This is a genomic window from Cucumibacter marinus DSM 18995 (assembly GCF_000429865.1).
GTDB lineage: Bacteria > Pseudomonadota > Alphaproteobacteria > Rhizobiales > Devosiaceae > Cucumibacter > Cucumibacter marinus.
Genome location: NZ_AUCR01000011.1, coordinates 113050 through 168309 on the forward strand (window position 1 = coordinate 113050; position 55260 = coordinate 168309).

57 protein-coding genes and 1 tRNA gene (2 of these 58 cut by a window edge) are annotated in these 55260 nt (G+C 64.1%); 35 read left to right on the forward strand and 23 right to left on the reverse strand.

The genetic code is table 11. From position 1 onward, the window contains the following. From G489_RS21775 to G489_RS21785, 5 genes are all read left to right on the forward strand, one after another. Positions 1-1334: the 3' portion of a PAS domain S-box protein gene (locus tag G489_RS21775; RefSeq protein WP_081691474.1), read on the forward strand. It extends 1219 nt beyond the left edge of the window; the window shows 1334 of its 2553 coding nt (coding positions 1220-2553); the start codon falls outside the window, past its left edge; it ends in the stop codon at positions 1332-1334. Positions 1335-1345: 11 nt separating this feature from the next. Continuing rightward, positions 1346-1804, forward strand: a complete 459-nt coding sequence (locus G489_RS0108715; RefSeq protein ID WP_029041227.1) for a response regulator — start codon at positions 1346-1348, stop codon at positions 1802-1804. A 3-nt stretch (positions 1805-1807) separates the two neighbouring features. Beyond that, the gene (locus G489_RS0108720) at positions 1808-2254 is read left to right on the forward strand and encodes a response regulator (RefSeq protein ID WP_029041228.1); all 447 of its coding nucleotides are present in this window, start codon (positions 1808-1810) and stop codon (positions 2252-2254) included. A gap of 138 nt (positions 2255-2392) precedes the next feature. Beyond that, complete coding sequence (locus tag G489_RS21780; protein ID WP_162142416.1) at positions 2393-3946, forward strand: sensor histidine kinase; 1554 nt, start codon at positions 2393-2395, stop codon at positions 3944-3946. Positions 3947-4023: 77 nt separating this feature from the next. Next, positions 4024-4563, forward strand: a complete 540-nt coding sequence (locus G489_RS21785; RefSeq protein WP_051332450.1) for a hypothetical protein — start codon at positions 4024-4026, stop codon at positions 4561-4563. A 14-nt stretch (positions 4564-4577) separates the two neighbouring features. Here G489_RS21785 and G489_RS0108735 read toward each other — a convergent pair whose 3' ends face one another. From G489_RS0108735 to hemC, 7 genes are all read right to left on the reverse strand, one after another. Beyond that, positions 4578-6248, reverse strand: a complete 1671-nt coding sequence (locus tag G489_RS0108735) for a formate--tetrahydrofolate ligase (RefSeq protein ID WP_029041230.1) — start codon at positions 6246-6248, stop codon at positions 4578-4580. A gap of 166 nt (positions 6249-6414) precedes the next feature. After that, complete coding sequence (locus G489_RS22240; protein WP_081691476.1) at positions 6415-7197, reverse strand: hypothetical protein; 783 nt, start codon at positions 7195-7197, stop codon at positions 6415-6417. Between the two features lie 74 nt (positions 7198-7271). Continuing rightward, a tRNA-Thr gene (locus tag G489_RS0108745) sits at positions 7272-7347 on the reverse strand. Positions 7348-7403: 56 nt separating this feature from the next. After that, positions 7404-8867, reverse strand: a complete 1464-nt coding sequence (locus tag G489_RS19740; RefSeq protein WP_051332451.1) for a heme biosynthesis protein HemY — start codon at positions 8865-8867, stop codon at positions 7404-7406. Between the two features lie 102 nt (positions 8868-8969). Continuing rightward, the gene (locus tag G489_RS0108755) at positions 8970-11303 is read right to left on the reverse strand and encodes a hypothetical protein (RefSeq protein ID WP_029041232.1); all 2334 of its coding nucleotides are present in this window, start codon (positions 11301-11303) and stop codon (positions 8970-8972) included. A 93-nt stretch (positions 11304-11396) separates the two neighbouring features. Beyond that, positions 11397-12119: a uroporphyrinogen-III synthase gene (locus tag G489_RS19750; RefSeq protein WP_051332452.1), complete on the reverse strand. Its 723-nt coding sequence runs from the start codon at positions 12117-12119 to the stop codon at positions 11397-11399. 3 nt (positions 12120-12122) lie between these two features. Next, positions 12123-13076, reverse strand: a complete 954-nt coding sequence (gene hemC, locus G489_RS0108765; RefSeq protein WP_029041233.1) for a hydroxymethylbilane synthase — start codon at positions 13074-13076, stop codon at positions 12123-12125. A 60-nt stretch (positions 13077-13136) separates the two neighbouring features. Here hemC and tsaD point away from each other — a divergent pair, with 60 nt between their 5' ends. The 4 genes from tsaD (at position 13137) to G489_RS0108785 (ending at position 16201) form a co-directional block, all read left to right on the forward strand. Further along, positions 13137-14240: a tRNA (adenosine(37)-N6)-threonylcarbamoyltransferase complex transferase subunit TsaD gene (gene tsaD, locus G489_RS0108770; protein WP_051332453.1), complete on the forward strand. Its 1104-nt coding sequence runs from the start codon at positions 13137-13139 to the stop codon at positions 14238-14240. Next, positions 14237-15241, forward strand: coding sequence for an NAD(P)H-dependent glycerol-3-phosphate dehydrogenase (locus G489_RS0108775; RefSeq protein WP_029041235.1), 1005 nt, complete (start codon positions 14237-14239; stop codon positions 15239-15241). The genes tsaD and G489_RS0108775 overlap by 4 nt, the downstream gene beginning before the upstream one ends. 38 nt (positions 15242-15279) lie before the next feature. Further along, on the forward strand, positions 15280-15696 hold the full coding sequence (locus G489_RS0108780) for an EVE domain-containing protein (RefSeq protein ID WP_029041236.1): 417 nt from the start codon (positions 15280-15282) through the stop codon (positions 15694-15696). 70 nt (positions 15697-15766) lie between these two features. Next, entirely contained in the window at positions 15767-16201 is a 435-nt protein-coding gene (locus G489_RS0108785) for a DUF1761 domain-containing protein (protein WP_029041237.1), read from the forward strand. 140 nt (positions 16202-16341) lie between these two features. Here the strand turns inward: G489_RS0108785 and G489_RS0108790 are convergent, their stop codons facing one another. After that, entirely contained in the window at positions 16342-16575 is a 234-nt protein-coding gene (locus G489_RS0108790) for a DUF1674 domain-containing protein (RefSeq protein WP_029041238.1), read from the reverse strand. Positions 16576-16840: 265 nt separating this feature from the next. Here G489_RS0108790 and htpX point away from each other — a divergent pair, with 265 nt between their 5' ends. From htpX to purH, 4 genes are all read left to right on the forward strand, one after another. Next, positions 16841-17842 (forward strand): zinc metalloprotease HtpX, encoded by a 1002-nt coding sequence (gene htpX / locus G489_RS19755; protein ID WP_051332454.1) that lies wholly within the window; start codon positions 16841-16843, stop codon positions 17840-17842. Between the two features lie 140 nt (positions 17843-17982). Continuing rightward, positions 17983-19326: an RsmB/NOP family class I SAM-dependent RNA methyltransferase gene (locus G489_RS0108800; protein ID WP_051332455.1), complete on the forward strand. Its 1344-nt coding sequence runs from the start codon at positions 17983-17985 to the stop codon at positions 19324-19326. Between the two features lie 92 nt (positions 19327-19418). Continuing rightward, positions 19419-21068 (forward strand): heparinase II/III family protein, encoded by a 1650-nt coding sequence (locus G489_RS21790; RefSeq protein ID WP_029041240.1) that lies wholly within the window; start codon positions 19419-19421, stop codon positions 21066-21068. A gap of 115 nt (positions 21069-21183) precedes the next feature. After that, entirely contained in the window at positions 21184-22776 is a 1593-nt protein-coding gene (gene purH / locus G489_RS0108810) for a bifunctional phosphoribosylaminoimidazolecarboxamide formyltransferase/IMP cyclohydrolase (RefSeq protein WP_029041241.1), read from the forward strand. Between the two features lie 152 nt (positions 22777-22928). On the opposite strand, the gene G489_RS0108815 is transcribed toward purH, so the two are convergent. After that, a complete protein-coding gene (locus G489_RS0108815) occupies positions 22929-24296 on the reverse strand; it encodes an MFS transporter (protein ID WP_029041242.1) in 1368 nt (455 codons plus the stop codon). Between the two features lie 26 nt (positions 24297-24322). Beyond that, positions 24323-29095: an NAD-glutamate dehydrogenase gene (locus tag G489_RS19770; RefSeq protein WP_035872089.1), complete on the reverse strand. Its 4773-nt coding sequence runs from the start codon at positions 29093-29095 to the stop codon at positions 24323-24325. 200 nt (positions 29096-29295) lie between these two features. On the opposite strand from G489_RS19770, the gene G489_RS19775 reads away from it, so the two are divergent. The 3 genes from G489_RS19775 to G489_RS0108835 all read left to right on the forward strand — a co-directional run bounded on the left by G489_RS19775 (position 29296) and on the right by G489_RS0108835 (position 32088). Next, positions 29296-29886 carry a GNAT family N-acetyltransferase gene (locus G489_RS19775; protein ID WP_051332457.1) on the forward strand — a complete coding sequence of 197 codons (591 nt, stop codon included), beginning with the start codon at positions 29296-29298 and terminating at the stop codon, positions 29884-29886. Between the two features lie 115 nt (positions 29887-30001). Continuing rightward, positions 30002-31414 (forward strand): 3-isopropylmalate dehydratase large subunit, encoded by a 1413-nt coding sequence (gene leuC / locus G489_RS0108830; RefSeq protein WP_029041243.1) that lies wholly within the window; start codon positions 30002-30004, stop codon positions 31412-31414. A gap of 224 nt (positions 31415-31638) precedes the next feature. Next, on the forward strand, positions 31639-32088 hold the full coding sequence (locus G489_RS0108835) for a metallopeptidase family protein (RefSeq protein WP_029041244.1): 450 nt from the start codon (positions 31639-31641) through the stop codon (positions 32086-32088). 818 nt (positions 32089-32906) lie between these two features. Here G489_RS0108835 and G489_RS0108840 read toward each other — a convergent pair. The 4 genes from G489_RS0108840 to G489_RS0108855 all read right to left on the reverse strand — a co-directional run bounded on the left by G489_RS0108840 (position 32907) and on the right by G489_RS0108855 (position 34778). Further along, positions 32907-33359, reverse strand: a complete 453-nt coding sequence (locus G489_RS0108840) for a DUF6644 family protein (RefSeq protein ID WP_029041245.1) — start codon at positions 33357-33359, stop codon at positions 32907-32909. 35 nt (positions 33360-33394) lie between these two features. Beyond that, positions 33395-33814 (reverse strand): DUF6152 family protein, encoded by a 420-nt coding sequence (locus G489_RS0108845; protein ID WP_051332458.1) that lies wholly within the window; start codon positions 33812-33814, stop codon positions 33395-33397. 86 nt (positions 33815-33900) lie between these two features. After that, on the reverse strand, positions 33901-34524 hold the full coding sequence (locus G489_RS0108850) for a hypothetical protein (RefSeq protein WP_029041247.1): 624 nt from the start codon (positions 34522-34524) through the stop codon (positions 33901-33903). After that, complete coding sequence (locus G489_RS0108855) at positions 34521-34778, reverse strand: zinc ribbon domain-containing protein (protein ID WP_029041248.1); 258 nt, start codon at positions 34776-34778, stop codon at positions 34521-34523. The genes G489_RS0108850 and G489_RS0108855 overlap by 4 nt, the downstream gene beginning before the upstream one ends. Positions 34779-34875: 97 nt before the next feature. Here G489_RS0108855 and G489_RS19780 point away from each other — a divergent pair, with 97 nt between their 5' ends. From G489_RS19780 to G489_RS0108870, 3 genes are all read left to right on the forward strand, one after another. Beyond that, entirely contained in the window at positions 34876-35232 is a 357-nt protein-coding gene (locus G489_RS19780) for a MerR family transcriptional regulator (protein WP_035872095.1), read from the forward strand. 74 nt (positions 35233-35306) lie between these two features. Continuing rightward, the gene (locus tag G489_RS21795) at positions 35307-35915 is read left to right on the forward strand and encodes a DUF4893 domain-containing protein (protein ID WP_051332459.1); all 609 of its coding nucleotides are present in this window, start codon (positions 35307-35309) and stop codon (positions 35913-35915) included. A gap of 128 nt (positions 35916-36043) precedes the next feature. Then, complete coding sequence (locus G489_RS0108870; RefSeq protein WP_029041249.1) at positions 36044-36865, forward strand: isocitrate lyase/PEP mutase family protein; 822 nt, start codon at positions 36044-36046, stop codon at positions 36863-36865. An 18-nt stretch (positions 36866-36883) separates the two neighbouring features. Here G489_RS0108870 and G489_RS19790 read toward each other — a convergent pair whose 3' ends face one another. From G489_RS19790 to deoD, 3 genes are all read right to left on the reverse strand, one after another. After that, entirely contained in the window at positions 36884-37675 is a 792-nt protein-coding gene (locus tag G489_RS19790; RefSeq protein ID WP_051332460.1) for a COG3904 family protein, read from the reverse strand. A 4-nt stretch (positions 37676-37679) separates the two neighbouring features. Beyond that, positions 37680-39089 (reverse strand): hypothetical protein, encoded by a 1410-nt coding sequence (locus tag G489_RS0108880; RefSeq protein ID WP_029041250.1) that lies wholly within the window; start codon positions 39087-39089, stop codon positions 37680-37682. A 91-nt stretch (positions 39090-39180) separates the two neighbouring features. After that, complete coding sequence (deoD, locus tag G489_RS0108885) at positions 39181-39891, reverse strand: purine-nucleoside phosphorylase (protein ID WP_029041251.1); 711 nt, start codon at positions 39889-39891, stop codon at positions 39181-39183. A 220-nt stretch (positions 39892-40111) separates the two neighbouring features. Between deoD and leuD the strand changes: the two genes are divergently transcribed. From leuD to G489_RS0108910, 5 genes are all read left to right on the forward strand, one after another. Beyond that, positions 40112-40717, forward strand: a complete 606-nt coding sequence (gene leuD / locus G489_RS0108890; RefSeq protein ID WP_029041252.1) for a 3-isopropylmalate dehydratase small subunit — start codon at positions 40112-40114, stop codon at positions 40715-40717. A gap of 34 nt (positions 40718-40751) precedes the next feature. Next, positions 40752-41153: a RidA family protein gene (locus G489_RS0108895; RefSeq protein ID WP_029041253.1), complete on the forward strand. Its 402-nt coding sequence runs from the start codon at positions 40752-40754 to the stop codon at positions 41151-41153. Then, on the forward strand, positions 41150-41569 hold the full coding sequence (locus G489_RS0108900; protein ID WP_029041254.1) for a GNAT family N-acetyltransferase: 420 nt from the start codon (positions 41150-41152) through the stop codon (positions 41567-41569). The genes G489_RS0108895 and G489_RS0108900 overlap by 4 nt, the downstream gene beginning before the upstream one ends. A gap of 33 nt (positions 41570-41602) precedes the next feature. Then, on the forward strand, positions 41603-42700 hold the full coding sequence (gene leuB, locus G489_RS0108905) for a 3-isopropylmalate dehydrogenase (protein WP_029041255.1): 1098 nt from the start codon (positions 41603-41605) through the stop codon (positions 42698-42700). A gap of 150 nt (positions 42701-42850) precedes the next feature. After that, positions 42851-43417: a fasciclin domain-containing protein gene (locus G489_RS0108910; protein WP_029041256.1), complete on the forward strand. Its 567-nt coding sequence runs from the start codon at positions 42851-42853 to the stop codon at positions 43415-43417. 101 nt (positions 43418-43518) lie between these two features. On the opposite strand, the gene G489_RS0108915 is transcribed toward G489_RS0108910, so the two are convergent. Further along, positions 43519-44196, reverse strand: a complete 678-nt coding sequence (locus G489_RS0108915) for a hypothetical protein (RefSeq protein ID WP_029041257.1) — start codon at positions 44194-44196, stop codon at positions 43519-43521. A 181-nt stretch (positions 44197-44377) separates the two neighbouring features. Beyond that, the gene (locus tag G489_RS0108920; RefSeq protein ID WP_051332461.1) at positions 44378-45094 is read right to left on the reverse strand and encodes a hypothetical protein; all 717 of its coding nucleotides are present in this window, start codon (positions 45092-45094) and stop codon (positions 44378-44380) included. A gap of 97 nt (positions 45095-45191) precedes the next feature. On the opposite strand from G489_RS0108920, the gene G489_RS0108925 reads away from it, so the two are divergent. The 5 genes from G489_RS0108925 (at position 45192) to G489_RS0108945 (ending at position 48098) form a co-directional block, all read left to right on the forward strand. After that, positions 45192-45797, forward strand: a complete 606-nt coding sequence (locus G489_RS0108925; RefSeq protein ID WP_029041259.1) for a MarR family winged helix-turn-helix transcriptional regulator — start codon at positions 45192-45194, stop codon at positions 45795-45797. Between the two features lie 75 nt (positions 45798-45872). Beyond that, positions 45873-46028 (forward strand): hypothetical protein, encoded by a 156-nt coding sequence (locus tag G489_RS22405; protein WP_155889347.1) that lies wholly within the window; start codon positions 45873-45875, stop codon positions 46026-46028. A 100-nt stretch (positions 46029-46128) separates the two neighbouring features. Then, positions 46129-47166 carry an aspartate-semialdehyde dehydrogenase gene (locus G489_RS0108935; protein ID WP_029041260.1) on the forward strand — a complete coding sequence of 346 codons (1038 nt, stop codon included), beginning with the start codon at positions 46129-46131 and terminating at the stop codon, positions 47164-47166. 2 nt (positions 47167-47168) lie between these two features. Beyond that, positions 47169-47465, forward strand: coding sequence for a YciI family protein (locus tag G489_RS19795; protein WP_051332462.1), 297 nt, complete (start codon positions 47169-47171; stop codon positions 47463-47465). Positions 47466-47555: 90 nt separating this feature from the next. Then, a complete protein-coding gene (locus tag G489_RS0108945) occupies positions 47556-48098 on the forward strand; it encodes a GNAT family N-acetyltransferase (RefSeq protein WP_029041261.1) in 543 nt (180 codons plus the stop codon). A gap of 782 nt (positions 48099-48880) precedes the next feature. On the opposite strand, the gene G489_RS0108950 is transcribed toward G489_RS0108945, so the two are convergent. The 3 genes from G489_RS0108950 to G489_RS22560 all read right to left on the reverse strand — a co-directional run bounded on the left by G489_RS0108950 (position 48881) and on the right by G489_RS22560 (position 50662). Beyond that, the gene (locus G489_RS0108950; protein WP_029041262.1) at positions 48881-49516 is read right to left on the reverse strand and encodes a CDGSH iron-sulfur domain-containing protein; all 636 of its coding nucleotides are present in this window, start codon (positions 49514-49516) and stop codon (positions 48881-48883) included. Positions 49517-49594: 78 nt separating this feature from the next. Further along, complete coding sequence (locus G489_RS0108955; protein WP_029041263.1) at positions 49595-50242, reverse strand: carbonic anhydrase; 648 nt, start codon at positions 50240-50242, stop codon at positions 49595-49597. A gap of 135 nt (positions 50243-50377) precedes the next feature. After that, the gene (locus G489_RS22560; RefSeq protein WP_051332463.1) at positions 50378-50662 is read right to left on the reverse strand and encodes an EF-hand domain-containing protein; all 285 of its coding nucleotides are present in this window, start codon (positions 50660-50662) and stop codon (positions 50378-50380) included. A gap of 237 nt (positions 50663-50899) precedes the next feature. Here G489_RS22560 and G489_RS0108970 point away from each other — a divergent pair, with 237 nt between their 5' ends. Then, a complete protein-coding gene (locus G489_RS0108970) occupies positions 50900-51109 on the forward strand; it encodes a DUF1737 domain-containing protein (protein WP_029041264.1) in 210 nt (69 codons plus the stop codon). 14 nt (positions 51110-51123) lie between these two features. Here G489_RS0108970 and G489_RS0108975 read toward each other — a convergent pair whose 3' ends face one another. Then, complete coding sequence (locus G489_RS0108975) at positions 51124-51378, reverse strand: YdeI/OmpD-associated family protein (protein ID WP_029041265.1); 255 nt, start codon at positions 51376-51378, stop codon at positions 51124-51126. Positions 51379-51483: 105 nt separating this feature from the next. Between G489_RS0108975 and G489_RS0108985 the strand changes: the two genes are divergently transcribed. From G489_RS0108985 to G489_RS0109005, 5 genes are all read left to right on the forward strand, one after another. Continuing rightward, positions 51484-52116, forward strand: coding sequence for a LysE family translocator (locus tag G489_RS0108985; protein WP_029041266.1), 633 nt, complete (start codon positions 51484-51486; stop codon positions 52114-52116). Positions 52117-52451: 335 nt separating this feature from the next. Beyond that, complete coding sequence (sdhC, locus tag G489_RS0108990; protein ID WP_029041267.1) at positions 52452-52820, forward strand: succinate dehydrogenase, cytochrome b556 subunit; 369 nt, start codon at positions 52452-52454, stop codon at positions 52818-52820. 13 nt (positions 52821-52833) lie between these two features. After that, entirely contained in the window at positions 52834-53214 is a 381-nt protein-coding gene (gene sdhD / locus G489_RS0108995) for a succinate dehydrogenase, hydrophobic membrane anchor protein (protein ID WP_029041268.1), read from the forward strand. 3 nt (positions 53215-53217) lie between these two features. Continuing rightward, on the forward strand, positions 53218-55023 hold the full coding sequence (gene sdhA, locus G489_RS0109000) for a succinate dehydrogenase flavoprotein subunit (protein ID WP_029041269.1): 1806 nt from the start codon (positions 53218-53220) through the stop codon (positions 55021-55023). A gap of 47 nt (positions 55024-55070) precedes the next feature. Beyond that, a protein-coding gene (locus tag G489_RS0109005) for a hypothetical protein (RefSeq protein WP_029041270.1) crosses the window boundary here: on the forward strand, positions 55071-55260 show its 5' portion. The gene runs 128 nt beyond the window's last position; 190 of the gene's 318 nt are visible here — the first part of the coding sequence; it begins with the start codon at positions 55071-55073; the stop codon falls past the right edge of the window.

Below are 55260 nucleotides of genomic sequence, written 5' to 3' on the forward strand. Positions count from 1 at the left end.
CCGCGCTGTTCGGCTATGACCGCGAGGAGGCAATCGGGCAATCCGGTGACATGCTCGTGCCCGAAGGGCAGCACGAAGAAAGACGCGGCCTGATCGCCAAGGCGCTGGCCGGGGGGCGGCCAGGCGTTGTCGAAACCGAAAGGCTGACGCGGGACGGGCGCGTGCTCACGGTTTCGCTCAGCATCTCACCGCTGATCGATCCGGCGGGGCAGGTGTTCGGCGTTGCCTCGCTCAAGCGCGATATCACCGAGACCAAACAGGCAGAAGAACGGTTCCGCAAGGTGTTCGATGCCTGCCCGACCGGGCTGATCATTGTGGGGGAAGATGGCCGGGTCATTCTGGCCAATGACGAGGCGACGCGCCAGTTCGGCATGACTGCGGAGGCCTTCAAGACAAGGACGGTGGACACGCTATTGCCCCACAACATCGCCGAGCGCCATGCGGATCTGCGGGCCCAGTATATGGCCGATCCCAGCCAACGCATGATGGGGATCGGGCGCGATTTGCAGGCCCGGCGCGAAGACGGTTCGCTGTTTCCGGTGGAAGTGGGGCTGACCCCGATGCGGCTGGCGGGTGAACCGGCAGTACTGGCGGCAGTGGTCGACATCACCCAGCGCCGCGAGGCGGAGAACGAGATTACCCAATACACTAGGGAGCTCGAGCGCTCGAATGCGGACCTTGAACAATTCGCCTATGTCGCATCGCACGATCTGCAGGAGCCATTGCGCATGGTGTCGAGTTTTTGCGCGCTGCTGGATGAACGCTATGCGGACAAGCTCGACGATGACGGGCGCGAATTCATCGGCTTCGCTGTCGATGGGGCACGGCGGATGCAGGGGCTGATCGGGGATCTGCTGACCTATTCACGGATTTCGGGCGCTGCGGCGAAGCACGAAATCGTCGACATGAATGTTGTGGCCCATCGCGCCCTCGATGCGCTGGGGAGCGCGGTGGCGGAATCCGGCGCCAAAGTGCAGATCGGCGAGTTGCCGGCCGCCCGGGGTGAATCCTCGCAGCTGACCCAGGTTTTCCAGAACCTTTTGAGCAATGCGATCAAGTTCCGGGGCGAGGAAACCCCGGCGGTTTCGATCGAGGGCCGGCGGGTCGGCGGCATGGTGCGGTACACCGTTTCCGACAATGGCATCGGCATCGAACCGCACCATCACAAGCGGGTTTTCGGCATTTTCCAGCGGCTGCATCCGGCCCATGCCTATGAGGGCACGGGCATCGGGCTCGCCCTGTGCCAGAAGATCGTGCAAAGGCTCGGGGGGGAAATCGGAATCGAATCCGAAACTGGTCAAGGCACGACGGTTTGGTTTACGCTCCGGACTTGAAGGAAGGTGATATGATTCCCCGCTCATCGAACCGTTCCCTCGACATTTTGCTGGTGGAAGACAGTCCGGGTGATGTGCGTCTGACGCGCGAAGCCCTGTCCTCGACCCGCGTCGAGAATACGTTGCATGCCGTTGGCGACGGCGAGGCCGCCATTGCGTTTTTGCGCCAGGAGGCCGGCTATGGCGAGGCGCCGCGACCCGATCTCATCCTGCTCGATCTCAACCTGCCACGCAAAAGCGGGCACGAGGTGCTCTCCGAGATCAAGGCCGAGGACGCTCTCAAATCGATACCGGTCATCATCCTGACGACGTCGGACCAGCAGGGCGATATCGACAAGTCCTATGCCAATCACGCCAATTCCTACATCACCAAGCCCATGGATATGGGCTCGTTCCGCGAAGTGGTGTCCCGAATCGACGAGTTCTGGTTCGAGACCGGACGCCTGCCGACCAAAAGGACGGATTCCTGAACGATGGCGGTGAATGTCCTGCTGATCGAGGACAATCCGGGCGATGTGCGCCTGCTCGAGGCCATGCTCGAATCCCGGCCCGGGGGCTATGTGCTGACCAGCGTGCCGCGCATGCAGGACGCCTCCGAGATGATCGAGAAGATCCAGTTCGATGTGGTCCTGCTCGATCTCGGTCTGCCCGATTCCTACGGCGTCGAGACAGTCGATACCGCACGGCAGAAACTGGTGGGCTCGAATGTGCCGATCATCGTCATCACCGGCGCAATGGATGAGCGGCGCGGGCTCGAGGTGCTGCGGCACGGGGCCCAGGACTTTCTGATCAAGAACGATCTCAAGCCTGAACCGCTGATCCGCGCGATCGACCTGGTGGTCCGGAGGCGCGAGGAGACCGATGCCGATCCGGCGAACCGGATCCGCATGCCGCATCGCGGCTCGAGTGGTCAGGACTGAGCCCCCGGGGAGCCCGGATTTCCGGTTTTTATCCGGATTCAACTCAGGCGAGCGCTTTGCTAAGCTCTGATTCGCGCTGCGACTTGCATGCTGCAGACGTCGGAGCCGCGCCGGTTCGATTGCCGGGCGAGGCAGCCAATGACGGTAAAACAGGGCCAGACGACCGGATTGCCGGAGGGTAACGCGCCGCAAAACGCGATGCGCGTTACAGTTGCGTTTGTCGGGGCCGACCGGCGGATGACGGCCGCGCGACCCTATCTCGATATGCTTGATCGGTCGCCCCGGATCGAACGCACCGGCGCTGTCAGCCGGCATGCGGAGGCCTCGGTTGTTGTCGTTTGGCTGCGGGCCGGACAGAGCATCGAGCAGGCCCGGACGCTTGCGAACGAACGTGTATCGCCTGAACGCTATTTCATCGCCCTGGCCGAAGGGCCGATCAGCGCGCAGGCCGGGGATGCGCTGCGCGAGGCCGGCTTTGCGAGCGTGGTCGCGGCTGATGAGCTTTCACCCGTCGCGCTGCGTGAAGTGGTGCTGGCGCGGGCCGACATGCTGGTCCGTACCGGGGCGCTCGAGACCGAGATGGCCGGCCTTCGCGCGGCGCATAGCCGGCTCGAACGGCTGATTTCAGATACAGCCGATGCCATTGTCGTCATCGACGATGAAGCGCGGATCCGCTTCGTCAATCCGGCGGCGGAAACACTGCTGGGCGAAGATCTGGTGGTGCTGGCCGGCCAGCAATTCTCCCTGCCGGCGGGTGATGGCGGCCTGCTGGAAATGGAAATCGGGTCCGGCGACGCCTCGGGCAAGCGCACCATCGAGTGCCGGGTTTGCGAAACCCGCTGGGAGGGCGAGCCGGGACGGGTGATCACCCTGCGCGATGTCACGCGGCGCAAGCGCCAGGAACGCGAATTGCTGATCGCCAAGCAGACAGCGGAACAATCCAACGCGCTCAAGACCCAGTTTCTGGCCAATATGAGCCATGAGTTGCGGACGCCGCTCAATTCTATCATCGGGTTTTCGGACCTGATGCTGGCCGAGGCTTTCGGCCCCATCCGCCCGGCGCGCTATCATACCTATCTCTCCGACATCCAGAGCGGCGGCAAACGATTGTTGTCGCTGATCAATGACCTGCTCGACCTCTCCAAGGCGGAAAGCGGGGTGCTGGATGTGCGCGAGGACCGGTTCGATCTCGGCGAGACCGCGCAGCGGGCGGTGTCGCTGATGACGCCTGAAGCGGTGGCGCACGAAGTGCAGCTGGTAGCGGTGATCGAAGGCGAGGCGCCCCAGATTCGGGCCGACCGGGGCAAGATCGAACAGATCATGCTCAATCTGATTTCCAACGCGATAAAGTTCACCAATCCGCATGGCGAGGTGATCGTCAAGGTGGATTGCCGGCGGGACGGCGCGCCGCGTTTCGCGGTGATCGATACCGGCATCGGCATGCAGCCGCATGAGATCCCGCGGGCCTTCGCCGCTTTCGTGCAGGTCGAGAATGCGATGACCCGCGAGACGGCAGTGGGCTCCGGGCTCGGGCTGGCGCTATGCAAGCGGTTCGCCGAGTTGCATGAGGGCATGATCAAGCTGTCGAGCCAACCGGGAGAAGGGACAAGAGCCGTCGTCACATTGCCCGTCAGCCGGCGGATCGAGAGCGGTGAGACCCGGTCCCGGCGCAGCGCATCCGGAGGCGGCTGACAGGCCAAATCGGATTTCCGCCCGGCACGGCGAGTGCTATAGGGTGCCCACCGCTTGGTTTTGGGGGCAGGGACATCATGACAAAGGGACGCTGGGGCTTTCTGGTCCTTTTCGCGGTGGCGATGGGGGTCTATGCGACCATGCTGATCTGGTCGCTGCCACATCTCACCGCGCTTGCCGGCGGGCTGACGCCTTTCGATCTCCGGCTTGGCGGCTATGACGCCGAAACCGCCCGCGCCCTGTTGGCCGGGTTGGGTGAAGAGGGCCGGGATTTCTATCTCAATGTCCAGCACCGGCTCGATTTCGCTTATCCGCCGCTCATCGCAGCGGTGCTCTATTTCGCCATAGCGGCATTGCTGCCCCGCCGCTGGGGATTCTGGCGCTATATCGTGGCGTTGGTCGCGGTGCCCGTTTTTGCCTTCGACGCGCTCGAAAATGCCGCCGTCGCCGACATGCTGGCCGCTGGCCCGGACGGGGTGTCCGACGCCATGATCGCAAGCGCCAGCGGCTGGACCTTCGCCAAGGCGTCCTGGTCGAGTGCGGTGATGACGCTCGTGCTGATCCTTCTGGTCTGGCGCGGCATTGCCTGGTTCATGGGCCGTCGCCGCGCCGCCTGATCGATCGCCCGGTCCTAGAACAGGCCCTGGATCTGCCCTTCGCCATCGAGCCGGATGCCTTCGGCGGCCGGTGTGCGCGGCAGGCCGGGCATGGTCATGATGTCACCGGCGATAGCGACCACGAAGCCGGCGCCCGCCGATAGCCGCACCTCGCGGATATTGACCACGTGACCTTCGGGCGCGCCGCGCAGGCTCGGATCGGTCGAGAAGGAATACTGGGTCTTGGCCATGCAGACCGGCAGGCTGCCGAACCCTTCGTCCTCCCAGGCCTTGAGCTGATTGCGCACCTTGGCATCGGCGGTCACTTCCGAGGCGCGGTAAATCTCCCCGGCAATGGTCTCGATCTTCTTGAACAGCGGCAGCGCATCGTCATAGAGCGGGGCAAAACGACTCTCCTGCTCGGTGAGCGCGACCACCTTCCGGGCCAGTTCGGCGCAGCCCGGGCCGCCCTGCGCCCAGTGGTCCGCCTCAACCATTTCGACGCCGGTCGGGGCCAGCGCGTCGCGGATCGCGGCGATCTCTTCTGCCGTGTCGGCGGTGAACTTGTTGACCGCGACAATGGCCGGCACACCATACTTGCCGATATTTTCGACATGGCGCAGCAGATTGGCCGCGCCACGCTTCACCGCATCCGCGTCGGGCTCGCCCAGTGCATCCTTGGCCTTGCCGCCATGCATCTTGAGCGCGCGCACCGTGGCGACGATCACGACGGCATTGGGGTTCAGCCCGGCCTTGCGGCATTTTATGTCGAAGAATTTCTCGGCGCCGAGATCAGCGCCAAATCCGGCTTCGGTCACCACATAGTCGGCCAGCTTGAGCGCGGTGCGGGTGGCCGACACCGAATTGCAGCCATGGGCAATATTGGCGAAGGGCCCGCCATGGATGAAGGCAGGGTTGTTTTCGAGCGTCTGCACCAGATTGGGGCGCAACGCATCCTTCAACAACACCGCCATGGCGTCGTGGGCCTTGAGCTGGCTGGCGCGCACCGGGGTGCGGTCCCGGGTATAGCCGATAATGATCTCGCCGATGCGGCGGGTGAGATCGTCCAGCCCTTCGGCGAGGCAGAAGATGGCCATGATCTCGGAGGCAACCGTGATGTCGAACCCGTCCTCGCGCGGGAAGCCATTGGTCACCCCGCCCAGCGAATTGGTGATCTGTCTGAGCGCGCGGTCGTTCATGTCCATCACGCGCCGCCATGTGACGCGGCGGCTGTCGATGCCCAGCGCATTGCCCCAATAGATGTGATTGTCGATCATCGCCGACAGGAGATTGTGCGCCACCCCGATGGCGTGAAAATCGCCGGTGAAATGGAGGTTGATGTCCTCCATGGGCACGACCTGGGCATAGCCGCCGCCCGCCGCGCCGCCCTTCATGCCGAAACAGGGGCCAAGCGAGGGTTCGCGGATACAGATCGCGGCGCGCTTGCCGATGTGGTTGAGCCCGTCGCCGAGCCCGACCGTGGTCGTCGTCTTGCCTTCACCCGCCGGTGTCGGCGAGATGGCGGTGACCAGGATCAGCTTGCCTTCGGGGCGTTCCGCCAGTCCCTCGATGGCCGAAGTGTCGATCTTGGCCTTGTGCGGGCCATAGTGCAGCAGCGCCTCGGCCGGTATGTCGAGCTTTGCCCCAATCTCCGCGATCGGGCGCATTTCGGCCCGGCGCGCAATGTCGATATCGGTATCCGCCATTTCATTCTCCCTGTTGGAGGGGAGTGAAACGATTTTTTGTCGATCTGTAAAGATCAGGAAGCGATTTGCGCGAAATGCGTATCGTTTCCCCCTCAGGCGGAAATGCCTCTCATCGGGTAGAATGATATTGCGCGGGTTGTGCGGGGCAGGGGGCAGGGCAGGACGCTCAGGCGCCGATCTCGATATGGATGTGATCGTCGTGCCGGGCGGCGCGGCAACCCTGAAAGCGGATGAGGGGTGAGCTGACCTCAAGCCGACGCGCGAGGTGGGGCTCGATAAACAGCTTCTTCAAGCCATAGGCGGGGCCTTCTGCCACCAGCCACTCAATTGCAGCGCGGTTGCGGCCCAGCTCAAGCGACAGGCCACGGGTCTGAATCGGCCATTCCCATTGTGGGGGCAGTCTCATACCTGGCCAGGGAGCGCTCCCGCCACAAGCATCCTGTTCGCTACCGCGTGGCGCCGCATAGGCGCCATAGCCGAGAGATGAACGCGTCCGGCCCGGTTGATAGGCGCCACTTCCGTTCTCGTAGAAAAGGGCAAGATCGAGCTTGTGTCCGTCTTTGTGGGAAAGATGCGGGAACATGGGAAAGCCGTCGAGAAAGGGGAATCCCGCATCCAGGGTCATGGTTTGAGTGCCGGGAAACCGATTGTCGAGATGCCGGGAAAGACCGGTGGCAAGGCGGCTGAGTTCCGGATGCACATAGTGCCGGTTGAGGATGCAATAGATCGGTGACTGGCTTACAAGGGGTGATTCGGGTTGAACCATGCAGGGCAGCGGTACACGCCCGGTCAGAGGCGCCAATTGCGCTGCACCGAACCAGAGTGCCGAATAGCAAACGAGAAATACGGCGATGCCGAGCGTTGCGCGGTACCAAGCTGATTGCGCTTTGCGGCCCGCCCACAAGGCGGGCAAGAGCGCCAGCCCACCGATCTGGGTGGCGATGGTCAAAAGGCCGAACAGCAGGAGAAACAGGATGCGGGAGAGGATCGGGCGTCTCCCATGCTGAGCTTTGACGGGAAATCTGGTGCCGCATGCCGGACTCGAACCAGCGACCCCCTCATTACGAATGAGATGCTCTACCAACTGAGCTAATGCGGCACTCTAGGGCCGGGCGGTGTGCCGCCCGGTGCGTCGGTATCGATCTACGCGAGCTTTCAGCCGCGATCAACCGCTTTTGCGTCCTTGCCGGTTTGCGCAGCCGCGTCCACCGGCTTGTCTGTGCCCTCGACCGTCGTTGCAGGGGCGGCCCCGTCGGCTGTGTTGGCGGGCGGCAGCGACGGGGTGGCCGCCGGGTGCGGTGCCGCGCCGGGGGTGCCGTTGTGGTTGCGTCCGGCAAGGGCGGCGACCGGCACTTTCCAGGCGAAGGCGTCGAGCCTGCCGGTGATCGGGGAGGTCGGCTCCCACTCGTCCGAGGTGATGCCGTCGGCGGTCCAGACCGGATCGCGCGGGGCCTTCACCGCGCGGCTCAGCCAGGCGCGGGCCTTGCCCTGATCGCCGGTTTCCCCTTCCTCGATCTCGGCCATCAGCAGACATAGCCGCTGGGTGGGTTCGGTCTCGATGAAGCCGGTCAGCGCCTTGCGGGCCTCGGCCCATTCATGAGCGTCGATGGCGCCGCGGGCATAGGCTGCAGCGGCCTCGGGCCCGGCAGCGGGATCCTCGATCAGCGAGCGGGTGCGCTTGAAACGTTCAACCGCGGAGGCGCCGGGCTGGGCGTGGGCGAAAAGCTCGGCGATTTGCGGGTGGGCGGTATCGCGCCAGACCCGGCGGAGAAGGCCGGCGGCCTTCCGGGTCTCACCCTGGTTGACATAAAGCCGGGCCGCGATCAGCGCGGCGGGCACAAAGTCGGGCTCGAGCTTGAGCGCGGCGCGGGCGTTTTCCATGGCCGAGGCAGTGTCGGTGTCTTCCGCATCGCGGGCGATGGCTGTCATCAAGACGGCCTGCCGGCGGCGGGATGCGCTGCGTTCCTCGCGATTGGGGGTGGGGCGGCCACGCTCCATTTCAAGCGCCTCGCTCCAGTTCCCGGCCTTGGTGAGTTGCGCAAATACCGCGTCCGAGGCCCAGCCGAGGCCGGGATCGATGGCGACGGCTTTTTTGGCGAAGACCAGGGCTGCCTTTTCCCGCCCCTGCAGCCGGGCCTGTTCGTGAAGCCCGGACAGAGCTGCAACGGCGGTGGCGGGATTGTCGATCAGGTCGCGATAGCGCTCGCGGGCTTCGGAGAGCGCGCCCATCTCGACCAGCGCCCGCGCCTCGAGCAATTCGGCGCCGGGCACGTCGTCGAGCCTTGAGCGGGCATCGCGGGCCAGCGCCCGGGCGCGGGCCGGATCGCCGGCATGAAAGGCGATGATGGCGTCGGAGAGCGCCTCGAGCCCCTTGCGGTTGCGCTGGCGCTGGGCCGCGCGCGAGAACAACGCCGGAATGCCGAATATGCGGCGGATCACGGCCCAGATCAGGATCGAGGCGATGATCGTCAGCGCCAGCAGGAACAGCACAAGCCCGAGCCCCGGCCGCATGCGATAGCCGAAGGCGGAGATGTCCACCGTGCCGGGCAGGGTGATGAGCCAGGTCGCGGCCAGCGCGACCACAAGCGAGATGACAATGGCCCAAAGAAGGCGAATCACGTGGTCTGATCCTTTGCGTCTGGCGTCATGATGCTCATGGCGCTCCTTGTGCTCTTGCTGTGTTCTTCACCGGCTTCCGGGCCAGTGGCTGCGCGGGCCGGCTCAGCGGCCCTGGCTGTCCGATGTCGCGCGGTTGATGCGGTTGAGATAGCTCGACAGCGCCACATGCTGGTCGATACCGATGCCGATCTCGATGGCCTCGGCCTGCATGGGGGCGGGGAGGGCCTGGAACTCCTCCTGCGCGCGGAAAATGCTCCCGTCGCGAAGCGCGGATTCGAGCCGCGCCATCACCGAGAGCGGATCATCGCCTTCGGGCTCGCCTTCCGGCCGCAGGGCAATCGAGGCTGCAAGCTGGTCGGTCAGCCGCGTCATCAGGTCGGGATCGTCACGCGAAGTCGCCAGTGCCTGCAGCATGGCCGGTGCGGCATCGGCCAGCCTCGCGCTCAGCGTCGGCAGCGGGGTCAGGCCGGTCTCGGCAATGGCGGTCACGGTTTCAGGCAGTTCGACCGCGGGCACAGCATCGGCGACGATGGTGAGCTCGGGCGCGAAGGATGACCCGGATTTGACGCGGGTGTCGAGCTCGCCAAGCGCCGCGGCCAATGCCGCCTTTTGTTCGGCCTCGACTTCCAGGGCACGGGCCGCTTCGCGCGCTTGACTGGCGTTTTGCTGAATGGTGTCGAGATCCGTGCGCAGGCTGGCGATATCCTGTTCGGCGGCGGCGATGCGTTCCGCCTGGGCGGTCAGCTCGAAGCGCATGGTTTCCGCCTCGGCAAGGCCACGCGACAGGGTGGTCAATTTCGCATCGAGCGTGTCGATGCGCCCCGCCTCGGCAGAGAGCGAGCCTGAATTGGCGGCGACATCGGCGGTCAGCGTTTCGCGCAAGCCGGCGATTTCGCTGTCGAGCCCGGTGAGGCGCGTCTCGAGCGCCGTCATGCCTTCACCCAGCGATGCCGTCATCTGGCCGAGCTGATCGAGGCTCGTGCCCATGGCTTCAACATCCGCGCTTGAAGCGGCGGGTGTCTCCAGCGCCCGGGCGCTCTGGGTTTTGAGGCCATTGCGTAGCTCCTCGATCTCGCCATCAAGGGCCGAGAGCCGGGTATCGAGCGCGGTCATGCCTTCGCCAAGCGAGGCAGTGACCTGACCGAGTTGGTCAAGGCTGGTGCCGATCGCCGCGACTTCGGCATTCGAGGCTGCAGGCGCTGTTTCAAGGTCGCGTGCGCCTTCCGCCTCGCGCGCGGCTTCGAGGGCATCGATCCGGGTATTCAGCGCCCCGAGCTGATCGTTGAGGGCGGTCAGATCGCGGCTGCCGCCGGTGTCAGCAGTGTCCGTATCCTCGGTGCCGGCTGGCGCGCTTTCAGCGGGCAGGGCCAGGGCGGCAAGGCCTTCGCCCAGTGCGCCGGTGGTTTCATTGAGGCGGGTGACATCGCCTTGGAGGGTGTCGAGCCGGGCCTGCAGCTCGGCAAGGTCTTCGCTGTTTGTGCCGGTTCCCTCCGCCGGGGCGGGCGTTTCGGCGCGCGCCTCGAGCGCCTCAATGCGGGCTTCAAGATCGCTGTCGAGGGCGCGCGCGCCGTCATCTGCGGTGTCGTTGCTGGCGGGCTGCGGAACGGGCGCGGCTTCGAGGGCGGCGATCCGCTGTTCAAGGGTATCAAAGCCCGATTGCAGTTCGGCGAGGCCGGATTCGAGATTGGCGCCGGGGCGCGGGGCGTTGGCCATGGCTTCAACCGCAGCACCGATGGTGGCGAGATCGGCTTCGGTCACGAGCGCCGCATCGCCGTCGGGCAGGCGCGCGGAAAGGGCATCGAGCTGGTCGCCAAGCGCTGTCAATTCGGCCCGGCTGGCCGCGTTGGCCTGAGCTTCCGCCATGGTGGCGAGGGATGTGCGCAGAGTGTCGAGATCGGCCTGTTTCACATAGGCGGAGAGATTGGGGCCGGCGGGGGCCGGGGCGTTTTCAAGCGCGTTGACCCGCCGGATCAGATTGCCAAGGTCGGGGTTGGGCGCAACCTCGTCCTGCGGCCAGAAGCCAAGCGTCGCTGCGCCATAGGCAAGGCCAAGGCCCAGAATGCCGCCCAGCACCGTGCCGGTCACGGCACCGCCCATACCGCCGCCACTGCCGCCGCCACTGCCGCCGCTATTGCCGCCGCCACTGGCACCGGTGTTGCTGCGGCCAGCGCCGCCGCCATTGTTGCCGCCGCCAATCCGCGTCGAGGCTGTGCTGCCGGTCGAGCTGGATGTGGCCGGGCTCTGGCGCTCAGCGGCCTTGCGCTTGGCGCCGGCCATGGTGTTGGAGCGGCCCGGCTCCCCGGTCTTGGGGGCGTCGGCGGGCTTGTCGCTCGATTTGGCGGTCATATCCAGGGTCGGCGGTTTGACGGCACCGGATTTGCCCGCTTGTTGAGCTTTGCCGGTCTGCTTGTCGTCAGGCTGCTTGTTGTCGGCCATGCTGATGTCCTCTTTCTGCCGCCGCCCGCAAAGCGTGTGTCCACCGCCAGACCCGGAAGCGTGATCAGGCAGGGCGCATCACCCTGACCGCCATCATGACCCGATTTGCTGGTTTTCCAAAGCGTTGACGAGGGCCAGCATGCCGGTTTCGTTCGGGGCCGTGCTGGCATAACACCGTTTTTGCCCGCGTGCCGTCAATGCCTCGGCGGTCACGGCGGAGATACACAGGCAGGTGAGGTCCCGTACCCGCAGATCGGCCAGCGCGTCGCCCAGCGCCTCTGCCGTGCGACGAGAATAAACCAGCGCGGCATCGATCGAGCCGGCCCCGAGCGCGATTTCGGCATTGGGGGTGAGCCGGTTCATCCGGCGCATTTCGTAGACCGGCAGAGCGGTGACCTTGTGCCCGGCGGGTGCCAGCAGCCCGGCAATGTCGGCGGCCGGTTCGGCGGCGCAGGGGTAAAACAGGCGCCGGCCCGGCGTCTTGCGCAACATGGCGGCGAGCGCATCGGCATCGCCGCCGGCACTGTCGACACGGGTGGCGCCGAGGGCAATGGCCGTGTCGGCGGTGGCGTCCCCCACCGCATGCAGGGGCAGGTTGCGCCATTCCTCCCAGACCGGATCAAGGGCGAAAGCGCGCAGCGCGTTGGCACTTGTCACCACCAGGCCGTCAAAGCTCTCGGGGGCAGGCAGTACGGGCTCCAGCGGCACATAGCGCAGCATGGGCGAGACGATCGCCTTGTGGCCCATGGCCTCAAGCCGGGCGGCGGTCTTCTCGGCGCCGGGGCTTGGCCGTGTGATCAGAAGCCTCAGCTTCATGGTTCATCCCCGCAGATCGAGGGCGTCGAAAAAGGCCTGGCCCGCCAGTTTGCGCAATTGCCGGGCGACGTCGGCGCCGATCCCGGCAGCATCTTCGGCGGGGCCGCTTGTCAGCGCACGGAACCGCTCGGCCCCGTCAAGGCTCAGGATCTCGCCGATTAGGGTCAGTTCGCCCCCCTCACGCTTGGTCAGCGCGCCGATCGGGGTCCGGCAGGAGCCGTCGAGCCCGGCGAGAAACGCGCGTTCGGCGGTCACTGCCTGATGCGTCTGGTGATCGTTGAGCGGGCCGATCAGATCGGCAAGCCGGGTGTCACCTTCGCGGATTTCTAGGCCGATGGCGCCTTGGGCCGGAGCCGGCAGAAAGCGTTCGGGATCAAGGATCTCGGTGGCGCTGCGCTCCATGCCCAAGCGCTTGAGTCCGGCCAGCGCCAACAGGGTCGCATCGGCGACCCCGTCATCGAGCTTTTTCATGCGGGTGGCGACATTGCCGCGAAATTCGATGCGATTGAGGTCGGGCCGTTCGCGCAGCAATTGTGCGGCGCGGCGGATCGAGGAGGTGCCGAGCACCGCGCCCTCGCGCAAATCGTCGAAACGGATACCGCCCCGGCTCATCAACGCATCGCGGATGTCCTCGCGCGGCAAAAAAACATCCATCTTGAGCCCTTGAGGCAGGGATGTGGCCATGTCCTTTGTCGAATGCACACCGAGATCGATCTCGCCGGAAATCAGCCGATCCTCGATTTCCTTGGAAAACTGGCCTTTGCCGCCAATCTCGGAGAGCGGGGCGTTGCTCGATTGGGAGCGGTCGCCACCGGTCGAGATCACCTTGATGGCGATCTCATCGGGCTCCATGCCGTGGGCTTGTGCAATCAGATCGCGGGTCATCTCCGCTTGCCGGAGCGCCAGGGGCGAACCGCGTGTGCCGATGGTGAGAACTGGGGGAGGCGAAGCTGGCATAGGGCGAATTTGTGCTATAGGGGCATGGTTTGTCAGTGTCGAGGCCATAGACCCTATCGCATGAGCGAGCAAGCGCAGAGCCGGAACGAGAGCTTGATTCTCGGGCTTGAAACCAGTTGCGACGAAACCGCCGCGGCGCTTGTCCTGAGGGACAGTGCCGGGCGCGGGCAAATCGTCTCCAATGTCGTGCGCTCGCAATTCGACGAGCACGCGGAATTCGGCGGCGTGGTGCCCGAGATCGCGGCGCGCGCCCATGTGCAATGGCTCGACCGGATCATCGCCCGCGCGATGCGCGAAGGGGATGCAAGGCTTTCCGATATCGATGCCATCGCGGCAACAGCCGGGCCCGGGCTGATCGGGGGCGTACTGGTGGGACTGACAAGCGCCAAGGCGATGGCGGCAGCGCTCGATAAGCCGCTGATCGCTATCAATCATCTCGAAGCCCACGCGCTGACCCCGCGGCTGACCGACGGGGTCGACTTTCCCTATCTGTTGCTGCTGGTTTCGGGCGGTCACAGCCAGCTCGTCCTGGTGCGCGGGGTGGGCGACTATGAGCGCTGGGGCACCACGATCGATGATGCGCTGGGGGAAGCCTTCGACAAGACCGCCAAGCTGCTTGACCTGGGTTATCCGGGCGGACCAAAGGTTGAGGAGGCGGCCAGGACCGGCGATGCCAAACGGTTCGCCTTTCCGCGGCCTCTCCTTAAACAGGATCGGCTCGATTTCTCCTTTTCCGGGCTCAAGACCGCGGTCCGGCTGGCCGCCGAAGAGCTGGCGCCGGTCAGCGACACCGACATCGCCGATATCTGCGCCGGGTTTCAGGCGGCAGTTTCCGAGATCGTGGCAGCCCGGTCGTCCGATGCTCTTGACCGGTTTGCCGCGCTTTATCCCGGCATAGCGCCCGTATTGGTGGTCGCCGGGGGCGTGGCGGCCAACAAGGCGATTGCCTCGGCCCTCGAACGGGCTGTTGCCCGGCACGGGGCCAAACTGGTCGTGCCGCCGCCGGCGCTGTGTACTGATAATGGCGTCATGGTCGCCTGGGCCGGGGCGGAACGTTTCGCGCTCGGGGCACGGGACGGTTCCGACTTCGTGGCGCAGGCGCGCTGGCCGCTCGATACGCTGGGACCGGTCGGAGATCAGAATGGCGAGGGGGCGAAGCCGTGACCGCAAAGGCAAAGGTTTATGTTGTGGGCGCGGGCGCCTGGGGCACGGCACTGGCGCAGGCGGCTGCCCTTGGCGGGTGCGATGTCACTCTGTGCGGGCGCAACCCGGCGGTGATTTCCGCGGTCAATGACGAGCGCCGCAATCCATTCTACATTTCCGATGCACCGATCGCTGAAGGCGTGTCTGCGCAGATCGGCACCGGGGGGCTCGGCGCTGCCGATTTCGTTCTGCTGGTTGTGCCGGCGCAGGAAAGCCGCAACGCGCTCGGCGAAATCTCGCCCCAGGCGCTGGCGGGCATGCCGGTGGTACTGTGCGCCAAGGGCCTCGAAAAAGGCACCATGTTGCGACCGTCCCAGGTCCTGCAGGCCGCTGCGCCCCAGGCCAACCCGCTGGTCCTGTCCGGCCCGAGTTTTGCCTCCGAGGTCGCGCGCGGCAAGCCCACCGCCGTCACCATTGCCGGGGAAGACGAAGCGCTGACCGAGCTGATTGCCCATCACCTTGCCGGGCCGACCTTCCGGCTCTATGCGGCGGGCGACATGACCGGGGTCGAACTGGCCGGGGCCCTCAAGAATGTCTATGCGATCGCTTGCGGGGCGGTGCAGGGCGCCGATCTGGGCCTTTCCGCGCGCTCCTCGGTGCTGGCGCGAGCCTTTGCCGAGATGAGCCGGCTGGTCGCCGAAGTCGGGGGCAAACCGCAGACCCTGACCGGGCTTGCGGGGCTCGGCGACCTGACGCTGAGCTGCACCTCCCGGGAATCGCGCAATTTCGATTTCGGCTGGCGGCTCGGGGCGGGGCAGACCCTTGCCGAGTTGACCGGGGAAGGCGCCAAGCTTGCCGAGGGGCGGCATTCGGCGCCGGTGGCCAAGGCACTGGCGAACGAGGCGGGTGTCGACGTGCCCATTATCGATGCGGTCAACGCGCTGATCGAGGGACATAGCGATATTGCCGGGCTTGTTGAAATGCTGATGACGCGGCCCTTGAAACGCGATGTGGAAATCTGAGCCGCCGAGGCGGCCAAACAAACCAAGAAGGGAAGAGCATGGCCTATTGGCTGTTCAAGACCGAGCCGGGCACCTGGGGCTGGGACGATCAGATCAACAAGGGGGCGCCCGAGGAATGGGACGGGGTGCGCAATTACGGGGCCCGGCTGCATATGCGGCAGATGAAGGTGGGTGACCTCGGCTTCTTCTATCACTCGGTGAATGAAAAGCGGATCGTGGGGATCGTCCGGGTCGCGGCCGAGGCACATCCGGATTCGACCACCGATGACCCGCGCTGGGAATGCGTTGATGTCGAGGCGGTGAAGCCGTTCGAACGGCCGGTGACGCTTGATGAAATCAAGGCCAATCCCAAGCTCAAGGACATGGTGCTGGTCAATAATTCGCGGCTTTCGGTGCAGCCGGTGACCGACGAGGAATGGAAGATCATCTGCGAGATGGGTGGCACGAAGGTCTAGAGACCACGCCGCTGTGAAAATCCGGTCCGGGGCGATGTGCCGGGGACCGGTTATCAGGGGAGGACTATCAATGGACCATTTGAGCGTGAACTGGCTGGCGGTGCTGATCGCCACGGTTGCGAGCATGGCGCTCGGGGCGATCTGGTACATGGCGCTGGGCAAGCATTGGATGGCTGCAATCGGCAAGACCCGCGAGCAGATCGCCGAGGGCGGGCAAGCGACGCCCTTCATCTTTGCCGGGGTGTGCCAGCTCATCATGGCCTACTTCATTGCGCTGGTAACCCCGGCGCTGATGAATGGTGAAGTGACCGCCTATACCGGCTTCCTGGTCGGGGTACATATGTGGTTCGGCTTCATCCTGATGGCGATGATCATCAATCACCGCTACCAGGGCGCCCGCTGGTCATTGACCGTGATCGATGGCGGCTACCTGCTTGGTGTCACCGTCGTGCAGGGCATCATCATCGGGCTGTTCGGGCCAATGGCTGCTGCGGCAGGCGCCTGAGTCCAGCGTTTTTAGACGTGGGCGCTGCCGCGCCACTTTGTTTGGCGTGGATGCTGCCGCACCACTTTGTTTGGCGTGGGCGCTTTGGCGCCACTTGATGTCCGGGAGCCGGTGTTCAACTGGCTTCCGGTTAATACTTCTCAGAAGTCGCTGGCAATGCCGTCCTTTTCCCAATCGCCGAAGCGGATGGGTTCAGGGCCTTTGCGGCCATTGATCTCCCTGGGCAAGGCCGGCGCCGTATCGTCGTTCTTTCGACGCGCCTCGGCCTCGGCCTTGGCGCGGGCCGCAATTTCAGGATCGGGGCGTTTTTCGCCGGCGCGATAGGTGCGGCGGGCCTGCGCCCCGGTCATTTCTGTCATCTTGTCGTCGGTCATCGAACCCATCGCAGGTTGAGGCATTCAGTTTCGGCAGCGCCGCCGCGATGCCGGCTTCACCTTGCCGTGTGCGGCGGCGGGCGCTCTTGCCGGGTGAGCGGGGAAACCCCATCTTTACCGCGCACGCAATCGTAGACCAGTTCGGCGTCCGACGGAATCGCTGAACGAATCTGACTTCTGACTTGATCGCGTTTCCGGACGGTGAACCGGCATCCACTTCACCTGGAAACGCTCAATAGGCCGAAAGGAGCCCGGGACAACCACCATGGTCAATGCAATGCGCACCACCTTTCTTCTGGCTGCCCTGACGGGGCTGTTCATGGCCATTGGATTTGCGGTGGCGGGCACCGGCGGTATGCTGCTGGCGCTCGCGATAGCGCTCGTCATGAATCTGTTCGCCTACTGGAATTCGGACAAGCTGGTCTTGCGCATGCAGCATGCCATGCCGATCCCGCGCGAACGGGCGCCCGAACTTTATGACATGGTGGCCGATCTTTCAGACCGGGCCGGCATTCCGATGCCACGGGTCTATGTGATCAACTCCAAACAACCCAATGCCTTCGCCACCGGGCGAAACCCGGACAATGCCGCGGTCGCGGTCTCTTCGGGGCTTTTGCAGCATCTCAGCTATGAGGAAGTGGCGGCAGTCGTTGCCCATGAGCTCGCCCATATCCGCAGTCGCGACACACTCACCATGACGATCACGGCAACGCTGGCCGGCGCGATCTCGATGCTGGCCCAGTTCGGGCTGTTTTTCGGCGCGCGCAACTCGAACTCGCCCTTCGGACCGCTGGGCGGGTTGTTGATGATCATTATTGCGCCGATCGCAGCGATCATGGTGCAAATGGCCGTCAGCCGGACGCGCGAATACGAAGCCGACAAGGATGGCGCCGAGATCTGCGGCGATCCGATGGCGCTCGCCTCGGCGCTTCACAAGATCTCGCAACTGGCGAAAAACTTCGAAAACCCCTGGGCGCGCCGCCAGCCTGCCATGGCGCATTTGTTCATCATCAATCCGCTGGCCGGGCGACGCATGGACAACCTGTTCTCCACCCACCCGGATGTGCGCAACCGGATCGAGGCCCTCAAGGAGTTGGCGCGGCAAACGGGCCGCCAGCCGATCCAGCGCGCCGCGCAGCGTGACATTCCGGTCAGGGCTGCCCCCCGGCGCGTCGGCCGCGGGTCCGCCTGGCGCATTCCCGATGCCGATCCGCATGGTTCGGCCGCGCGTCGCGCACCGCCCCGGAATGCCGGGCCGTGGGGCTAGAGGTTCTTGGTGCTAGAGGTTCTTGGGGTTGGAGGTTCCTGGGGGTAGAGATTCCTGGGGCTGAGTAAAGCGGAGGCCGGTTGCCCTTTGGCGCCCGATCGCCCATACCCGGCAACTGAACCATCAACGGACGGGCCTTCGTGCCGGACAAATCCCAGAAAAACCAGCCGGACGGACAGCGTGACCTGAAGGGTTTTGCGATTCGCCACGCCGCGGCGCAGCGCCTCAATGCTGTATTGGCCGGTGATGCTTTCGAGCCGTTCGGACCCGGCGATTTCGTCGAAGGCCGCGACAGGGCCCTTGCCAACCGGCTCGTGACCCTTGCGCTTCGCCACCATGGCCAGCTCGATGCGCTGTTTGCCGAGCGGCTCCAGAAGGGCTGGCCGAAAAGGTCCGGCCTGTTCGAGGCGGCGCTGCGCATCGGGGCGGCGCAATTGCTGTTTCTGCCTGGGCAGGGGGATCATAGCGCCGTTCATCTCAGCGTCGAGATCGTCAAGGCGGACAAGCGGGCACGGCCTTTTGCCAAGCTTGCCAATGCCGTCCTTCGGGGCATTGGACGTGAGCGGCCTGCCGTTCCCGAGACACCGGAAGCACTTTTGCCCCCGGTGCTTCTCAAGCGCTGGCGCAAGGCCTATGGCGTTGAAGTGCTCAATGGCATTGCGCAGGCGCTTGTCGATGGTCCGGCACTCGATCTGACCCTCAGGCAAGATGATCCCGACCTGATCGAAGCGCTTGGTGCTGCGCGGGTTCTCGGCGACACGGTGCGAATCACGCATCGTGATCGTGCGGTATCGGACCTGCCCGGCTATGAAGAAGGCGCGTTCTGGGTGCAGGACATGGCCGCCGCGCTACCGGCCCGCCTGCTGGGCGCGGGGCCGGGCGATCACGCGATTGATCTCTGCGCCGCGCCGGGTGGCAAGACCGCACAGCTGGCCAAGGCCGGGGCCAGGGTGACCGCGCTCGATCTCGATGAAGCCCGGCTCGAACGGCTGGCCGGCAATCTCGCCCGTCTGCGCTGTGAGGCGGAACTGGCGACCGGGGATGCGCGCTCTTTCGGCGAAGACGGGGCCTATTCGCATGTGCTGCTTGATGCACCCTGCAGTGCCACGGGCACCTTGCGCCGTCATCCGGAAGTGATCTGGCATCGTGAGGCTGCCGATTTCCGCGAAAGGGCGCGCCTGCAGGCGGCCATGCTCGACAATGCCGCGCGGATAACCGCGCCTGGCGGCACGCTGGTCTATTGCACCTGTTCGCTCGAGCCGGAAGAAGGCGAAGACCAGGCCAAGGCTTTTCTCGCCCGCCACGCGGGGTTCCGCCTCAAGCCGGTCGAAGCGGACGAAATGGCGGGATGGACAGCGCCGATAACACAATTGGGCCATGTGCGGACCGTACCCGGCATGCCGGTACCAACACCCGATTCGCTGACCGGCGTTTCGGGCACCATGGACGGGTTTTTCATTGCACGGTTCACCCGCGACCTTTAAGCGGCGGTGGATGGCCGGGCGGCGGCGATTCCTTTTTTGCCGATAGGGTGCAAGACTGACCGTTCGGGGCTCAGGAAAGGGCGGACTGCGTTTTGTCTTCACTTCTCCGGTTTCTGTTACGCAAGGCTGTCCTGTCGGTTGCCGACAGGGCCGTGACGAGCCCTGTCTATCGCTGGACATGGCGGCCGCTTGCCGACGAAACCTTCATCCAGGCCCTGCCCGAGATCTGTCCGGCGGATGCCATCTCGGCATCCGACATGGTCTCAGGGCAATATAATCTCGGCGGCCGGCTGATCGAGACGGGCGGAATTTCGCCCTTTGCGCTCGAAGATGCCGACCCCGACTGGCTTGATGATCTGCATTCCTTTGCCTGGCTGAGGCATTTCAACGAGGCGACCGATCGCTCGGAGCGCGATTTTGCGCGCACGCTGGTACTCGACTGGATCGGGCGCTACGGCCATTTCAATCGCCAGTTCTGGTCGAACTCCCTGATCGCGCGCCGCACCCAAAACTGGCTGCGTCATTACGAGCTGATCACCGCGACTGCCTCGGACAAGCAGAAATCGACCATTGCCCGCACCCTCAGCGTTCAGATCCAGGCGCTCAAGCAGCGCTCCAGTTTCGAGGCGGATCCATTTTCGCGGCTCGAGGCCTCGATCGCGCTGCTGGGCGTGTCGCTGTGTCATCGCGATGTCGATGTGGCTTCGCTTCAATCGCGCACCGACGGGGTGATCCGGCAGATCAACAAGCAGCTCGACAAGGACGGGATGCACAAATCCCGTTCACCGAAAAACCAGTTCCAGTTGCTGCAATACCTGGTGCCGATCCGGTTGGCGCTGGTGTCGAAATCGCCCGAGGCCGGCAAGCGCCTGGCCGAGGCGATCGATCCCATGCACGGGGCGCTGGCCGAACTGACCATGACGACGGGAGAACCTGCCTATTTCAACGGCACCGGGCAACTCCCGCTCGAACTGCTTCTCTCCGTGCAGTTCCATGCGGTGAGGCGCAACGCCGCCCCGGCGCGGGTGACGGCGGGCTATGGCGTGGCACAACTGGGGCAAGGCAAGCTGGTATGCGATAGCGGGCAAATGCCCGATCCGGAGTTCGCCGCGCAGATGCATGCGGGCGGGCTCGCTTTCGAGTTCAGCCATGGCAATGCGCTGATCGTGGGCAATTGCGGGCCGGCCCCGGGCAAGTTGCGCGATGCCGCCGCGTTCCGCCAGGCGGCGGCACATTCGACACTTTCGGTCGATGACAGATCGCCGGCCAGATTCGGTGTCGGACCGTTCATGCCCCAGCGGGTGTTTCCGCTGGGGGCACCGCCGGCCATCGGGGTTGATCCCAACAAGGTCTCGATCGCCATGGTCGGGCACGGGTTCGAACCGAAATACGGTCTGACCCATCACCGCATGCTGTCCCTGATCGATGAAGGCCGCACGCTGGTGGGGCAGGACGTGCTCAAGCTCGGTGGCTCTTCGAAGACGTCACGCTATTTCACCTTGCGTTTCCATCTCGGACCGGGGGTTTATGCGGGCGATATCGAGGAGCAGTCCTCGATCCGCCTCGAGACGCGGGCCGGCGAGGTGTGGATGTTCCTTTGGGAAGGCGGGGTCGCCGATATCGAGGAGAGCGTGCGCCAGTCGGTGCATTTCGGCCTGACCCGGACCGATCAGATCGTGATCACCGGCGATGTGACCGGCCGCAGTGAAATCGCCTGGAGCTTCACGCGTCAGCCGGGCTAGCGGCGGCGGTCCAGGCCTTGATTGGGAAAACCGGGTCTATTCCTGTTCCCTTGGCGCCAAAGCCGTGCTAGCCAGCGCGCCTTAACCGGGAATGCCCTGCGCCGGAGATTACAGCATGACCTCGTCGAGCCCGTCGCGCGTCAAACGCGCCCTTTTGTCGGTTTCGGACAAGCAGGGGATCGTCGCCCTTGCCAAGACCCTGACCTCTCTCGGAATCGAGATCGTTTCCACCGGCGGCACGCGCAAGGCGCTCGATGCCGAAGGCGTGCAGACCATCGATATTTCGGAGCTCACGGGCTTTCCCGAGATCATGGACGGGCGGGTCAAGACGCTTCATCCCAAGGTCCATGGCGGCCTTCTGGGCGTACGCGACAACCCCGCCCACAAATCGGCGATGAAGATCAATTCGATCCCGCGCATCGATTTGCTGGTGGTCAATCTCTACCCGTTCGAGGAAACGGTGAAGGGCGGCGCGGACTATGCGACGGCCATCGAGAACATCGATATCGGCGGGCCGGCCATGATCCGCGCCGCGGCCAAGAACCATGCCGGGGTGACCGTTGTCGTCGATCCCGAAGACTATGAAATGGTCACCGCGCATCTGAAGGCGGAAGGCGAAGTGCCTCTCACAGAGCGTCAGCGGCTGGCTGCCAAGGCCTTTGCGCGCACGGCGAATTACGATGCGGCGATCTCGCGCTGGTTCGCCGACACGCTTGATTATGACGAGGTGCCCTACCGCTCCTTCTCGGGCAAGCTGCGCGAAGTGATGCGTTATGGCGAAAACCCGCATCAATGGGCCGGCTTTTATCAGGACGGGTCCGAGCGGCCTGGTGTTGCCACTGCCGAACAGGTGCAGGGCAAGGCGCTGAGCTACAATAATATCAACGATACGGACGCGGCTTTCGAGCTGGTGAGCGAGTTCGATCCGGCGGAAAACGCCGCCGTTGCCATCATCAAGCATGCCAATCCGTGTGGCGTGGCGGTCGCCGATGACACGCTTTCCGCATACAAGGCCGCGCTGAAATGCGATCCGGTCTCGGCCTATGGCGGCATTGTCGCGGTCAACCGCGAAATCGATGCGGATCTCGCCAAAGCCATCATCGAAGTCTTCACCGAAGTCATCATCGCGCCGTCGGCCACCCCGGCGGCTCTGGCCGTTTTCGAAGGCAAAAAGAACCTTCGGCTGCTGCTCACCGGCGGGCTGGCCGATGCCAAGGCCGAAGGGCTGATGGTCAAATCGGTCGCCGGCGGGCTGCTGGTGCAGGCACGCGATGCCCGCAATGTCGATGATTGCGAGATCGAGGTGGTCACCAAGCGCGCGCCGTCGGACCAGGAAATGGCTGATTTGAAGCTTGCTGCCAAGGTTGCCAAACACGTCAAGTCCAACACCATCGTCTATGTAAAGAACGGCGCGACGGTGGGGATCGGCGCCGGGCAGATGAGCCGGGTGGATTCGGCCCGGATCGCCGCGATCAAGGCGCAGGACGCCGCTGAAGCCGCAGGCGAAACGGAGAGCCTCGCCAAGGGGTCCGTCGTTGCCTCGGATGCCTTTTTCCCCTTCGCCGACGGGCTGATGGCCGCGGTCGAGGCCGGGGCCACGGCGGTCATCCAGCCGGGCGGGTCGATCCGCGACGATGTGGTGATCGAGGCGGCCGACAAGGCGGATATCGCCATGATCTTCACCGGCATGCGGCACTTCCGTCACTGAGCGCCGTGCCGCGAGGCAAGATCTCTCCGGTGGAGAGATTTTAGGCGCGAAGACCCTGAGAGCTATGCTCGAAGGGTAAACTCCAAGGGGGTGGCTACCCTTCAAAGGTCGCGCGGCGGCGCTCCCACCTTAGGATGAGGGCGTGTCTGGCCTCAAACCTTCGCCTGTTTGACCAGAACCAGGCCGAGCGCCCCGGCCGCCAGCAACACGATCACAGGAATGATCCCGAGGCGCTGGGACAGCGTCAGGCTGGTGACGATACCGATCGCATAAGGCCCGAGAAACGCGGTCGCGCGGCCCGACAGCGCATAAAGCCCGAAGGCTTCGGTCGCCTGTTCGGGCGGTACCTGATCGATAAGAAGCGTGCGCGAGGCCGCCTGCAAGGCGCCGCCTGCGGCGCCGATCAGGGCGCCGGCGAGATAGAACAGGACGAGCGGCGCGTTGCTTTCGGCTCCGACCGGTATAGCGAACAGAATGCTTGTTTCAGTCGATGAGATCACCGCAAGACAGGCGATCACCAGAAGGATGCAGCAGGTCATGACCACGGGCTTGGGGCCGATTCGGGCATCGAGTCGCCCGCCCGCAAAGGCCCCGATTGCGCCGGCAACGGCCGCGAGAATGCCGAACAGACCGACCTCGATGATCGAGAGCCCGAGTACGCCCACCGCATAGATGCCGCCAAAGGCGTGAAGGGCGTTGAGCCCGTCGCGATAGAGCATCGAGGAAATGAGGAATGCAAAGTAGCTGCGGTTCTGCGGCAGCGAGCGAACGGTCGCGAAGAGCCGGGCGATCCCATCCCTGACGGCCTTGCCACCACCCGACCGGCGTGGCGCATCGGGCACGAACAGGAACAGCGGAATGGCAAAGACAAGAAACCAGATCGCTGTGAGCGGCCCCGCGGCGCGGTCGCCTTCATGGGTTGCGGGATCAAGCCCGAGGATCGGGGTCAGGCCCAACAGGGTCCTGCCGGTCTCGGGGTTGGCCGACATCAAGCCTAGCATGATGGTCAAAGCGACAATGCCGCCAACATAACCGAGCGCCCAGCCCGAGCCGGAGAGCTTGCCGAGTTCGGATCGCGGCACGAGGTCGGGCATCATCGCATTAACGAAGGTGCCGGCGAATTCCGAGCTGAACAGGGCGATGGCGAGGAATATGAGCGTCAGCGTGATGATGCCCGGGCCGGCGCCGGGCGCGGCGATCCACAGGCCGACGGCGCCGATGATCGCCAACAAGGCGAATACGGCGATGAATGGCTTGCGCGGGCCGGAAGCGTCGGCCACCGCGCCCAGTATGGGTGCCAGTAGCGCAATCACCAGCCCGCCGGTGCCCGCGGCCCAGCCCCACATGGCCTGGCCCTCTGCCGGGCTGGGGGCGACATGGGCGGCAAAATAGGGCGCGAAGATGAAGGTCAGGATAAGGGTGTGAAAGGGCTGGGCGGCCCAGTCGAAGAACATCCAGGACAGGCGCGCCCGGCGGTCGGCCGGCGGGCGGCCCGAAACGGTGAGCTCGGTTGTGGTCACGGATCGGGGGTCCTCGTCCTGCCTGCTCAACCTCGTGCAAGGTCTGACAGAAGGCCCGCCGCCACCGACAGTCGTGAGACCGTGATCGTGCCCTCGGTGATCGAGGCGACCATGTCGCGGGTGCGGGTGATCTCGTCGGACCGCCCGTCCTGCCAGGTTTTGAGCGCGGCTTCGACGCTGTCGGCGCCGGTTGCCAGCACATCGAGGGTCAAATCGCGCTGCGCCCGCATCATGTTGGCGGTGGCGCGGCCAAGCGCCATGCGGTCGTAATAGTCGGAGACCGCGACGGTATCACCGAGCTCTGTGATGCGGCCGAGATTGAAGATGTCAAAGACCGCGAAATAGGCCCGGGCCGCATCGGCGACGGGCATGTCGGCACGCTGGGCGATGGCGATGATGTCCGAGGCGAGCGTCAGCGCCGAGAGATGGGCCAGCCGGCCAGCGAGATCGGCAGGGGTGCCGCCAGCCTCGAACTGTTGTGCCTGGCGCGCCAGGGCGTCGGCGACAAAGCGCGGCACCAATTCGTCGAGCAGGCCGGCGACGACGTCCACGCCCTCGCGATAGCGTTCGACGAGATCGGAGACCCCGCCTTCAAGGCTTTCATTGCGCAGGAACCAGACGGTCTGGGCCAGCAAGAGGCTGCGCACTTCGTCATAAAGGGCCAGCTGGGTGTCGCCTTCGACCTTGTTGTCGAGTTCATCGATTTCGGCATTGAGATCGGTCAGCCCGAAAGCGTCGCGCGCCACCGCATAGGCGGAAGCGATCTGGGCCGGCTTGGCGCCCGTCGAGGAGACCAGCTGATGGATGAAGGACGGCCCGCCGCGATTGATCATGGCGTTGCACAACACGGTTGCGATCACCTCGCGCCGCAGGCGGTGGGTCTCGATGGTTTCGGGATATTTCTCGGCCAGCGTGTCCGGGAAATAGCGGAACAGTTCCTTGCCGAGATAGGGGTCGTCAGGCACTTCGGAATTGAGAAGGTCGGCATAAAGCGTGTTCTTGGCATAGGCCAGCAACACAGCGATCTCGGGCCGGGTCAGGCCTTCGCCCGATTCCTCGCGCGTGGCGAGGGTCGCATCGTCGGGCAGGAACTCGACGGCGCGGTTGAGTTCGCCTTCGGCTTCGAGCGAGCGGATCAGTGCCGCGTGAAAGGGAGTGTCCGCCGCACCGTGGCGTTCGGCGAGCGAAATGGCGAGGGTCTGCAGGTAGTTGTTCCTCAGGCACAGTTCGGCGACCTCGTCGGTCATGCTGGCGAGGAAGGTGTTGCGCTGTTCGATGGTCATCTGGCCGGCGCGCACCAGTGTGCCCAGCGCGATCTTGATATTGACCTCAAGGTCGGAGGAATTGACGCCGGCCGAATTGTCGATGGCGTCGGAATTGACCCGTCCGCCTTCGCCGTTGCAGCCGAGCCGGGCATATTCGATGCGCCCGAGCTGGGTGACACCGAGATTGGCGCCTTCGCCGATCACCTTGGCGCGGACCTGGTGGCCGCGGATGCGGATCGCGTCGTTCGCCCGGTCGCCGACCTCGGCGTCGGATTCGCCCTTGGCCGCGATATAGGTGCCGATGCCGCCAAACCAGAGCAGATCGACATCGGCGCGCAGGATCGCAACCATCACATCGGTCGGGGTCAGCTTGCCGTCGCTGAGCCCCAGCAGGGCGCGGCCTTCCGGCGACAGGTCGATCGATTTGGCGTTGCGCGGGTGGATGCCGCCACCCTTGGAGAGCTTTGAGGTGTCGTAGTCCTGCCAGCTCGAGCGGCCCATTTCGAACAGGCGTTTGCGCTCGGCATAGGACACATCGGTATCCGGGTCGGGATCGATGAAGATGTCGCGATGGTCGAAGGCCGCCACGAGCCGGGTCTTGGTCGACAGCAGCATGCCATTGCCGAACACGTCCCCGGACATGTCCCCGACCCCCGCCGCGGTGAAGGGTGTGGTCTGGATATCGCGGTCCATTTCGCGGAAATGGCGCTTGACCGCTTCCCAGCCGCCGCGGGCGGTGATGCCCATCTTCTTGTGGTCATAGCCCGCCGATCCGCCCGAGGCGAAAGCGTCGGAAAGCCAGAAGCCGCGTTCGTCCGAGATCGCATTGGCGGTGTCGGAGAAGGTCGCGGTGCCTTTGTCGGCGGCGACCACGAGATAGGGATCGTCGCCATCGAGCCGGACCACCGATTTGGGCGGGATCACGGTATCGCCGTCGAGATTGTCGGTAATGTCGAGCAGCGAGCCGATGAAGATCTTGTAGCAGGCCGTGCCCTCGGCGATGAAATCCTCGCGGCTCGGACTGGCCGGCATCTGCTTGGGATAGAAGCCACCCTTGGCGCCCACCGGCACGATGACCGCGTTCTTGACCATCTGCGCCTTGACGAGGCCCAGGATCTCGGTGCGGAAATCTTCCGGCCTGTCCGACCAGCGCAACCCGCCGCGGGCAATGGCGCCGCCGCGCAGATGGATGCCCTCGACCCGGGGCGAATAGACGAAGATCTCGCGATAGGGGCGCGGCTCGGGCATGGCCTCGACACGCGGCGCGTCGAACTTGATGGCCAGCGCCGGACGGCGCCCGCCCTCTGGCCGCTGGAAGAAATTGGTTCTCAGCGCGCAATCGACGAGGTTGAGGAAGCGCCGCACGATCCGGTCATCATCGATCGAGGTGATGGCGTCGAGCGCATTGGCAATGACGTCGCGGGCGGCGATCTCGGCGGCGCGGCGCTCATCCTCGAAACCGGGGTCGAGGCGGGCATAGAACAAGTCGATCAGCGCCTTGCCGATTTCCGGATGGGTGGCGAGCGAGGTCCACAAATAGCGTTGGGAATAGGCGATGCCGACCTGTTTGAGGTAGCGCCCCAGCGCCCTCACGATCGAGACATCGTCCCAGGCCAGCCCGGCCTTGAGGGTCAGTTGGTTGAAACCGTCATTTTCCGCATCGCCATGCCAGACCGCGTTGAGTGCGGTCTCGATGGTGCCGGCCAGCGCCTCGAGATTGTCGATGCGCCCGTCGGCGGGTTCGACGGTCATATCGTGCAGAATGCGCTCAATCCCGTCGACCGGTCGAATGCCATAGGAGCGTTCATTGATCACGCGGAAGCCGAAATTCTCGAGCATCGGCACCCGGGCGCTCAGAGGAATGGGCGATTTGAGGTGATAGATCTTGAGCGACAGCGCATCGGGATCGGAGCGGTGGCGGTGCAGCTTCAGGCCGATATCGCCGGCGTCCTTGAGCTTGTCGAAGGCGGCGATATCACCCAGTGCGTCGTGATGGGTGAAGGCTTCCTGATAGGCTTCGGAAAAGGCTTCCCGGTAGGGGGCGATGGCCGCGCGGTTTTCTGCTGCCGACATCATCCGGTCGCCGAACGAGCGCGTCAGGTCCGCGACCGCGTCCTCGAGTTCGTCGCGTTCGGGGCGCGGCGTGACCCCGCCATTGCGCCCGATGATGAAATGCACGCGCACCAGATCGCCTTCAGGGAAGCTGGGGTAGAAAGCCGAGACGCGGCCGTCATAGGCCTCGGCGAGATAGGTGCCGATGCGCGAACGAAGGTTCGAATCGAAGCGGTCGCGCGGCAGGAACACCAGGATCGAGACGAAATTGTCGAACGGGTCGATACGCGGGAAAACGCGAACGCGGGGGCGGTCGACAAGTGAGGCGATGGCGGTGGCGAATTCGAACAGATCGTCGGTCGAAATCTGGAACAGTTCGTCGCGCGGGTAATGGTCGAGGGCGTTCATCAGCCCCTTGCCCGAATGGCTGCCCGGCTCATAGCCCGAGCGGCGCATGACCTCGGCCACCTTGCGCCGGACAAGCGGCACTTCCGTATGCGGGGTCGACAGCGACATGGAGGTAAACAGGCCCAGAACGCGCAATTCGCCATTGGGCTTGCCCGCCTCGTCATAGAGCTTGATGCCGACATAGTCGTAATGCACGCGCCGGTGCACCTTGGAGCGGATATTGGCCTTGGTGACCAGCAGCGCGTCGGGGGATTTGAGATAGGCCAGGTGCTGGTCCGTCATCTCGACATATTCGTCGCCCTGACGCAGATATTTGAAATCCGGGTCCTCAAGCACGCCGAGCCCGCTGTCGGGCACCGGCTCCAGGGTCTGGTTCTCGCCGGTTCCGGCAAGCCGGTATTCGCGCATGCCGATAAAGGTGAAGTTGTGGTCCCCGAGCCAGCCGAGAAAGCCGATCGCTTCCTCGATCGAGGTCGGATCGATGGGCGGTGGATTGTCGCGATAGGAGCGGATCACCTCGGCGAGGCGTTCCAGCATGCCGCGCCAGCCGCGCACGGTGGCGCGCACCTGGGCCATGACCTCCTCGAGTTCCTCGCGCAGGGCCTCGGTCGAGGCCGGGTCGGGGAAGGCATCGATATGCATGTGAAGATGGGAGAGCTTTTCGCAATCCGGGGTCTTCTCGGTGAGGACCTCCAGACCGTCCTTTGTCGCCTTGATCGGCAGGATGGGGTGGCCGACCAATCGGACGGTGCCGCCCAGCCCGCGCACAGCGCCAAGGGTCGAATCGACAAGAAAGGGCATGTCGTCATTGAAGACGTCGATGACCTCGATCTCGGGTCTGGGTTCGGCCGGGTGGATATGGACCGATGGACTGCCCGGCTTGTCCTTGATCAGGAGCCCGTATGAGTTGCGGCAGACCGTGACGAAGTCTTCCGCCTTCCAGCCCTCGAGATCATCGACATCGAGAGAGTTGGTCATGCGGGTCAGAAAGGCGGCAAATCCGAGATCGTTCCCGCGCGCCTCGTCCGCAATATTGAGAATGGATTTTCTGGTTGAACTGGCCGTGCCGGTCATCTCGTTGCCCTGTCCCCGATGACGACTTACCCTCACACACTGTGCGCCCGAAGGGCAAATGTCGAGGATGATCTGTTTATAGATTGATCCTTATTCGGAATGAATGACAGGGGGTTGGCGGTTTTCAGGCGGTTCGTTTTGCCATTGGCGGCAGGCGCGCGGCACCGCATACTGGGCCAACCCAACCAAGGAGAGCGGCGATGGTCGACCCGAGCATGATTGTGGGCGCAGCGGAATACACCATCCGGCCGGCCCGGCCCGAGGATGCCGATCCGATCGCCCAGATTCATGTCGCGACCTGGAAGCAGACCTACAGGGACCTGATCCCGCCTCAGGCGATGGTGGCGGCCAATCTGGCCCACAGGCTCGAGATGTGGCGCGGGCTCTTGACCATTGAATCGCTGGACAAGGGCTATTGCGCCTTCGTCGCCGAATCCCACGCCCATGCGCTGTCCGGCTTTGTGCTGGTCGGGCCCCAGCGCAGCGAGCGGGCGGCGTTCGCCGACTATCCGGGCGAGATCATGGCGCTTTATGTGATGAAAGACGCGCAGGGGCGCGGACTTGGGCGGCGTCTCCTGTCGGCGGGCGCCAATGAACTGCTCGCCATGGGGCTTGATCGCGCCAGCGCCTGGGTGTTGTCGGCCAATGCCAATGCCCGCGGGTTTTATGAGCGTATGGGCGGGCGCGAAATCGCCACCCAGACCGAAACCCGGCATGGCGGTGTGCCGCTCGAAGAGGTCGCCTATGGGATCGATGATCTCGGCGCGATTGTTGCCAGCACCCGCGGCTGAGCGGCGCAAGCGCTTGCCCCGAGCATGCCCGGCGCTTGACCGGGCGCAGCCTCAAGGCATAGAAACGCGCCGCTAGGTTTCCTATTTCAGTTCAAACCAACGAATGAGCGCCCTTATGAGCACGCCGCGCACGCTTTACGACAAGATCTGGGACGACCATCTGGTCGCCGACAATGGTGACGGCACTTCGCTCATTTATATTGACCGCCACCTTGTCCACGAAGTCACCAGCCCGCAGGCTTTTGAAGGACTGCGTCTTGCCCATCGGCAGGTCCGCGCGCCCCAGCGCACGCTGGCGGTTGTCGACCACAATGTGCCGACCACCGACCGCAGCCACGGCATCGACGATCCGGACAGCCGGCTCCAGGTCGAAACGCTGGCGCAGAACGCGGCCGATTTCGGCGTCGAGTATTTCAACGAACTGGACCCGCGTCAGGGCATCGTCCACATCGTCGGGCCGGAACAGGGCTTCACCCTGCCCGGCATGACGATCGTTTGCGGCGACAGCCACACCTCGACGCATGGGGCGTTCGGGGCTTTGGCGCATGGCATCGGCACTTCGGAAGTCGAGCATGTGCTCGCCACCCAGACGCTGATCCAGTCCAAGGCAAAGAACATGCGGGTCAATGTCGAGGGCGATCTGCCCGAGGGCGTGACCGCCAAGGACATCATCCTGGCCATTATCGGCGAGATCGGCACCGCCGGGGGCACCGGGCATGTGCTCGAATATGCCGGCTCGGCGATCCGCGCGCTGTCGATGGAAGGCCGGATGACGGTCTGCAACATGTCGATCGAAGGCGGCGCCCGCGCCGGCCTGATCGCGCCCGATGAAAAGACCTTCGCCTATATCAAGGATCGCCCCCGCGCCCCCAAGGGCGACGCTTTCGAGATGGCCCGGCGCTATTGGGAAACGCTCGTTTCGGATGACGGCGCGCATTTCGACCGCGAGATCACGCTCGATGCGGCCAACCTGCCGCCGATCGTCACCTGGGGCTCGAGCCCTGAAGACGTCGTTTCGGTCGAAGGCGTGGTGCCCGATCCCGCCGAGATCGAAGACGCCAATCGCCGCGCCTCGAAAGAGCGGGCGCTCAAATATATGGGGCTGACCCCGGGCACGAAGATCAAGGACATCGAACTTGATCGCGTGTTCCTCGGCTCGTGCACCAATGGCCGGATCGAGGATCTGCGCGCCGCCGCTGCGGTCGTCAAGGGTCACAAGGTCGCCGAACGCGTCGATGCGATGGTCGTGCCGGGTTCGGGGCTGGTCAAGGAACAGGCCGAGGCCGAAGGGCTCGACAAGATCTTCATCGAGGCCGGGTTCGACTGGCGCGAGCCGGGCTGCTCCATGTGCCTTGCGATGAATGCCGACAAGCTGAAGCCCGAAGAGCGCTGCGCCTCGACCTCGAACCGCAATTTCGAGGGTCGTCAGGGCTTCAAGGGCCGGACCCACCTCGTCTCTCCGGCCATGGCCGCCGCTGCCGCGATTGCCGGGCGCTTCGTCGATATCCGCGAGTGGCCGAAGGGGTAGTTGGGGTTCGTTGTCTCGCACATGGGGACAGGTTCACCGCGCTGGCAAGTTGGCTATCGGGTGCGCGGTTGCTTCTTGCTCCATCTCCCCCCGGATGCGGGGGAGATGCAATGTCCTGGGCTTGGCCATGCCAAGTCCTTGGACATTGCTAGAGGGGGGATCACCCCACCCTATCCCTCCCCGTCAAGGGGAGGGGACTGCGTCGTGCCGTGGGGGAAGCTTGAATGACTGACTCGCCCCAAGACACCCCCCAAGACACCCCCGAAGACTGGGCCGGGCGCATGGCGCCCGGGCTCGACGCGTTCGAGGTGCTTGCCCGCAAGGCTTTCGACACGCTGCCGGACGTGTTCCGCGACCGGATCGACGGCGTGCCCTTCGTCGTTGCCGACTTCCCGGATGACGAAATGCTCGCCGATCTCGGGCTTGAAAGCCCGTTCGATCTTCTGGGCCTGTTTCACGGGGTCGGGGCGACCGCGCTGGGGGACGGGCCGTTGACGGGGGAGTTGCCCAACCGCATCTGGCTGTTCCGCCGGCCCATTCTCGATTATTGGGCCGAGCATGAGGAAACCCTTGGCGCCGTCATCACCCATGTGTTGATCCATGAGATCGGGCATCATTTCGGCTTTTCCGATGCCGATATGGACGCCATCGAGGCTGAAGCGGCGGGAGAGTGAAATCGGGGCCGAAAAAGCCCTCACCCTGAGGTGTGGAGCGAAGCGCAGCCTCTAAGGGCGAGGGCGGTGGTGATGACGTGCGCCGGCAGTTTCCTCTTTCCCTCCCCCTTGCGGGGAGGGAGGTCGAGCAGGGTTTGGCACGCCAAATCCGTCGCGAGACAGGGTGGGGGTAACAACCGGCCGCTCTCCGCGGGACCTAACCGGGCATTCTTCAAGGATCCCCACCCGGTTCGCTGCGCTCACTGGTCGAGTGCCGTGCCGTTTTCACTCCCGCCTCAAGACGAGGTCCCAGAATCAGCCAAATGTGCGAAGATGAGGACAATGCGCCGCTCCGCTCTCTACGCCGTCCCGGGCCGATCCGGGATCCAATGGTGGTTGCTCCACGGCACGAGGCAAGCGAATTGACCCGCGACCTGCGCCAATGGACCCCGGTTTTCACCGGGGTGACGTCGGAGGGTGAAGGGCGTCCATCGACCACGCCCGTTATGCTGAGCTTGCGGAATCACGAGATGATCGAAACCCGACCATTTTCGCCCCCGCCTCTGGTCGCAAGATCGGACCGACCGGTCGGCATGTCAAATATGGACTGAGCGCTGTTTGCCCCAACCCCTCGAGCGTAGCTTTCGGGTGCTCCGCTTTGCACTCCAACCCTTCGAGCACAGCTTTCGGGTGCTCGGTGGAGCTAACCCAACCCAACCCCTCAAGCACAGCTTTCGGGGTGCTCGTCAGGAGCGCCCTACCCTTCGAGCATAGCTCTCAGGGTGCTCGGCGCTGAAATCGCTCCACCGGAGCGATTTCGCCTTTCGGCACGCGCCTCGCTAATCAAAAAATGCAATCAGCCGGCCGCACAGGAGTACGGCGAGCCAGAGAAAGATCGAGGTGAGGGCCATAAATTTGGTCAGCCAGCTTTCCGGTGTCCTGTGCCGGGCAAGCAGGGTGAACAGCCCGGCATTGAAGAGTGCGGCGGCGAGAAGCGTCATCTTGGTGAGAAAAATCGGATTGGCGAAATAGATCGCCGGGCGCACGGTGAACAGCGCCGCTCCCGTCGACACCGCCACGATCAGCGCGAACATTGCGACCACCCGTAGATGCGCCACCACGTCGGGCAGGGCCAGCCTGGTGCCGGAACCCAATACCCGGAGGTCCATCAGGATGGCGCTCGTCACCAGCATGCCCAGCGCCAGGATATGGGTCGCGCTGACCAACGGGTAGAGCCAGACCGAACGGCGTAACTCGTCCCCCAGCCAGAAGGCTTCAAGAGCTTCAATCATCGAAAGTGCCCGGTCCGGCGCTGTTCATCGGTGCGCTAGCGGTTGTCATAGCCGGCGGCTCGGGCCGGATAGACGTCGTAATTGATACCGCCATGGATCACCCGCACGGCTTTCATATGCGTCTCGCCGGGATCGATGGAGCGATGGCCGATTACGGTCACCGGATCGCCCGGCGCGGCGATATCCTGCTCGAACCCGGCATTGAGGGTGCGGAACAAGGGCGCCAGGTCGACATCCCAAAGCGTGCCGTCCTCGGCTTCGATGGTGAGTGTCGCGTGGGGGTTGCCGACATAGATTTCCGTCAGCGTGCCGCTCAATTCGAACCAGGCGTCCTCGGTCCAGCCCCAGCCGTGATGGGCGAGGGCAGGCCCTGAAAATACGGCGACAGACAGCGACAAGGCCAACAGCGGCGCAGCAAGGCGCCGTGCGAGGCCGGCCAGAATATGTTCGGGCATGGCACATCCTCCCCGAGGTGTCGTCCCCTGCCTCAGAGCGAAGTCTAGCAAATCGGGCGGGTTTGCGCAGCCCAATCGAATCCCGGTCAGCCGGTGAGCACCCGGATCACCTTTTCCACCCGCTTGCGCTTGGCGGGGGTCGGCATGTCACCGAGCCGCGCCGCGAGAGTCTCTGCAAGGGCCGCGCCGTCCGGTCCGCCAACCGGCACTGCCTGTTCGGCGTACATGGGCAATTGATTGGGTGCGGCGGTTTCGAGCCGCGCCAGCACCAGCGGCCATGCGGCTTTGCGGTGGGCAGATGTTTCGGCCAAGGCAAGCAGGATGGTCATCGCCTTGTCCTTGGCGATCACCGAGCCATTGTCCGCGGCGGCCAGGATGGCCTCGAGATACGGAACGATGGCCTCTGGATCGTGCGGGGCAATGGCAGCGAGCGCCGTCAACGTGCCCCAGAGCATGCGATTGTCACGGGTTGTGAGCAGGCCGACAAAGGCGTCAAGATGCGGCGCAATCAGCGCCGGGTTCCGCCCGCCTGTCTCGTAGAGCACCTTGATGGCGTCATGGCGCGCCGGCCTGCTTCCACCAGTGAGCAGGCCGATCAACTCTGTCACCGCTTTGGTATCGCTGTTTGCAGCAATCTCTTCGGCCAGCGCGATATTGGGTGCCTCGTCGCGCCGGTCGAGGGCGCTCGCCAGCCTGTCGGCGATGCTCATCGGTTCCGCCAGCGTTCGAGACGCGGGATCGAGCGGGTGAAGATCCAGCCCATGAATTTGGGCAGCCCCTTGTTCGAAAGCTGCTCGATACAGAAGTCCTGCATTTCTTCCACGGTGAAATCGGGCTGGGTGAAGGCACCGTCCTTGTAGCACAGCGAGCAGTATTTCCCGGAGCGGGTGCCGTCCGCCTCGGTGCCGCCGCCTTCGGCATCCTTGTCCATGGGCATGGAACAGCTCTGGCAGATGCGGGTCATTCCGCCCTCCTCTTGCATGGTCTGTGGCCTGCATGCTTGCTGTGCACAGAGCAGCAAAACCATGGACCTTTGTCAACGGTTTTGCCAGAATCAAACGATGCGCATCGGTGAACTCGTCAAACGAACCGGCCTCAGCCGGGATACGATCCGGTTTTATGAGCGGCACGGGTTGATCCGGTCCGAGCCGGGTCCCGAGCCGTCCAATTCGTATCGCGACTACCCTGAGGATCTCATTGAACGGCTCGCCATGATCGGACAGGCGCAGGATGCCGGTTTCACGATCGCCGACCTGTCGCTCCTGATTTCGGTGTTCGAAGGCGGGGCGGACCCGGATTTCGACACCGATGGATTTCTCGACGCCAAGATCGAAGCGGTGGAAGCCGTGATCGCGCGGGCCGAGCGCTTCCTTGCAGTGCTGAAGGCCACCCGGTCGGCGCTTGAGGGACCGCACTAAGCGCCGGGCAGGTTTCACGAAATCGCCGCAAGGCGCCCCTAGCGTGATCCGACGCATTTCCAAGGGAGGACGCCATGCGCCTGATCACCGCTGTGCTGACAGTATTTGCGTTTTGTGCGCCGGGCCTCGCCGACAGTCCGCAGGTCGCCGGCCAGCCCTGTGTGGTGACCGAAGAGATGGGCCTCTCGCCCCGCGATGAGGCGCGGATCAACATGATTGCGGCCAGCCGCACCCGCGGTCTGGCCGCTGCGCTGATCAGCCAGAGCGCCGCCGACCGCCAGGTCGTTTCGGAGATTTTCGCCGGCGGGCTCTCCCCGCTTCAGACCATCGTGCCGGGCCGCTACCAGTGCCGCACCATCAAGATGGGCGGGATCTCGGAGCTTGTTGTCTACACCTGGTTCGCCTGCGAGGTCGGACAGGAGGACGCCACCCTCACCCTGCGCAAGACATCGGGTTCGCAGCGCACTTTCGGTACGCTGACAAAGTCCGGGGATGGCCTTCTCTATCGCGGCGCGCTGCACTATTCGGACGAAGACCCGGTCATGTATGACGGGGCCAGCGAGCGCGACCAGGTCGGGTGCATGCTCAAGGATTATGAAGACGGCAATCGCTTCGTTCTCGAACTCCCGCAGCCGGCCTTTGAATCCTTCCACGATGTTCTGGAGTTGCGTCCCGCCCGCTAGCGGCGCGAAGATGGCGGTGGCGGGAAAGGTCGACCGCCGATTTTCGATCAGCGCCCTTTTCAAGGCGCCGCATTTGCTTGAAAAATTTGAGAGTGAACGCGTTTCAGCGCGTCATCGGGAGAAACGTCATGGCAGGCGATATCGGCGCTCAATTTCGCGCCCTGCACCGCAAAGGCACCCCCTTCATCATTCCCAATCCCTGGGATGTGGGCACCGCAAAACTGTTCGAGGCCCAGGGCTTCAAGGCGGTGGCAACCACCAGTTCGGGGTTGGCCATGTCAATGGGCAAGGGGGACGGAGAGCTCGATTTCGACACCGTCTTCGCTCATTGCCGGGCGTTGTGCGAGGCAATCGACATTCCGGTTGCTGCCGACCTCGAGAACGGGCTTGGCCATTCGCCTGAAGATTCTGCAAGGACCATTCGCGAAGCTGCCGATACCGGGCTCGCCGGCGCCTCGATCGAGGATTTCACCGGGGATGAGGCCGATCCGATCTATGATTTCAAGAAGGCGGTGGAGCGGGTTGCGGCTGCGGCGGAGGCCGCGCGTGGGCTCGACCGCGATTTCGTTTTCACCGCCCGCTGCGAAAACTATCTGCATGGCCGGTCCGATCTCGATGATACCATCAAGCGGCTTGTTGCCTATGCAGAGGCGGGTGCCGATGTGCTGTATGCGCCGGGCCTGCCCGATGTCGCCGCGATCCGAAAGGTGGTTGAGGCGGTCGGCAAGCCGGTCAACGTGCTGACCGGCATTCGCGGGCTCACCTTCCCGGTGCTCGATCTCGCCGAAGCCGGCGTGGCGCGAATTTCGCTCGGCTCCGCGATGGCGCGGGTCGCGTTCGAGGCGCTGGCCAGGGCGGGAGCGGAAATGCTGGCCACGGGCCGGTTCGGCTTCGTCAACGACACCGACCATATCGCCCCGCTCGAAGCGGCAATCACGGGCAAGAAGTGATATCGGGCCGGGCTGGCGTCAGCCCGTCAGTTCGGTCGCCAGCTTGAGGTCGGTGAGCTCATCCGGGGTGAAATAATAGAGCTTGTCCGGCGGGGTCTCGAGCGCATGCACCCACAGCGCCGGATCGACTTCCATCTCGGTCAGATGCCGCTGAATGCGGGCGGTGGTGGCCTGGGCGTCGGACATGGCCTGTGCGGCGCCGGGCAAATCGCCGCCACCGGCAAAGATCTGGTGCACCCCAATCACCGCGCCGCGGTCCGCCAGTCTTGTTGAACCTGCGGCAAAAACAAGCGGGCAGGAGGAGGCGCAAAGCGCACCGGCTTTGACTTCGGTCGCATAGCCTTTTTCCCGGATCAGGGTGGCGATGGCGAGCGCATCATCGACCGAGCCGCCGGGCGAATTGAGCGAGACGATGCCGATATATTCGCCGCGCACATCGATCTCCTCGGCAAAGCGCTGGGCGCTGCCCGGGGTGATGGTGCCTTCAAGCCGCATGATGCCGCCCGGGGTGAGGGCCATGGTCATTGGCGCAGCCAGCACGTCATGGCCCGTGGTCACTTGTTCGCGTGGGGCGAATTGCGGGGCGGACGGGTCGATCTCGGGCCGGTCGATGGCCGGCAGCACCGGGGAGGCTTCGAGTCCGGGCAAGGCGATGTCATTGCCCGTCAGGTCCTTGAAATCGGTCCAGAGAATCGTCGCGGCGCCGGCCAGCAGCGCGTAGAAGACGAGCTGCATCAGCTTGGCATCGTCGAACCAGCGCCAGAAGCGCTGGTTGAAGCTGAGGCCTTTCTTGCGGGTCGCGGTCGCCATTGTCTTATGAGCCCGGCCGGCTGCGGTCGCCCCGCTTGATCTCCAGCGGGGTGACATTGGGGTCGGTGTCAGCCGGTTTGTCCTCGGCAGCCGTGTCGTCCGAAGCCTTGTTCTCTGCGGCCCTGTTTGGAGCGGCCTTGTTCCGGGCGGCCGGAGCCTGGTCGTCGGCAGTGTCGTCCGCCTCGATGTCCTCATCCTCGACATCCTCGCCGCGGTGGCGGCGGCCATCGAGATTCATCTCGCGGTAAAGGGCAACCGAGCGCATCATCTCCGCGGCGGTGATCTTGTCGGCCATATCGAGGGCCGCGGCCTCGCGCCGGGCGGCGGAATAAACAACCGAAAGCACCAGCACCAAGACGACCGGCAACAGATCGATGGAGATTGCGCCGGCCCATGAGGGTATGAAATCGCCGGCATAGATCAGCACCGCCTCGGCGGTCGAGAGCGGCACATAGCGGCGCGGCGGGGTCTTGCCTTGCGCCAGGATCGCGTCGGCGGCATCGCTCAGGGCGGTCGATTGCGCCTCGACCGAGGTGAAAACGGTCCGCATCACCCGGTCCTGCCGGGCGGCGAGATCGGCGGTCGAGCCATCGGCGACAGGCGCGATGAAGCCGAGCGACAGATCTTCGGCGGCGCGCTTGACCGAAGGGGCGACGGAGGTCGCCTCGAGCGCGGCGATGACGCCGGTGAGCGCCACGGCCTCGGCGGCGAACTGGTCGGCGCGGGGCTGCACGTCGCCGGGGGCGGAAACGAGCTCGCGCATGGTGGCCAGATGGGCCGACCCTTCCTCGAACAGGGTTGCCGCCTCGTCGCGTGAATCAACGATGGAATCGCTCAACTCATTGAGCTGGGCCGACATCTGGGTCAGGAGCTGCACCACCGATCCCGCGCCGGAGGTGCCGGTCAAGGCGCCGGATTCCCGTTCGTCCTGGGCCAGGCGATTAAAGCGCTCGGAAGCGCGTTGCACATCGGGCAGGAGCGACTGGGCCGACAGGGCATTCTGGTGCGACTGGTCGAGATCGGCGGCATAGCCCTCAAGGGTGACGGCGAGATGCTGTTCGAGCGCAGCCGAGCCGGCGAGCGCTGCCGCGTTGAGCCAGGACGACATGGCCACTATCATCAGCGAGCCGATCACCATCACCCCGGCCAGCGCCCAGCGCCGCGCCGCGTCCCGCATCAGCGGCAGGAACTTCATCAGATAGGTCCAGAAGGCATAAATGCCGACCGAGACCGCTGCCGAATAGGTAATGGCAGCGAAGAAAACCAGATTGGCGGAGCCGTCCAACAGGCTGCGCACGCCGAGATAGGTATAGACGCCACTCGCCAGCGCCAGAACGGCGAGGGCGAAGCGGGTCATGGTCTCAAGGCTCTTGACGCCTTCCCTCAGGCGCGCGGCGTTGTTGTCGTCAAGCATGGCGATCTTTCGTGACTGTTTGCGGCCCACCGCGATCGCAATCGTGATGCGCGAAGCGGGCCAAAAAAGGGCGTGAAATCCCGCGCCGGCGTCAGCCGGTCACGGCCAGGGTCAGGCACATATCCGCAAGGTCATTGAGGGTTGTGGCGCGGGCGTCGGCATCGATTTCCTCGCCGGTGATCAGGCTGTCGGAGACCCCGCAGACCCCGATGGCGCGCACCCCGTGCCGGGCGGCGAGGGTATAGAGCGTTGCGGCCTCCATCTCGACCGCCAGCACGCCGTGATCGATCATCGGCTTGAAGGCGTCGAGGCCCTCGGGGCGATAGAACACATCGGAGGAGAGGATCGGGCCGGCATGCCAGGGCAAACGCCGGTCTTCAGCAATCTCGGCGGCACGGCGGGCAAGGCCGAAATCGCCGGTCGGCGCATAGTGGAATGGCGCCATGCCCTGGGTCGGGATCGAACTGTCGGTCGAGGCTGCGGTGGCGATGACGATGTCGCGGACATTGATCTTCGCATTGAGCGCACCGCAGGTGCCGACGCGAATGAGGGTCTTGACCCCATAGGCGGTGATCAGCTCATGGGTGTAGATGCCGAGGGAAGGCTGGCCCATGCCGGTCGCCTGCACGCTCACCTGCTGGCCCTTGTAAGTGCCGGTGAACCCCAGGCAATTGCGCACCGAATTGACTTGAATGGCATCGGTCAGAAAGGTCTCGGCGATCCATTTGGCGCGCAACGGGTCGCCCGGCAGCAGGACCGCTTCGGCATAGGCGCCGGCTTCGGCATTGAGATGGGGCGTCATGGGCGTCCTTCCAGTATGTGCTTTCGTGCAATCCGCCCAGCCTGCCCGCCCCGCGCAGGGCTGGCAAGCGGGTTCGTATCGCAGCCGGCATTCCCGCGTGGGCGGCCCCTGCGCTTGATTTTCGGCGCGCCTTGGTCCATCACATCGCCGCGGCGGTGTCCTTGTCGGGCGCCGCCACCAGTTTGCCCGGCTCCGCCGGGTCTTGAAGGGGATTGATCTGATGGAAAAGTTCACGACGCTGACCGGGGTCGCCGCACCGTTGCCGATCATCAATATCGACACCGACATGATCATCCCCAAGCAGTATCTCAAGACGATCAAGCGCACCGGTCTCGGCACCGCGTTGTTCGCCGAGATGCGCTATGACGAGAGCGGCAACGAGAACCCGGATTTCGTTCTCAACAAGCCGGCCTATCGCGAAGCCTCGATCATCGTTGCCGGGGACAATTTCGGCTGCGGGTCGAGCCGCGAGCACGCCCCCTGGGCGCTCAAGGATTTCGGCGTGCGCTGCGTGATCTCCACCAGCTTTGCCGACATCTTTTACAATAACTGCTTCAAGAACGGCATTTTGCCGATCGCGGTGAGCGAAGAACAGCTCAACGCGCTGATGGACGATGCAGAGCGCGGGGCCAATGCGACGCTGACCGTCGATCTCGAAGCCCAGACCATCAAGGGCCCGGATGGCGGCGAGATCCATTTCGATATCGATCCCTCGCGCAAGCAGGCGCTGCTTGAAGGGCTCGATGATATCGGGCTGACGCTCGAGAAGGCCGACACCATCTCGACCTTCGAGACCCGGCTCGACGCCGACCGTCCCTGGGTCTGAGGCAATCAAAGCTTAGTCACGAGGCAAGCGGAGAATGGTCAAGCGGATCTCATCGGGGTCGCCCTTCGAGAAGCGCGTGGGATATTCGCGGGCCATCATCGATGGCGACATGATCTATGTGGCCGGGACCACCGGCTATGATTACGAGACCATGACCATGCCGTTCGAGGTTGCCGACCAGGCGCGCAATGCGCTGCGCACCATCGCCAAGACACTGGCCGAGGCGGGCTCGAACCTGCATGACGTGTTGCGGGTGCGTTATTACATCACCGAGCCGGATCACTATGAGGCGATCGCGGATGTGCTGGGCGAGGCCTTTGGCGATATCCGCCCGGCAGCAACGATGATCGTCACCCGCCTTATCCGGCCCGAAATGAAGATCGAGATCGAGGTCACCGCCCGCAAGGGCGCCCGGCGCCCAGTCGGCACGGTATGAGTATCACGATCGATTTCAATGCTCCCGACGACCTGCGCGCGGTCATCGATGAGCGGCTCAACGCCTATACACGGGATCTGAGCCCGACCAAGGGCAAGCTCCAGCTGGTCACCTTCGCGCTGATCGACGATGAAACCGGTGGATGCCGCGGTGGTCTGAATGCCGTGGTCTATGGCCACTGGATGTTCGTTGAGGGCCTTTTCATCGACGAAGACCTGCGCGGCCAGCAGTTTGGGACGCACCTGCTCAGCCAGGCCGAAGACAAGGCCCGGGCCATGGATCTTGTCGGGATCTGGCTCGATACATTTGATTTCCAGGCCCCCGACTTCTACGAAAAGGCTGGCTTTGAGCGCTTCGGAACGCTTAAGGACTATCCGCGCGGCCATGAGCGCTGCTTCTACCAGAAAATCCTGTGACCCAGACACGACGCAAAAACGAGTTTTGATTCCATGTCCCAGACACTTTTCCTCCTGCCCGGCGACGGCATCGGCACCGAAATCATGGCGGAAGTCGAAAAGCTCATCGCTTTTCTCAATGCCGAGGGTCTCACCGATTTCGAAACCGATGCCGGGCTTGTCGGCGGTTCGGCCTATGATGCCCACGGTGCGGCGATTTCCGATGCCGATATGGAAAAGGCGCTCGCTGCCGATGCGGTGATCTTCGGCGCGGTCGGCGGACCGAAATGGGATGGCGTGCCTTATGACGTACGCCCCGAGGCGGGGCTGTTGCGCCTGCGCAAGGACCTGGCGCTGTTCGCCAATCTTCGCCCCGCGATCTGCTATCCGGCGCTCGCCGATGCCTCCTCGCTCAAGCGCGAGATCGTCGAAGGGCTCGACCTTCTGGTTGTGCGGGAATTGACCGGCGGGGTCTATTTCGGCGAGCCCAAGGAGATCACCGATCTCGGCAATGGCCAGAAGCGCGCCGTCGATACCCAGGTCTATGAGAGCTATGAGATCGACCGCATCTGCCGGGTCGCGTTCGACCTGGCGGGCACGCGCGGCAAGAAGGTGCATTCGGCGGACAAGAAGAACGTCATGAAGTCGGGCGTCCTATGGGACGAGATCGCCCATCAGGTCGCCAAGGATTATCCGGGCATCGCCTTCGAACACATCCTTGCCGACAATGCCGCGATGCAGCTTGTGCGCAATCCCAAGCAGTTCGACGTCATCGTCACCGACAATCTGTTCGGCGACGTGCTCAGCGATGCTGCGGCGATGCTGACCGGTTCACTCGGCATGCTGCCTTCGGCCTCGCTCGGCGCACCCGATCCCGAAACCGGCAAGCGCAAGGCGCTTTACGAGCCGGTGCATGGTTCGGCGCCCGATATCGCGGGGCAGGGCAAGGCCAATCCGATCGCCATGATCGCCAGCTTTGCGATGGCGCTGCGCTATTCCTTCGAGATGGTCGAACTGGCCGATCGGGTCGAAAAAGCAATCGCCGACGTGCTCGAGGACGGGCTGCGCACGCCCGACATCATGCAGGATGGCGCCAAGGCCGTCGGCACCACCGAGATGGGCGATGCGATCATCGCCAAGCTCAAGGGCTGAAACACCCTTCATTGCAGGAATTCGAGGGCGTCCCTTTCGGGGCGCCTTCTTTTTTGCGAGCATTCTTTTTGCCCGGACTGAAACTTTCCCGCGCGGGGTCCCGTAGCTCGCCTTGAATGCCGGATGAACCGGCGACAAGGGAGAGAAACCATGATTTCTTTGAAGACTATTGCAGTGTCCGCCGGCCTGGCCTTTGCCATGCTGACCGCGGCAGCCGCACCCAGTTTCGCGCAGGAAGATACCGTCCGCGTCGGCGGCGCGCCGATGTTCCCCTCCAAGAACATCATTGAGAACGCCGTCAATTCGCGCGACCACACCACGCTCGTCGCTGCCGTCAAGGCTGCCGGTCTTGTCGATGCGCTGCAGGGCCCGGGCCCGTTCACCGTGTTCGCGCCGACCAATGCCGCCTTCGCCGATCTGCCGGCGGGTACGGTCGACACGCTGTTGCAGCCCGAGAACAAGGATCAGCTCACCAAGGTGCTGACCGCGCATGTGGTTGCCGGCAAGATCCCGGCTGCCGAGTTCATCGAAAAGGCCTCGGGTAACAAGGGCCTGCGTATGACCACCCTGTCGGGCGACACGCTGACCGCTGCGGTGCGTGGCGGCCAGGTCTATATCGTTGACGAGAACGGCGGTGTGGCGCGCGTCACCATTGCCGACGTCAACCAGTCGAATGGCGTCATCCATGTCGTCAACGCCGTGCTGGTGCCGCAATAAGCACTGGCGGGCGGACCTGAGATACGGATCCGTTACGGACCGAGGACGCACAGAAAGGCCGGGCAAATGCCCGGCCTTTCTTTTTGTGCTGAGGAGTGCGGCTATTTCCAGGTGGTGTAGCCGATCTTCATGGTGGTGCCGCTGAACCCGTTGACGCGGAATTCGGAGATCCGGCCTTCGCTGGTTTTCACGCAGACATAGGTGCCGACGGGGATCTCGACGAGCGCTGCGGGGACATCGGTATAGTGCGCGGTAGAGCAACCGGCCTTGCCGCGATTGCTTGGACCCGAGATCGAGATGCGGGCGCCGTTGCGCGGCTGGATGTATTTCTGGCTCGCATTCACCGCGCGGTACCAGATGTCGGCGCCGAACTGGGTGACTTCACCACTGTCGAGATCGGCGAGATAGGTCTGGGGCAGATCGATCGGGCCGGTGGAATGGGTCACCGGGCCGGCCGGCAGCGGGGTGACGATCAGGCCCTGACAGCGGAAGCCATTGGGCCGTGCCTGGCAGATCTGGCCGACCGGTGCCTTGCGCTGCACGGTGCCGGCGGCGCCATATTTACAAACGAGCGCGGGCTCGCCGCCGATCTGCATCACCTCGGTGCCCGAGAGATTGGCAATCAGCGGGGTCTGCCACCAGCCAGAGGGCAAAGGCGAGACGATTTCCTTGCGCATCTGGGAGGCCGGACACTGAATGTCGGTGGCCGCGGCAGCGGGCAGGGTGGTCATGGCGATACCGGCAAGGCCGGCGGCGGCGAGAATGAGTTTTCTGAGCATGGTCTCCTCCAGTGGGGTGCGTTGGTGTGTTCGCATCCGATGGGGAGAGATTGGCCGGAAGGGGTTGAACGAACCGTGAGACCTTCGTTCGGCTCCCGTTCATCCGAGTTAACAGATCAGTAACCATGATCGTTAACGGGGCGGTAACCATAATTTCGGCCACCGCCCCGGCGCGTGGTTGCTACTCGGCCATGATGATGCCGGGGAAGCTGAGATCGCCCGAGGCGATGTCATTCACAGTGGTGACGCACAGAAGCGGCGTGCCGCCGGTCTCATGCACATTCAGCCTCGCGGTCACCGCGTCGAACGCTGTGTCGGCACCCCCTTCGATATCGGCGGTGATGCGGGCGGCAGACCCCTCGAGCACCGGGCGGATATCGGGGCTGTCGAGGGCGATGGGCAGGCCCGGCGCGGTTGCCGGCAACACATCCTGCCCCGGGGAAACATCGAGCACTTTGAGCCCGGCACCGCAGGCCTCGTCCTCGCCCAGCACCACCCAATGGGCGTGCCAGGTCTTGCCGTCATTGGCCGGGTCGCCATCGCCATTCTCGTCATAAGCGGGCGTGTCGTCGAAATCGGGATGGGCCGTGATGGCCAGCGCCAGCAATCCCATTTCGGGCGCGAAGCCGGCCCGGGCGCTGTCGAGTTTTGTCACCCAGACATAGGCATCGACCGGGGCGCCCTCGAGCTGGCCGACAGGAACGGGCGTGGTGCCGCCGGCCATGCCGGCCAGTTCCATGGCGAATGAGATGGTGCGGTCGGTCGCGGTGGCATGGGCAGACGTGATGTCGAAATCCGGCGCGATTTCGGCATTGGTCGGGCTGGTGATGTCGTGGGCAATCGCATGAGGGGCAGTCGTCAGCAGCAGGGCTGTGGCGAGGGGGACAAGGCGGTTCATCTGAATTCTCCATATGGTATCGAGTCGAAACCATATAGGTGTTAGCACCAACGACCTGCCTCTTGCAAGAGTGATAGCGAGTCGATACTTATTGGCTATGAAAGACAGCGACCGCCAGACCCACCGTTCATCGGACCAACTTGCCGCACTGATCGAGCGCATCGGCCGGCTCGTCACCAGTGGCGGGTTTACCGAGGGGCTCAACCCGGCCCAATGGGCAGCGCTCGACTATCTCAGCCGGGCCAACCGGTTCTCGCGCAATCCCAAATCGGTGGCCGCCTATCTCGAGGCGACCAAAGGCACGGTTTCCCAGACCGTGATGGCGCTCGAGCGCAAAGGGCTGGTCGAGAAGCGCCAAAGCGAAGGCGACCGCCGCGGCGTGGCGCTCGAGGTGACCGATGCGGGGCGCAGCCGGGTCGCTTCCCGGCGTCAACGCCAACTCGCTCTTGTGCTCGACGATCTCGGCCCGGAGGCCCGGCAGGGGCTCGAGGCGGGGTTGGCGGCGCTGCTCGAGGGGTTGATCGTGGCGCGGGACGGGCTGCCTTTCGGGCAATGCGCCGGGTGCCGGTATTTCCGGCGGCATATGGCTGGTGAAGGGACAAGTGAAGGGGCGCCGCATTTTTGCGGTTTGTTGCGCGAACCGCTCAGCGAAACCGATGCGACCCTGATCTGCGCGGAGTTTGCGCCACCCGTGCAACCCTAGCCGGGCTGGCGCATTGACTATGCGTCGTTTTCGGTTACAAACAGGCGACTTTCAAGAACCCGAGCCCAAGGCCCCATGCGCGGACCCATCGCTTCGATGATGACCATGCCGAACGGCGCCCCGTCCTTTGACGGTGTGGCGCGCGGCGCTGCCATGGGAAGCATGACCTCCGTTGTCATGACCGGCCTTATGGGCATGGGCAAACCGACAACCACCACCAAAACCGCTTAAGCCGTCTCCCCGGGCCGTTCTCCCGTCGGGGAGAGGGTCTAAACGGTCAGGCCGCGGCCACAAGGGTCCGCGCGGGGGATCGGGACAAGGAAAACTTTTTATGGGCTATCGGATCGCGATTGCGGGCGCCACGGGCAATGTGGGCCGCGAACTTCTCAACATTCTCGACGAACGGGGCTTTCCCGCCGACGAGGTCATTCCTCTCGCCTCCTCGCGCTCGATCGGGCGCGAAGTGTCCTATGGCGACAAGACTCTCAAGTGCCGGGACCTCGACACCTTCGATTTCACCGGGGTCGATTTCTGCCTGATGTCGGCTGGTGGCGATGTGTCCAAGAAGCACGCCGAAAAGATCGGCGCCTCGGGCTGCATCCTGATCGATAATTCCTCGGCCTGGCGCTATCACTCCAAGGTGCCACTGATCATCCCGGAAGTGAATGCGCATGTGCTCGACGACTATATGGCGCAGAACGATCGGCTGAACATCATCGCCAATCCGAACTGCTCGACCGCCCAGCTCCTGGTGGCGCTCAAGCCCCTGCACGATGCGGCGGTGATCAAGCGGATCGTCGTTTCGACCTATCAATCGGTTTCCGGCGGCGGCAAGGAAGCGATGGACGAATTGTGGGACCAGACCAAGGGCATCTTCGTCACCGACGAACCGACCCCCCACAAGTTCACCAAGCAGATCGCTTTCAACGTCATTCCGCACATCGATGTGTTCATGGAAGACGGCTCGACCAAGGAAGAATGGAAGGTCGTTGCCGAGACCAAGAAGATTCTCGATCCCAAGATCAAGGTAACGGCAACCGCGGTACGCGTGCCGGTGTTTGTGGGCCATTCCGAAGCGGTCAATATCGAATTCCAGAACGAGATCACTGCCGATGAGGCTCGCGAAATCCTGCGCAACGCGCCGGGCGTGATGGTAATCGACAAGCGTGAGGACGGGGGCTACATCACCCCGGTCGAATGCGTGGGCGACAACGCCACTTTCGTCAGCCGGATCCGCGAGGATTCGACCGTCGAGAACGGGCTCAATATCTGGGTCGTGTCCGACAATCTGCGCAAGGGCGCGGCGCTCAACACCATCCAGATCGCCGAAACGCTCATCGAGCGCGGCCTCGTGCAGAAGGCAGCATAGACATGATCTTCATCGCCCGCATTTCGGATAATGACGGGGTGGCTGAGCAGCGCGCCGCCCTTCGCGACGAACACCTCGCCTTTCTGCGGGCGAATGAAGAGGCGATCAGGCTGGCCGGTTCGGTGCATGACGGCACCACCGAAGATCCGGCCCTTGGCGGCATGTGGATCATCGCCGCCGACAGCCGGGACGCCGCGATCGCGGTCATCGAAAGCGATCCGTTCTTCAAGGCGGGCATCCGATCGGGCTACACGCTTCAGGCCTGGAAGCTTGCACCGCACCTGGCCGACAGGGTCTGATCAGACCACCGCGTCCGGCCACAACATCATAAGGGCGCCTTCGGGCGCCCTTGTCGTTTCGCGTCCAGTTCGATTCGAGGCAGGATCTCAGTGAGCGAATATTCATCACCCGCCGACTTGCCGGTCCTTGAAAGCGTGCGCCTGACTCTCCGGCCCCGCACGCTCGACGATCTCGAGGACTGTCTCGAGATGGACCGCGACCCCGAGGTGGTGAAATTTATTCCCGGGCCCTGGCATGAGGATGATCCGCGCGATCATCGCGCCTTCATCATCGAGCGGATGACAACCGACTACCCCAAAGGCATGGGCTACTGGACCATCCGCGAGCGGGAGGGCGATGTGTTTGTCGGCTGGGTGATCCTGCTGCCGACCAATGCCCGCGGCATTGGTGAGATCGGCTGGCGGCTCAGACGGGCGGCCTGGGGGCGCGGCATCGCCACCGAGGCGGCACGGCTTGTCCTGCTGCATGCCTTCGGCACGCTCGGCCTCGATGCGGTGGTCGCCGATATCGATCCTTACAACACAGCTTCGGCCCGGGTGGCCGAGAAATCCGGCATGACGCTTCTGGGCGAAGAAAGCGTCGATGGCGACATTGTCTTCGCCTACCGGCTCGACAATCCCCTCAAGCGGTAGGGGGCGCCTGTTGTTTGGCTGAGACTTAGCTTTCCACCTTCGTCATTCTCGGGCTTGACCCGAGAATCCATGATGAGGTTCTAGTCGGGAACCCGTAGTGACTAGTCAGTACCGCCGAACCACATGGGATGCCTCATGGACCCTCGGGTCTTACTCGCCTCGCGCCGGCGGGCTGCCCGAGGGTGACGAGGGAGTTGAAGCAACCCCAAGCCTCACCCTGAGGTGCGAAGCGAAGCTGAGCCTCGAAGGGCGGGGGTGTGAGTAGAACATGTTGCCCATCCTTCGAGGGTCGCGCCAGTGGCGCTCCCGCCTCAGGATGAGGAATGAGGTTGGGGTGGCGCTCCGCCAGCCTCGTCCGTCGTTACCCGGCTTGACCGGGGACCTCAACGCGCCGGGCACGGACCCCACCTCTCCCTCGGGGGAGAGGTCGATCCGAAGGATCGGGTGAGGGGGCCTTGGCTAAGGTAGAACAGAGCCCCTCACTCCAACCCTCTCCCCAGCGGGGAGAGGGAGTGCCCGGTGCGCAACCTTCCCTCACCCTGAGCCCTCATGGTGAGCTTGTCGAACCACGAAGGGCGAGGGTGGCGCGAGTGGCCCACCCTTCGACAAGCTCAGGATGAGGACAGTGTGTGTTGCAGCGCCGTACAAACACACCGCGCCGTCCTGGATTTGACCCAGGACCTCCTTCCGCGATCACTAGGCCCCGGCTCGGAGGCCGGGGCGACACGGGAATGGGCTCACCATCCCGCACCACCAAGTATGAGCGTGACAAGAATGCCTGCTCACACCCCCTCGGCTTCGAAGCCCTCACGCTTGTGGCTACTGTCGCAGAAGGGCTTGTTGGCGGAGTGCCCGCACCGGCACAGCCATACTTCGTTGGCCAGTTTCACCCGGCGGCCGGAGCCGGCGATCAGCTCCATATTGCCGGAGACCTTGAGCGGGCCGTTCTTTTGCGGGGTGACGGTCAGCGGACCATCGCGCGCCTCGATCACCGCGTCCTCGCGCTGTTCGGGTTGGCCGGTGGCGGCGAATCCGGAGGCAATGTGGGCATTGTCGCAAAACGGTTTGCGCTTCGAGGCGCCGCATCGGCACAGCACGGCGCGGGTGCGCGGCGGCTCGCCGTCGAGCTCGATCTGAGCATGCACCATATAGGGTCCGTTTTCGGTGATGCGGATGGTGTTGACCCGGGGCGGGGCTTCGCCGGTGCCATCGGGCAAGGTGTAGGTGATGGCGCCCGAAGGGCAGTTATGGGCAACCTCGATCACCGCATCCGCGTTTGCCGCATCGGGTACGATCCAGCCCTTGCCGCCATCGGCGGTGAAAACCTCGGGCTGGCCGAGAACGCAGCGGCGTGCATGGATGCAGCGCCGTCCGTCGAAATGAATGGTGATGTCCCGGCCTTCATAGCTCGATGGCATAACGCCCTCCCGCGATTTGCTGGCGGGATCGTGGCTGCCGGGCCGCGGGCGGTCAAGACAATCAGCGGTGAAGGCGAACTATTCGCCGAGGTCAGGCCGCTTGAAGTCGCCGGACTGCTTGTCCATCACCCAGAGCTCGCCGGTGCCGATATCGAACCAGGCGCCGTGCACGGCAAGGGTGCCTTCCGCCTCGCCCTCGCGGACATAGGGGAAAGTCCTGAGATTGTTGAGCGAATTGCGGATCGAGATGCGTTCGAGCGCGGTCTGGCGTTCGCTGTCGGTCAGGAGCTCCTGATCGGCAACCTGGGCAGCGACGGGCTTGAGAAGGCTCATCCATTTGCCGATGAAATCGCCTTCGGGCGGCTGGTCGTCGGCCTTGGAGAGCGAGGCCGCGATGCCGCCGCAGCGGCCATGGCCCATGACGACGATGTTCTCGATGCCGAGCCCGGTGACCGCGAATTCGATCGCGGCCGAGGTGCCGTGCTGGCCGCCATCGGGTTCGAAGGGGGGCACCAGATTGGCCACGTTGCGCAGAACGAAGAGTTCGCCAGGGCCGCAATCGAAAATGGTTTCGGGCGCGGCACGGCTGTCGCAACAGGCGATGATCATGGTGGTGGGGCGCTGGCCGTGTTCGGCCAGGTGCCGGTAGCGTTCGCGTTCGCGGGCGTGACGCCCGGCCATGAAAGACTTGTATCCGTCGAGAAGACGTTTCGGGAAATCCTGCATGCCCATGCGTTTAAGCGGCACGAGGCGATTAGGCAAGAGGGTGATGCAATGCCGAGGCGAAGACAAACCGGCCCGCCCCGGGGGAAGGGCGGGCCGGCAGGGCGCTTCAGTGTGAAGTGCCCGCAGGGAACCGGATTATTCGGTCGTCATCATGGTGCCGGCATCGATATAGGCGGTGAACTCGTCCTGGCTCACCATGCCGTCTTCATTGGTGTCGATCTCGGCGAAGCTTTCCTCGGTGGCATCGCTCACAATCGTGGCGATCTCATCGAAGGTGATGCCGCCGCTTGCATCGGCATCAAGGGTTGCGAAGTCATAGACCGCGAGCTCGGAAGCGAGGTCGGTTCCGGCCTCCTGGGCAAAGGCCGGACCGGTGAGTGCCGCCGCGATGGCCAATGCAGGAATCATGATGTTTCGCATGGGATTATCCTTTGGTTGGTGGGGGTCGGCAGAGCCTCTTCTCTCCGCCGGCGAACTGCCCCTCGGGCCGAACGCGAAACCGAATCTGGTCCCCGAGATTGGCCGCGCGCTGGCGGACAAATGACGTTTTGAAGGAAAGATTCGGGCCGGGCCGGGGCAGGCCATTGGCGGCGTGGCAAAGCGCGGCAAATCGGCTAGGAAGGAACCAAGGGAAATCCGATTAGGGCGGTTTGAGAAATGGATATCTACCGGTTTTTGAGCGCGGACGATGATTCGAGTTTCTGTCACAAGGTGACCAAGGCGCTGACCGAGGGCTGGGTGCTCTATGGCCCGCCGCATTACGTCTTCGATGCGGCGGCCGGGAAGATGCGCTGCGGCCAGGCAGTGATCAAACAGGTCGAGGAACAGGCCTACGACCCGGACAAGAAGCTGACCGAATACGAATAGGGCCGGCCCAGGATTCAGCCGCTTGGTCCGTCATAAGGCATCTTCATATAGGCATCGCCTGCCTCAAGCTCGTCGAGCATCTGGGCGATGCGCTTTTCCCGGGTTGCCTCGCGTTTGGCCCGGGCGATCCAGCCGAGATAATCATTGCGCTGATAGGGTGGGCGGGCCGCATAGGCTGCCGAAAGCCCGCGCGCCGTCAGCCGCGCCGCGATGTCCTCGGGCATGGATTGAAGGGGGCGTTTGAGCCGGCTTTTCGCTTCGCTGGTCATTGGCTCAGTTTCACGCCGATTTGGGTTTGCATCAACAGATTGAATTGGCGATTGCCGCGATTGGGCGGTACATCCCCGTTCGCCTCCCAACCGGATTGATGTGCCATGTTCATTTACGAGCCGCAGCACTGGCTTGCCTTTTTCGCCGCCGCGATGGTGCTCAACCTGTCTCCCGGCCCTGATGCCGCGTTTATCCTCGGGCAAACCGCCCGGGGCGGCAAACGCGCAGGGCTCGCCGCGATGCTGGGGATCTGGACGGGTGCGCTCGGTCATGTGGCGCTGGCGGCGGTCGGTCTTTCGGCGCTTCTTGCCGCCTCGGCGACCGCTTTCTCCATCGTCAAATGGGTCGGCGCCGCCTATCTGATCTGGCTCGGCATTGCCGCCATTCGTTCGGCGGGCAGCGGGTTCGCGGCCGATGGCCGGCCGGCGCTGGGGCTTGGCGCAGTGTTCCGTCAGGGCATGCTGGTCAACATCATGAACCCCAAGGTGGCGATCTTCTTTCTTGCCTTCCTGCCGCAATTCGTGGTGCCGGGCGCCGGGCCGGTGCCGGCCCAGCTCGCCTTGCACGGCATTCTGGTGATCGCCTGTGCGGGGCTTGTCGAACCGCCGCTGATCTTTGCGGGGGCCGCCATCGCCAATCGCATCCGGCGTTCGAAACGCTTTGCCGCCTGGCTCGACCGGGCGATGGGCGGCATCTTCATCGCGCTGGGGGCCAGGCTTGCCAGCTCCGGCGGCTGAGGCCCGGCACCATGTCGGTGTGGACGGTGCCTGCCTGCAACCCGATCGGTCCCAGCCCGTCTTCGGACATTGATTTTCTCAAGCACGGCCTCGCCGGGTGAGTGAGGGCCGGGTAATCGATTACCAAGGCGCGCTTTTTTTTGACGTGAGAGCCCCGCGCCGCTAAACCCTTGCCTGCGGCTGCGATTCCATGCAAACCGGAAGCGCAAGGCCGCGCCTTCCGCCATTCCCTTGATCGGGGAGCCGGGGGAAGCCGCCTTTCGCAGTTCCGGTCCATGACCCGGTGCCCGACCTGTTCGGAACTGCTCCCAAGGGCACCGCGCAGGAAAAGGCTGATGGCCCGACCCACATCTCCGCATATCTGGATCTACAAGCCCACCATCACGATGATGATGTCGATCGTGCATCGCATCACCGGGGTGGGCCTTTTTGTTGGCACCGCACTTCTGGTGTGGTGGCTCGGCGCCGCCGCTGCCGGGGATGGCGCCTATGCCGTTGCCTCGGACTTTTTCGACCACTGGTTCGGCCGGCTGATCCTGTTCGGCTACACTTGGGCGCTGATCCACCACGCGCTTGGCGGGATCCGGCATTTCATCTGGGATTTCGGGGCCGGCTATGGTGAAGCGCGCCATATGATGGCCTGGGCGACGCTGATCGGTTCGGTGGCGCTGACCGTGATCCTGTGGCTGATCATTCTTTTGTAGGCGGGAGACCGATATGAGCATGCGCACTCCGTTCGCCCGGGTCACCGGGCTCGGCTCCGCCAAGGAAGGGGCCCATCATTTCTGGCAGCAGCGGGTCACCGCAGCGGCCAATCTTCTGCTCGCGATCTTTTTCGCCTGGCTGGTAATCGCCCATATCGGGGCGAGCCGGGCCGAGCTTGTCGCCAGTTTCCAGAACCCGGTGATCGCGGCGCTGACCGTGTTGATGCTGGTTTCGGTCGCCATTCACATGCGGCTCGGCATCCAGGTGGTGATCGAGGATTACATCCATAAGGAAAGCACCAAGATCATCCTTTTCGTGCTGACCCGCTTTTTTGCCTATGGCATGGCCGCGATCGGGGTCGTGTCCGTTCTGATGATGAGTTTCGGGGGTTAACCGATGGCCGCGGGTTCCGCATACAAGACCGTCACCCACCAGTTCGACGTGGTGGTCGTTGGCGCCGGCGGCGCCGGGCTTCGGGCGACGCTCGGCATGGCCGAGCAAGGGCTCAAGACCGCCTGCATCACCAAGGTGTTTCCCACCCGCTCGCACACCGTTGCGGCCCAGGGCGGCATCGCCGCCTCGCTCGGCAATATGGGTGCGGATAGCTGGCAATGGCATATGTACGACACCGTCAAGGGGTCGGACTGGCTGGGCGACAATGACGCCATGGAATATCTCGCCCGCGAGGCCCCGGCGGCGGTCTATGAGCTCGAGCATTACGGTGTGCCCTTCTCGCGCACCGAAGAAGGTAAGATCTATCAGCGCCCGTTTGGCGGGCACATGCAGAATTACGGGGAAGGCCCCCCGGTGCAGCGCACCTGCGCGGCGGCGGACCGGACCGGCCACGCCATTTTGCACACGCTCTACGGCCAGTCGCTGAGGAACAATGCGCAGTTCTTCATCGAGTATTTCGCGCTCGATCTGTTGATGAGCGAGGATGGCGCCTGTGAAGGGGTGATCGCCTGGAACCTCGATGACGGCACCATTCACCGCTTCCGCGCCAAGACCGTGGTGCTGGCGACGGGCGGTTATGGCCGCGCCTATTTCTCGGCCACCTCGGCCCATACCTGCACCGGGGACGGTAATGGCATGGTGGCCCGTGCCGGGCTGCCGCTGCAGGACATGGAATTCGTCCAGTTCCACCCCACGGGCATTTACGGCGCCGGCGTGCTGATCACCGAGGGCGCGCGCGGGGAAGGCGGCTATCTCACCAATTCAGAGGGCGAGCGGTTCATGGAGCGCTATGCGCCCAACGCCAAGGATCTGGCGAGCCGCGACGTGGTTTCGCGCTGCATGACCATGGAGATCCGCGAAGGGCGCGGCGTGGGTCCGAACAAGGACCACATCTATCTGCATCTCGACCATCTCGATCCGGATGTGCTGGCCGAGCGCCTGCCGGGGATCACCGAATCGGCGAAAATCTTCGCCGGCGTCGATCTGAGGGCCGAGCCGATCCCGGTCATCCCGACGGTGCATTACAATATGGGCGGGGTGCCGACCAATTACTGGGGCGAAGTGCTCAACCCCACAGCCGAGAACCCGGACCAGATCGTGCCCGGCCTGATGGCGGTGGGCGAGGCGGGTTGCGCCTCGGTGCATGGCGCCAACCGGCTGGGCTCGAACTCGCTGATCGACCTTGTTGTGTTCGGTCGCGCTGCCGCGATCCGCGCCGGCCAGGTCATCGACCGCGAGGCCAAGATCCCGGAAGTCAACGAGCAGAGCTATGACAAGGCGATCGCCCGGCTCGACAAGCTGCGCCACGCCGATGGCGGCTCGCCGACCGCCGAGTTGCGCGACAAGATGCAGCGCACCATGCAGGAAGACGCTGCGGTGTTCCGCACCGAGGAAACGCTCAAATCGGGTTGCGAGCGGATCACCGCGATCTGGGGCGAACTCGAGGATATCAAGGTCACCGATCGCTCGATGATCTGGAATTCGGATCTCGTTGAAACCCTCGAGCTTGAAAACCTGATGGCAAACGCGATCACCACGGTTCATTCGGCCGAAGCGCGGACGGAAAGCCGGGGCGCGCATGCGCGCGAGGATTATCCCGACCGGGACGACAAGAACTGGCGGCACCATACGCTGTCGCGCCTGTCCGAGGACGGCAAGGTCGATCTCACCTACCGGCCGGTGCATGTCGAACCGTTGACCGACGGGATCGACCTTAAAAAGATCGCGCCGAAAGCGCGGGTTTACTAAGCTAGGGTCCGGATGACCGGATTGCAGAGCGGAGCAGCGTAGAAGCGATGATCAAAGCGTTTGTTTTGGGTGGTATGCTGGCCGTGGCCGGCATGGCGGCGCCGGCCATGGCGCAAAACCGTGGGCTTGAACGGGCGATTGCCGAGGCCTGTGTGGGCCAGCTTTATGAAAGCCGGTCGACCTGTTCATGCTTTGCGGACAATGCCATGGGCCGATTCAACGAGACCCAGCTGCGCT

What these genes read in the sequence shown, in the direction of transcription:
- G489_RS0108715 (WP_029041227.1), top strand. Translation starts at nt 1,346, where the DNA reads ATGATTCCCCGCTCATCGAACCGTTCCCTCGACATTTTGCTGGTGGAA.
- G489_RS0108720 (WP_029041228.1), top strand. Translation starts at nt 1,808, where the DNA reads ATGGCGGTGAATGTCCTGCTGATCGAGGACAATCCGGGCGATGTGCGC.
- G489_RS21780 (WP_162142416.1), top strand. Translation starts at nt 2,393, where the DNA reads ATGACGGTAAAACAGGGCCAGACGACCGGATTGCCGGAGGGTAACGCG.
- G489_RS21785 (WP_051332450.1), top strand. Translation starts at nt 4,024, where the DNA reads ATGACAAAGGGACGCTGGGGCTTTCTGGTCCTTTTCGCGGTGGCGATG.
- G489_RS0108735 (WP_029041230.1), bottom strand. Translation starts at nt 6,248, where the DNA reads ATGGCGGATACCGATATCGACATTGCGCGCCGGGCCGAAATGCGCCCG.
- G489_RS0108755 (WP_029041232.1), bottom strand. Translation starts at nt 11,303, where the DNA reads ATGGCCGACAACAAGCAGCCTGACGACAAGCAGACCGGCAAAGCTCAA.
- G489_RS19750 (WP_051332452.1), bottom strand. Translation starts at nt 12,119, where the DNA reads ATGAAGCTGAGGCTTCTGATCACACGGCCAAGCCCCGGCGCCGAGAAG.
- hemC (WP_029041233.1), bottom strand. Translation starts at nt 13,076, where the DNA reads ATGCCAGCTTCGCCTCCCCCAGTTCTCACCATCGGCACACGCGGTTCG.
- tsaD (WP_051332453.1), top strand. Translation starts at nt 13,137, where the DNA reads ATGAGCGAGCAAGCGCAGAGCCGGAACGAGAGCTTGATTCTCGGGCTT.
- G489_RS0108780 (WP_029041236.1), top strand. Translation starts at nt 15,280, where the DNA reads ATGGCCTATTGGCTGTTCAAGACCGAGCCGGGCACCTGGGGCTGGGAC.
- G489_RS0108785 (WP_029041237.1), top strand. Translation starts at nt 15,767, where the DNA reads ATGGACCATTTGAGCGTGAACTGGCTGGCGGTGCTGATCGCCACGGTT.
- G489_RS0108790 (WP_029041238.1), bottom strand. Translation starts at nt 16,575, where the DNA reads ATGACCGACGACAAGATGACAGAAATGACCGGGGCGCAGGCCCGCCGC.
- htpX (WP_051332454.1), top strand. Translation starts at nt 16,841, where the DNA reads ATGGTCAATGCAATGCGCACCACCTTTCTTCTGGCTGCCCTGACGGGG.
- purH (WP_029041241.1), top strand. Translation starts at nt 21,184, where the DNA reads ATGACCTCGTCGAGCCCGTCGCGCGTCAAACGCGCCCTTTTGTCGGTT.
- G489_RS19770 (WP_035872089.1), bottom strand. Translation starts at nt 29,095, where the DNA reads ATGACCGGCACGGCCAGTTCAACCAGAAAATCCATTCTCAATATTGCG.
- G489_RS19775 (WP_051332457.1), top strand. Translation starts at nt 29,296, where the DNA reads ATGGTCGACCCGAGCATGATTGTGGGCGCAGCGGAATACACCATCCGG.
- leuC (WP_029041243.1), top strand. Translation starts at nt 30,002, where the DNA reads ATGAGCACGCCGCGCACGCTTTACGACAAGATCTGGGACGACCATCTG.
- G489_RS0108835 (WP_029041244.1), top strand. Translation starts at nt 31,639, where the DNA reads ATGACTGACTCGCCCCAAGACACCCCCCAAGACACCCCCGAAGACTGG.
- G489_RS0108840 (WP_029041245.1), bottom strand. Translation starts at nt 33,359, where the DNA reads ATGATTGAAGCTCTTGAAGCCTTCTGGCTGGGGGACGAGTTACGCCGT.
- G489_RS0108845 (WP_051332458.1), bottom strand. Translation starts at nt 33,814, where the DNA reads ATGCCCGAACATATTCTGGCCGGCCTCGCACGGCGCCTTGCTGCGCCG.
- G489_RS0108850 (WP_029041247.1), bottom strand. Translation starts at nt 34,524, where the DNA reads ATGAGCATCGCCGACAGGCTGGCGAGCGCCCTCGACCGGCGCGACGAG.
- G489_RS0108855 (WP_029041248.1), bottom strand. Translation starts at nt 34,778, where the DNA reads ATGACCCGCATCTGCCAGAGCTGTTCCATGCCCATGGACAAGGATGCC.
- G489_RS19780 (WP_035872095.1), top strand. Translation starts at nt 34,876, where the DNA reads ATGCGCATCGGTGAACTCGTCAAACGAACCGGCCTCAGCCGGGATACG.
- G489_RS21795 (WP_051332459.1), top strand. Translation starts at nt 35,307, where the DNA reads ATGCGCCTGATCACCGCTGTGCTGACAGTATTTGCGTTTTGTGCGCCG.
- G489_RS0108870 (WP_029041249.1), top strand. Translation starts at nt 36,044, where the DNA reads ATGGCAGGCGATATCGGCGCTCAATTTCGCGCCCTGCACCGCAAAGGC.
- G489_RS19790 (WP_051332460.1), bottom strand. Translation starts at nt 37,675, where the DNA reads ATGGCGACCGCGACCCGCAAGAAAGGCCTCAGCTTCAACCAGCGCTTC.
- G489_RS0108880 (WP_029041250.1), bottom strand. Translation starts at nt 39,089, where the DNA reads ATGCTTGACGACAACAACGCCGCGCGCCTGAGGGAAGGCGTCAAGAGC.
- deoD (WP_029041251.1), bottom strand. Translation starts at nt 39,891, where the DNA reads ATGACGCCCCATCTCAATGCCGAAGCCGGCGCCTATGCCGAAGCGGTC.
- leuD (WP_029041252.1), top strand. Translation starts at nt 40,112, where the DNA reads ATGGAAAAGTTCACGACGCTGACCGGGGTCGCCGCACCGTTGCCGATC.
- G489_RS0108895 (WP_029041253.1), top strand. Translation starts at nt 40,752, where the DNA reads ATGGTCAAGCGGATCTCATCGGGGTCGCCCTTCGAGAAGCGCGTGGGA.
- G489_RS0108900 (WP_029041254.1), top strand. Translation starts at nt 41,150, where the DNA reads ATGAGTATCACGATCGATTTCAATGCTCCCGACGACCTGCGCGCGGTC.
- leuB (WP_029041255.1), top strand. Translation starts at nt 41,603, where the DNA reads ATGTCCCAGACACTTTTCCTCCTGCCCGGCGACGGCATCGGCACCGAA.
- G489_RS0108910 (WP_029041256.1), top strand. Translation starts at nt 42,851, where the DNA reads ATGATTTCTTTGAAGACTATTGCAGTGTCCGCCGGCCTGGCCTTTGCC.
- G489_RS0108915 (WP_029041257.1), bottom strand. Translation starts at nt 44,196, where the DNA reads ATGCTCAGAAAACTCATTCTCGCCGCCGCCGGCCTTGCCGGTATCGCC.
- G489_RS0108920 (WP_051332461.1), bottom strand. Translation starts at nt 45,094, where the DNA reads ATGAACCGCCTTGTCCCCCTCGCCACAGCCCTGCTGCTGACGACTGCC.
- G489_RS0108925 (WP_029041259.1), top strand. Translation starts at nt 45,192, where the DNA reads ATGAAAGACAGCGACCGCCAGACCCACCGTTCATCGGACCAACTTGCC.
- G489_RS22405 (WP_155889347.1), top strand. Translation starts at nt 45,873, where the DNA reads ATGCGCGGACCCATCGCTTCGATGATGACCATGCCGAACGGCGCCCCG.
- G489_RS0108935 (WP_029041260.1), top strand. Translation starts at nt 46,129, where the DNA reads ATGGGCTATCGGATCGCGATTGCGGGCGCCACGGGCAATGTGGGCCGC.
- G489_RS19795 (WP_051332462.1), top strand. Translation starts at nt 47,169, where the DNA reads ATGATCTTCATCGCCCGCATTTCGGATAATGACGGGGTGGCTGAGCAG.
- G489_RS0108950 (WP_029041262.1), bottom strand. Translation starts at nt 49,516, where the DNA reads ATGCCATCGAGCTATGAAGGCCGGGACATCACCATTCATTTCGACGGA.
- G489_RS0108955 (WP_029041263.1), bottom strand. Translation starts at nt 50,242, where the DNA reads ATGCAGGATTTCCCGAAACGTCTTCTCGACGGATACAAGTCTTTCATG.
- G489_RS22560 (WP_051332463.1), bottom strand. Translation starts at nt 50,662, where the DNA reads ATGCGAAACATCATGATTCCTGCATTGGCCATCGCGGCGGCACTCACC.
- G489_RS0108970 (WP_029041264.1), top strand. Translation starts at nt 50,900, where the DNA reads ATGGATATCTACCGGTTTTTGAGCGCGGACGATGATTCGAGTTTCTGT.
- G489_RS0108975 (WP_029041265.1), bottom strand. Translation starts at nt 51,378, where the DNA reads ATGACCAGCGAAGCGAAAAGCCGGCTCAAACGCCCCCTTCAATCCATG.
- G489_RS0108985 (WP_029041266.1), top strand. Translation starts at nt 51,484, where the DNA reads ATGTTCATTTACGAGCCGCAGCACTGGCTTGCCTTTTTCGCCGCCGCG.
- sdhC (WP_029041267.1), top strand. Translation starts at nt 52,452, where the DNA reads ATGGCCCGACCCACATCTCCGCATATCTGGATCTACAAGCCCACCATC.
- sdhD (WP_029041268.1), top strand. Translation starts at nt 52,834, where the DNA reads ATGAGCATGCGCACTCCGTTCGCCCGGGTCACCGGGCTCGGCTCCGCC.
- sdhA (WP_029041269.1), top strand. Translation starts at nt 53,218, where the DNA reads ATGGCCGCGGGTTCCGCATACAAGACCGTCACCCACCAGTTCGACGTG.